Source organism: Siminovitchia fordii DSM 16014 = CIP 108821, assembly GCF_000374565.1.
GTDB lineage: Bacteria > Bacillota > Bacilli > Bacillales > Bacillaceae_C > Siminovitchia > Siminovitchia fordii.
Window position 1 is genome coordinate 57,672 of sequence record NZ_KB894689.1, and the last position, 57,671, is coordinate 115,342.

The 57,671-nt window shown below is 42.0% G+C and carries 52 protein-coding genes and 1 riboswitch (1 of these 53 only partly in view); of the genes, 40 read left to right on the top strand and 12 right to left on the bottom strand.

Annotation, left to right across the window (positions count from 1 at the left end):
• From C509_RS0109055 to cysI, 4 genes are all read left to right on the top strand, one after another.
• Positions 1-268, top strand: the 3' portion of a protein-coding gene (locus C509_RS0109055) for an NAD(P)-binding protein (RefSeq protein WP_018706609.1). 359 nt of this gene lie to the left of the window's left edge; the window shows 268 of its 627 coding nt (coding positions 360-627); its start codon lies off the left edge, out of view; its stop codon occupies positions 266-268.
• Between the two features lie 62 nt (positions 269-330).
• Positions 331-393 (top strand): DUF2292 domain-containing protein, encoded by a 63-nt coding sequence (locus C509_RS27480; protein WP_425423160.1) that lies wholly within the window; start codon positions 331-333, stop codon positions 391-393.
• Between the two features lie 24 nt (positions 394-417).
• Complete coding sequence (locus tag C509_RS0109060; protein WP_018706610.1) at positions 418-2,256, top strand: assimilatory sulfite reductase (NADPH) flavoprotein subunit; 1,839 nt, start codon at positions 418-420, stop codon at positions 2,254-2,256.
• Positions 2,257-2,474: 218 nt separating this feature from the next.
• Complete coding sequence (gene cysI, locus C509_RS0109065) at positions 2,475-4,199, top strand: assimilatory sulfite reductase (NADPH) hemoprotein subunit (RefSeq protein ID WP_018706611.1); 1,725 nt, start codon at positions 2,475-2,477, stop codon at positions 4,197-4,199.
• Between the two features lie 350 nt (positions 4,200-4,549).
• Here cysI and menC (C509_RS0109070) read toward each other — a convergent pair whose 3' ends face one another.
• The 3 genes from menC (C509_RS0109070) to C509_RS26465 all read right to left on the bottom strand — a co-directional run bounded on the left by menC (C509_RS0109070) (position 4,550) and on the right by C509_RS26465 (position 7,304).
• Positions 4,550-5,692, bottom strand: coding sequence for an o-succinylbenzoate synthase (gene menC / locus C509_RS0109070; protein WP_018706612.1), 1,143 nt, complete (start codon positions 5,690-5,692; stop codon positions 4,550-4,552).
• Between the two features lie 2 nt (positions 5,693-5,694).
• A complete protein-coding gene (locus C509_RS0109075) occupies positions 5,695-6,831 on the bottom strand; it encodes a M20 peptidase aminoacylase family protein (RefSeq protein WP_018706613.1) in 1,137 nt (378 codons plus the stop codon).
• A gap of 314 nt (positions 6,832-7,145) precedes the next feature.
• Positions 7,146-7,304, bottom strand: a complete 159-nt coding sequence (locus tag C509_RS26465) for a hypothetical protein (RefSeq protein WP_018706614.1) — start codon at positions 7,302-7,304, stop codon at positions 7,146-7,148.
• A gap of 386 nt (positions 7,305-7,690) precedes the next feature.
• Between C509_RS26465 and C509_RS0109085 the strand changes: the two genes are divergently transcribed.
• Genes C509_RS0109085 through C509_RS0109095 form a run of 3 tightly spaced genes read left to right on the top strand, consistent with a single transcriptional unit; the run spans position 7,691 to position 10,765 of the window.
• Complete coding sequence (locus tag C509_RS0109085; RefSeq protein WP_018706615.1) at positions 7,691-8,899, top strand: efflux RND transporter periplasmic adaptor subunit; 1,209 nt, start codon at positions 7,691-7,693, stop codon at positions 8,897-8,899.
• Complete coding sequence (locus C509_RS0109090; RefSeq protein WP_018706616.1) at positions 8,883-9,563, top strand: ABC transporter ATP-binding protein; 681 nt, start codon at positions 8,883-8,885, stop codon at positions 9,561-9,563. The genes C509_RS0109085 and C509_RS0109090 overlap by 17 nt, the downstream gene beginning before the upstream one ends.
• Positions 9,560-10,765, top strand: a complete 1,206-nt coding sequence (locus C509_RS0109095) for an ABC transporter permease (RefSeq protein ID WP_018706617.1) — start codon at positions 9,560-9,562, stop codon at positions 10,763-10,765. The genes C509_RS0109090 and C509_RS0109095 overlap by 4 nt, the downstream gene beginning before the upstream one ends.
• Positions 10,766-10,821: 56 nt before the next feature.
• Here the strand turns inward: C509_RS0109095 and C509_RS0109100 are convergent, their stop codons facing one another.
• Positions 10,822-11,880: a C45 family autoproteolytic acyltransferase/hydrolase gene (locus C509_RS0109100; RefSeq protein WP_018706618.1), complete on the bottom strand. Its 1,059-nt coding sequence runs from the start codon at positions 11,878-11,880 to the stop codon at positions 10,822-10,824.
• 245 nt (positions 11,881-12,125) lie between these two features.
• Between C509_RS0109100 and C509_RS0109105 the strand changes: the two genes are divergently transcribed.
• The gene (locus C509_RS0109105) at positions 12,126-13,730 is read left to right on the top strand and encodes a catalase (RefSeq protein WP_018706619.1); all 1,605 of its coding nucleotides are present in this window, start codon (positions 12,126-12,128) and stop codon (positions 13,728-13,730) included.
• Between the two features lie 202 nt (positions 13,731-13,932).
• Positions 13,933-14,023, bottom strand: a riboswitch (SAM riboswitch).
• A gap of 69 nt (positions 14,024-14,092) precedes the next feature.
• On the opposite strand, the gene ilvA is transcribed toward C509_RS0109105, so the two are convergent.
• Together ilvA and C509_RS0109115 are read right to left on the bottom strand one after the other, a co-directional pair.
• Entirely contained in the window at positions 14,093-15,361 is a 1,269-nt protein-coding gene (ilvA, locus tag C509_RS0109110; RefSeq protein ID WP_018706620.1) for a threonine ammonia-lyase IlvA, read from the bottom strand.
• A gap of 99 nt (positions 15,362-15,460) precedes the next feature.
• On the bottom strand, positions 15,461-16,354 hold the full coding sequence (locus C509_RS0109115; protein WP_018706621.1) for an SIMPL domain-containing protein: 894 nt from the start codon (positions 16,352-16,354) through the stop codon (positions 15,461-15,463).
• A gap of 508 nt (positions 16,355-16,862) precedes the next feature.
• Between C509_RS0109115 and C509_RS0109120 the strand changes: the two genes are divergently transcribed.
• The 5 genes from C509_RS0109120 to C509_RS0109140 are packed head-to-tail and all read left to right on the top strand — an operon-like array spanning position 16,863 to position 21,806.
• On the top strand, positions 16,863-17,771 hold the full coding sequence (locus C509_RS0109120) for a DUF7847 domain-containing protein (RefSeq protein ID WP_018706622.1): 909 nt from the start codon (positions 16,863-16,865) through the stop codon (positions 17,769-17,771).
• A 15-nt stretch (positions 17,772-17,786) separates the two neighbouring features.
• Positions 17,787-18,428, top strand: a complete 642-nt coding sequence (locus C509_RS0109125) for a DUF4129 domain-containing protein (protein WP_018706623.1) — start codon at positions 17,787-17,789, stop codon at positions 18,426-18,428.
• Between the two features lie 12 nt (positions 18,429-18,440).
• The gene (locus tag C509_RS0109130) at positions 18,441-19,568 is read left to right on the top strand and encodes a DUF4350 domain-containing protein (RefSeq protein ID WP_018706624.1); all 1,128 of its coding nucleotides are present in this window, start codon (positions 18,441-18,443) and stop codon (positions 19,566-19,568) included.
• Positions 19,565-20,494: an AAA family ATPase gene (locus C509_RS0109135; RefSeq protein WP_018706625.1), complete on the top strand. Its 930-nt coding sequence runs from the start codon at positions 19,565-19,567 to the stop codon at positions 20,492-20,494. Before C509_RS0109130 ends, C509_RS0109135 begins: the two co-directional genes overlap by 4 nt.
• Before the next feature lie 7 nt (positions 20,495-20,501).
• Positions 20,502-21,806: a DUF58 domain-containing protein gene (locus tag C509_RS0109140; RefSeq protein ID WP_018706626.1), complete on the top strand. Its 1,305-nt coding sequence runs from the start codon at positions 20,502-20,504 to the stop codon at positions 21,804-21,806.
• 117 nt (positions 21,807-21,923) lie between these two features.
• Here the strand turns inward: C509_RS0109140 and C509_RS0109145 are convergent, their stop codons facing one another.
• Positions 21,924-22,913 carry a stage II sporulation protein M gene (locus C509_RS0109145; RefSeq protein ID WP_018706627.1) on the bottom strand — a complete coding sequence of 330 codons (990 nt, stop codon included), beginning with the start codon at positions 22,911-22,913 and terminating at the stop codon, positions 21,924-21,926.
• Positions 22,914-23,021: 108 nt separating this feature from the next.
• On the opposite strand from C509_RS0109145, the gene C509_RS0109150 reads away from it, so the two are divergent.
• Positions 23,022-23,828 (top strand): RDD family protein, encoded by an 807-nt coding sequence (locus C509_RS0109150; protein WP_018706628.1) that lies wholly within the window; start codon positions 23,022-23,024, stop codon positions 23,826-23,828.
• Positions 23,829-23,848: 20 nt separating this feature from the next.
• On the opposite strand, the gene C509_RS0109155 is transcribed toward C509_RS0109150, so the two are convergent.
• Together C509_RS0109155 and C509_RS0109160 are read right to left on the bottom strand one after the other, a co-directional pair.
• On the bottom strand, positions 23,849-25,204 hold the full coding sequence (locus tag C509_RS0109155) for an aldehyde dehydrogenase (protein ID WP_018706629.1): 1,356 nt from the start codon (positions 25,202-25,204) through the stop codon (positions 23,849-23,851).
• 51 nt (positions 25,205-25,255) lie between these two features.
• Positions 25,256-25,564: a hypothetical protein gene (locus C509_RS0109160; protein ID WP_169509196.1), complete on the bottom strand. Its 309-nt coding sequence runs from the start codon at positions 25,562-25,564 to the stop codon at positions 25,256-25,258.
• A gap of 1,020 nt (positions 25,565-26,584) precedes the next feature.
• On the opposite strand from C509_RS0109160, the gene C509_RS0109170 reads away from it, so the two are divergent.
• The 10 genes from C509_RS0109170 (at position 26,585) to C509_RS0109215 (ending at position 37,857) form a co-directional block, all read left to right on the top strand.
• The gene (locus C509_RS0109170; RefSeq protein WP_018706632.1) at positions 26,585-27,658 is read left to right on the top strand and encodes an isocitrate/isopropylmalate dehydrogenase family protein; all 1,074 of its coding nucleotides are present in this window, start codon (positions 26,585-26,587) and stop codon (positions 27,656-27,658) included.
• Positions 27,659-28,025: 367 nt separating this feature from the next.
• On the top strand, positions 28,026-29,066 hold the full coding sequence (locus C509_RS0109175; RefSeq protein ID WP_018706633.1) for an AbrB family transcriptional regulator: 1,041 nt from the start codon (positions 28,026-28,028) through the stop codon (positions 29,064-29,066).
• Positions 29,067-29,092: 26 nt separating this feature from the next.
• Positions 29,093-29,884, top strand: a complete 792-nt coding sequence (locus C509_RS0109180; RefSeq protein WP_018706634.1) for a class I SAM-dependent methyltransferase — start codon at positions 29,093-29,095, stop codon at positions 29,882-29,884.
• Positions 29,885-30,087: 203 nt separating this feature from the next.
• Complete coding sequence (locus tag C509_RS0109185; RefSeq protein WP_018706635.1) at positions 30,088-31,704, top strand: ATP-binding protein; 1,617 nt, start codon at positions 30,088-30,090, stop codon at positions 31,702-31,704.
• 11 nt (positions 31,705-31,715) lie between these two features.
• Positions 31,716-32,435, top strand: a complete 720-nt coding sequence (locus C509_RS0109190) for a response regulator (RefSeq protein WP_018706636.1) — start codon at positions 31,716-31,718, stop codon at positions 32,433-32,435.
• A 141-nt stretch (positions 32,436-32,576) separates the two neighbouring features.
• Entirely contained in the window at positions 32,577-33,902 is a 1,326-nt protein-coding gene (locus C509_RS0109195; RefSeq protein WP_018706637.1) for a CitMHS family transporter, read from the top strand.
• Between the two features lie 201 nt (positions 33,903-34,103).
• A complete protein-coding gene (locus tag C509_RS0109200; protein ID WP_018706638.1) occupies positions 34,104-34,820 on the top strand; it encodes a 3-ketoacyl-ACP reductase in 717 nt (238 codons plus the stop codon).
• Positions 34,821-35,205: 385 nt separating this feature from the next.
• A complete protein-coding gene (gene menC, locus C509_RS0109205) occupies positions 35,206-36,333 on the top strand; it encodes an o-succinylbenzoate synthase (RefSeq protein ID WP_018706639.1) in 1,128 nt (375 codons plus the stop codon).
• Between the two features lie 15 nt (positions 36,334-36,348).
• Positions 36,349-37,167 carry a GNAT family N-acetyltransferase gene (locus tag C509_RS0109210; RefSeq protein ID WP_018706640.1) on the top strand — a complete coding sequence of 273 codons (819 nt, stop codon included), beginning with the start codon at positions 36,349-36,351 and terminating at the stop codon, positions 37,165-37,167.
• Positions 37,168-37,230: 63 nt separating this feature from the next.
• A complete protein-coding gene (locus C509_RS0109215; RefSeq protein ID WP_018706641.1) occupies positions 37,231-37,857 on the top strand; it encodes a hypothetical protein in 627 nt (208 codons plus the stop codon).
• 482 nt (positions 37,858-38,339) lie between these two features.
• Here C509_RS0109215 and C509_RS0109225 read toward each other — a convergent pair whose 3' ends face one another.
• The 3 genes from C509_RS0109225 to C509_RS0109235 are packed head-to-tail and all read right to left on the bottom strand — an operon-like array spanning position 38,340 to position 41,072.
• Positions 38,340-39,170 carry an ABC transporter permease gene (locus tag C509_RS0109225; protein ID WP_018706643.1) on the bottom strand — a complete coding sequence of 277 codons (831 nt, stop codon included), beginning with the start codon at positions 39,168-39,170 and terminating at the stop codon, positions 38,340-38,342.
• Positions 39,170-39,994 carry an ABC transporter ATP-binding protein gene (locus C509_RS0109230; protein ID WP_018706644.1) on the bottom strand — a complete coding sequence of 275 codons (825 nt, stop codon included), beginning with the start codon at positions 39,992-39,994 and terminating at the stop codon, positions 39,170-39,172. Before C509_RS0109230 ends, C509_RS0109225 begins: the two co-directional genes overlap by 1 nt.
• Positions 39,995-40,019: 25 nt before the next feature.
• The gene (locus C509_RS0109235) at positions 40,020-41,072 is read right to left on the bottom strand and encodes an ABC transporter substrate-binding protein (RefSeq protein ID WP_018706645.1); all 1,053 of its coding nucleotides are present in this window, start codon (positions 41,070-41,072) and stop codon (positions 40,020-40,022) included.
• A 481-nt stretch (positions 41,073-41,553) separates the two neighbouring features.
• Between C509_RS0109235 and C509_RS0109240 the strand changes: the two genes are divergently transcribed.
• The 16 genes from C509_RS0109240 to hcaB all read left to right on the top strand — a co-directional run bounded on the left by C509_RS0109240 (position 41,554) and on the right by hcaB (position 57,659).
• Complete coding sequence (locus tag C509_RS0109240; RefSeq protein ID WP_018706646.1) at positions 41,554-42,558, top strand: ABC transporter substrate-binding protein; 1,005 nt, start codon at positions 41,554-41,556, stop codon at positions 42,556-42,558.
• A gap of 122 nt (positions 42,559-42,680) precedes the next feature.
• Positions 42,681-43,490, top strand: a complete 810-nt coding sequence (locus tag C509_RS0109245; protein ID WP_033369943.1) for an ABC transporter ATP-binding protein — start codon at positions 42,681-42,683, stop codon at positions 43,488-43,490.
• Entirely contained in the window at positions 43,480-44,262 is a 783-nt protein-coding gene (locus C509_RS0109250) for an ABC transporter permease (RefSeq protein ID WP_018706648.1), read from the top strand. The genes C509_RS0109245 and C509_RS0109250 overlap by 11 nt, the downstream gene beginning before the upstream one ends.
• On the top strand, positions 44,262-45,008 hold the full coding sequence (locus C509_RS0109255; protein WP_018706649.1) for an ABC transporter permease: 747 nt from the start codon (positions 44,262-44,264) through the stop codon (positions 45,006-45,008). Before C509_RS0109250 ends, C509_RS0109255 begins: the two co-directional genes overlap by 1 nt.
• A gap of 73 nt (positions 45,009-45,081) precedes the next feature.
• Positions 45,082-45,870: an alpha/beta fold hydrolase gene (locus C509_RS0109260; RefSeq protein ID WP_018706650.1), complete on the top strand. Its 789-nt coding sequence runs from the start codon at positions 45,082-45,084 to the stop codon at positions 45,868-45,870.
• A gap of 158 nt (positions 45,871-46,028) precedes the next feature.
• Positions 46,029-46,802 carry an IclR family transcriptional regulator gene (locus tag C509_RS0109265; protein ID WP_018706651.1) on the top strand — a complete coding sequence of 258 codons (774 nt, stop codon included), beginning with the start codon at positions 46,029-46,031 and terminating at the stop codon, positions 46,800-46,802.
• A 226-nt stretch (positions 46,803-47,028) separates the two neighbouring features.
• Positions 47,029-48,291: an MFS transporter gene (locus C509_RS0109270; protein WP_018706652.1), complete on the top strand. Its 1,263-nt coding sequence runs from the start codon at positions 47,029-47,031 to the stop codon at positions 48,289-48,291.
• 185 nt (positions 48,292-48,476) lie between these two features.
• A complete protein-coding gene (locus C509_RS23710; protein WP_033369945.1) occupies positions 48,477-49,010 on the top strand; it encodes a cupin domain-containing protein in 534 nt (177 codons plus the stop codon).
• Between the two features lie 112 nt (positions 49,011-49,122).
• Complete coding sequence (locus C509_RS0109280) at positions 49,123-50,043, top strand: VOC family protein (RefSeq protein ID WP_018706654.1); 921 nt, start codon at positions 49,123-49,125, stop codon at positions 50,041-50,043.
• Positions 50,044-50,152: 109 nt separating this feature from the next.
• Positions 50,153-50,944, top strand: coding sequence for an SDR family oxidoreductase (locus tag C509_RS0109285; protein ID WP_018706655.1), 792 nt, complete (start codon positions 50,153-50,155; stop codon positions 50,942-50,944).
• Positions 50,945-50,972: 28 nt separating this feature from the next.
• Positions 50,973-52,658 (top strand): thiamine pyrophosphate-binding protein, encoded by a 1,686-nt coding sequence (locus C509_RS0109290; RefSeq protein ID WP_051088686.1) that lies wholly within the window; start codon positions 50,973-50,975, stop codon positions 52,656-52,658.
• A gap of 15 nt (positions 52,659-52,673) precedes the next feature.
• Complete coding sequence (locus C509_RS0109295) at positions 52,674-54,119, top strand: aldehyde dehydrogenase family protein (RefSeq protein ID WP_018706657.1); 1,446 nt, start codon at positions 52,674-52,676, stop codon at positions 54,117-54,119.
• A 15-nt stretch (positions 54,120-54,134) separates the two neighbouring features.
• Positions 54,135-54,920, top strand: a complete 786-nt coding sequence (gene nadX / locus C509_RS0109300) for an aspartate dehydrogenase (RefSeq protein WP_018706658.1) — start codon at positions 54,135-54,137, stop codon at positions 54,918-54,920.
• Positions 54,921-54,944: 24 nt separating this feature from the next.
• The gene (locus tag C509_RS0109305) at positions 54,945-56,246 is read left to right on the top strand and encodes an aromatic ring-hydroxylating oxygenase subunit alpha (RefSeq protein ID WP_018706659.1); all 1,302 of its coding nucleotides are present in this window, start codon (positions 54,945-54,947) and stop codon (positions 56,244-56,246) included.
• A gap of 26 nt (positions 56,247-56,272) precedes the next feature.
• On the top strand, positions 56,273-56,782 hold the full coding sequence (locus C509_RS0109310; RefSeq protein ID WP_018706660.1) for an aromatic-ring-hydroxylating dioxygenase subunit beta: 510 nt from the start codon (positions 56,273-56,275) through the stop codon (positions 56,780-56,782).
• A 55-nt stretch (positions 56,783-56,837) separates the two neighbouring features.
• The gene (hcaB, locus tag C509_RS0109315; protein WP_245542456.1) at positions 56,838-57,659 is read left to right on the top strand and encodes a 3-(cis-5,6-dihydroxycyclohexa-1,3-dien-1-yl)propanoate dehydrogenase; all 822 of its coding nucleotides are present in this window, start codon (positions 56,838-56,840) and stop codon (positions 57,657-57,659) included.
• Positions 57,660-57,671: the final 12 nt, after the last annotated feature.

Sequence of the window (57,671 nt, forward strand, 5' to 3'; positions counted from 1 at the left end):
ACTGACGATTGCCGTAGGAACAGAGGGGGCCAGTCCGATATTGGCAAAAAACATCCGGGATGAACTTGCGGGTGTTTATGATGAATCCTATCGTGACTATCTTCATTTTCTTGAAGATGCTAGAAAACTAGTTTATTCCAAAGAGAAAAACACGCTAATGAGAACGCAATTATTAACAGAAATAGCAGAAAGAGATTATCAGAATGCAGGGAATCAACGAAAATTTTTTGAAAGGATGAAGTCTAACAATGAGGGAAAGGAAGTATAAACATGAAGCTGCTCTAACGAAAGTGAAATCATTGCTAGATAATACAATTCGGTTCCATCACTTTGATTATACAAGATAGCCAAGTAATCCAAATTGACAAAAATGAAAAAATCAGATTGAAATAATTTTTCCATGAGAGGTGAAAATGATTGCAACTGCAAGTCATGAATAGTCCGTTTACTGAAAAACAGGCGGAACTTTTGAACCGTGTCCTTCCATCTTTATCGGAAAGTCAACAATTATGGCTGAGTGGCTATTTAAGTGGCTATCACAATCGAGCATCAGTATCAGCCACTGGCCTGCAAAATCCCTCTGCAACTGCTTTGCAGAAATCTGGAACGGTACAGGCCACCAAAGAATTAACAATTCTATTTGGTTCTCAAACAGGTAATTCGCAAGGGTTGGCTGAAGAAATATCAGAAAAGCTGAAAAATATGGAATACCAAGTCACATTGACACCCATGAATGAGTTCAAAGTGAAAGATTTGAAGAAGCTCACCCTTTTATTGATTATTGTCAGTACACATGGTGAAGGAGACCCGCCAGATACTGCTCTGCCTTTCTATGAGTTCCTTCAGAGTCATCGGGCTCCAAAATTAAATGATTTACACTTCTCCGTGCTTGCTTTGGGTGATAGCTCCTATGAGTTTTTCTGCCAGACTGGAAAGCAATTGGATGAACGATTAGAGGAGCTGGGGGCTAAACGTTTAAGTCCCCGAGTCGACTGTGACTTGGATTATGATGAACCAGCGGCGCAATGGTTTGAAGATGTCGCGCAAAGCCTGAAAAAATTGGTTGAGGCTGCATCAGGCGAATCGGCCGGTGAAGGGGCATTTGTATCGGCGGTGCCAAGCTCCACTCCAGAGCAGCTAAAATATTCAAGAACCAATCCTTTTCGTGCGGAAATATTAGAGAATATCAATTTGAATGGCCGTGGCTCTAATAAAGAAACCCGCCATTTAGAATTATCTCTGGAAGGCTCTAATTTTCAGTTCGAACCCGGGGACAGTATTGGGATATATCCAGAAAATGATGAAGAACTGGTTCATCTGATCATAAAGGAACTCCAGCTTGATCCAAATGAATCTGTGCCAATCAATAATCAAGGTGAGGTCCGTTCTTTATTAGAAGCCTTAAAGAACCATTACGAGATTACGGTTCTATCCAAACCATTATTAGAAAAAGCTTCTAAATTTAATGAAAAACTACAAGCATTTATTGAATCAGAAGAAGATGTCAGAGATTACTTAAAAGGGAGAGACTTATTGGATTTAGCCCGTGATTTCTCTTCCTGGAACATCTCAGCTGTAGAACTGGTTGGAATACTGCGTAAAATGCCTGCGCGCCTATACTCCATAGCGAGCAGTTATCAATCCAATCCAGATGAAGTCCATTTGACAATAGGGACTGTCCGCTATGAAGCGAATGGGAGAAAGAGGAACGGCGTTTGCTCTGTACATTGTGCAGAGAAGGGGAAACATGGCGAGTTTTTATCAATATATGTACAAAAAAATCCTAATTTCCGGCTCCCTTCGGATCCGGATACTCCGATTATCATGATTGGTCCAGGTACTGGTGTTGCACCATTTAGGTCTTTCCTTGAAGAAAGGGAGGAAATTGAAGCAAAAGGGAAGTCGTGGCTTTTCTTCGGAGATCAGCATTTTGTTACAGACTTTCTTTATCAGGTTGAATGGCAAAGATGGCTTAAAAATGGCGTGTTAACCAATATGGATGTCGCCTTTTCACGGGATACGGAGAAAAAAGTGTATGTTCAACACCGTATGCTTGAAAAGAGCCGTGAAATATATAATTGGCTTGAAGAAGGAGCCCATGTTTATGTTTGTGGAGATGAAAAAAATATGGCAAAGGATGTAAACTCGACATTGCTTGAGATTCTTGAAAAAGAAGGCGGCATGAGCTCTGAAGCAGCATCAGCTTATCTAGCGGATATGCAGCAAGAAAAACGTTATCAAAGAGATGTGTATTAATTTAACTTCGTTCAGCAGAAATCTCCCACTTCTGTAAGGGGTGAGATGAAAAGATATTGGTATTCCATCAGTGGGGTCAAAACCCGGCTGAATAAAGCTAAAGTCTCCGGCGGATGCCCTATATTTTCAGAGGAAATTTATTGCGCAGAACTCGATAAAATCAGGACAGAAATACGCCAAGGCGCATTCGATAAAAGTGAAGGGAGAGCGGATTCATTATGTCAAAAACAAAGCTTGTCCCATCTAAGGATGGTCCACCAAGTGATGTTGAGAAAATCAAAATAGAAAGCAATTATTTGCGCGGCACAATAGCTGAAACCATTGCAGCCCCGCTAACTGCAGGTATACCGGATGAAGATAATCGATTGATGAAGTTTCATGGCAGTTACATGCAGGATGATCGGGATGTGCGCAATGAGCGGCAAAAGCAAAAGTTGGAACCTGCTTATCAATTTATGGTTAGAGTGAGGGCTCCCGGTGGTGTCGTCACTTCAGATCAGTATATAAGCATGCATCATATTGCCAAAAAGTATGGAAATGGAACCTTGCGGTTAACAACAAGGCAAGCATTTCAAATGCATGGTATTTTAAAATGGAACATGAAGAAAAGTATAAGGGAAATTAACGATTCACTATTGGATACATTCGCTGCTTGTGGGGATGTGAATCGAAATGTAATGTGTAATCCAAATCCATATCAATCAGATGTACATGGAGAGGTATATGAATGGGCTAAAAAAATAAGTGAACACCTTACGCCAAAAACCCGCGCTTATCATGAAATTTGGCTGGATGGTGAAAAGGTGGCGAGCGATTCTCAAAGTGATAAAGAGACTGAACCTATTTATGGGCCTGTTTACTTGCCGCGAAAATTTAAAATCGGGGTTGCGGTGCCTCCTTCCAACGATGTAGATGTATTTTCACAAGACTTGGGTTTTATTGCCATTTTGCAGGATGGACAATTACAAGGTTTTAATGTCGTTGCAGGCGGGGGAATGGGCATGACCCATGGGGACACAAGCACTTACCCTCAATTGGGCCGGGTTATCGGTTTTTGCTTACCGAACCAGGTAGTGGACGTGGCTGAGAAAATCGTTACCATACAAAGGGATTATGGAAATCGGTCTGTAAGAAAAAATGCCCGTTTTAAGTATACAATAGATGCCAGAGGTTTAGAGTGGCTGACTGATGAGCTTAATGAGCGCCTCGGTTGGGAGCTTCAGCCTGCCCGCTCATTTGAATTTGCACATAATGGAGACAGGTATGGTTGGGTAAAGGGTACTAACAACAAATGGCATTTTACATTATTTATTGAAAACGGAAGAATTAAGGACCGTGATAACTATAAACTGATGACTGGTCTTTTGGAAATAGCCAAAATCCATAAAGGGGATTTTAGACTGACAGCCAACCAAAATTTGTTGATCGGCAATATAGCGGAAAAGGACAAAGCTCAAGTCGAAGAGTTAATCAAGAAGTATGGATTAACAGATGGGAAACAGTACTCCGCATTGCGGAGAAATGCCATGGCCTGTGTTGCACTTCCGACATGCGGACTTGCCATGGCTGAATCGGAACGTTATTTGCCTTCTTTGCTAGATAAAATCGAAGAAATTTTAGATGAAGCCGGCCTTAGGGAAGAAGAAATTGTCATCCGTATGTCTGGATGTCCTAATGGCTGTTCGCGTGCAGCTCTTGGGGAAATTGGCTTCATTGGAAAAGCACCTGGAAAGTATAATTTTTACCTGGGGGCTGGATTCTCAGGAAATCGACTAAACAAGCTTTATCGCGAAAATATAGGAGAAAAAGAAATTCTGGAAGAACTGAGGCCCATTATCCATCACTATGCAAAAGAACGTGATGAGCGGGAACATTTCGGAGATTTCGTGATTCGCGCAGGTTATGTAAAGCAAGTTCATTCCGGATTGGATTTTCATGATTGATGTAAGGAAATGATAACAGATTTTATCTTTTATATTTGGAGACCATCAACGTTCTACTTTCATTTCATGACGGGACTGAATAACAAACGATTTAGAAAATCTACCTGTCTTAAAAGTTTGACAGGATTATAGACTAGTTAAAAAAGCATTAGTAATCTGTCCCTATTTTGAGTTAAGGAGGGGTTAACTGTTTCTTTCGTGGGTGATCTGTAGGATGAGAAGGGGTGTCACCATTAAGTAATTAACAGGCGCCGTCGGCGCAAGGACCAAGTCAAATTGCTGAGGCCTCCTTGCAATTCGACTTGTTCTTGTTGCTTAAGGCTTTACGCCGTGCGCCTTTTTTCTTATTTTCAAGGAATCGGATGCGGCGTCTCAGCTGTAGTAATTCTCTCTTTTTCTATCGTGAGCTGTTCCAATTTCTTCCGATTAACCTCAAAGCCGATTCCAGGACCTGACTGAACTTGAATGATTCCTAGATCCATTGTTACTTCAGGCTCGATGATATCTTCGTCCCAATAGTGGGAAGATGGTGCCGTATCTCCAGGAATCGTGAAATTGGAAAGGGATGTCAGGGCAATGTTATGAGCGCGCCCGATTCCGGTTTCAAGCATTCCGCCGCACCAGACTGGAACTCCATTATCCCTGCAAAGGTTGTGAATTCGGATAGCTTCTCCAAGTCCCCCGACCCGGCCGATTTTTATATTGATAATTCTGCAGCTGCCTAATTGCAAGGCTTTACGTGCATCCTCCAGGCTGTGGATGCTTTCATCCAAACAGATCGGCGTCTGTATTTCCCTTTGCAAAGTGGCATGGTCAATAATGTCGTCATGAGCAAGCGGCTGTTCGATCATCATGAGGTTGTATTGATCAAGCTTCTTCAAATGCTCAATGTCATTCAATGTATACGCTGAGTTGGCGTCTGCCATTAATGGGGCGTCAGGAAATGCTTTGCGTACGGCCTCAATATAGTCCAGGTCAGCGCCGGGAGCAATCTTCACTTTGATTTTTCGGAATCCTTCCTTCACATATTCGCCGACTTTCTCGACAAGCTTTTCCGGAGATTCTTGGATACCGATACTTTTCCCTACTTCTATCTCCGTTTTCATACCGCCGATCAATTCGGAAAGCGGCAAGTTATTCTTCTTTGCAAATACATCCCAAATTGCAGTTTCAATCGCTGATTTTGCAATCTGATTTCTTCGGACAAATGTGAGCATGTCATGGACATCCAGCGGATGATTAAAGGTTTTGTGGATGATTCTTGGAATAAGAAAATCCTTTAACATATAAACCGCTGTATGTGTAGTTTCCTCGTTATAATAAGGCTCGTCGCTTGTTGTCGTTTCTCCCCATCCGGAGATGCCTGACTCATCAATAGCCTCTACTAAGCAGACATGCTTTTCCTGAAACGTGCCAAAACTCGTTGTAAAAGGTGCAATTAGCCTCATCTTTACAGTGTGGAGGACAACTTCTTTAATTTTAACTGGTTTCAATGCTAGTTCTCTCCTTTTTTTGCCAACACTTGTACGATCTCTGCAATAATGTCAATTCCATTGAACAGAGCTTCGCGGTTGAAAGTCATGTGCGGATGGTGCAGTCCTGGCTTCAAATCGCATCCGAGTCCGATCATCGTTGCTTTCAGTTCCGGCTTTTTAATGGTGTAAAAATGGAAATCATCTCCACCAGGTGTCATGAGTGGTTCCATTGTTTTTTCAGTGCCCAAAATATTGGAAATGGCCTGTCTGGTAATTTCCTTTGCTTCTGAGGCCACTTCGGCCGCTGGAATTCCATAGTCGTCCGTGATTTTTATTTTAGATTGAAAAAGCTGTTCAGTTGCTTCTAAAGTCTCATATACTTTTTCTTTCAGCATCTTCATGTGCTGATTTGTTTGTGCCCTCAAATCAAATGCCAATGATGCTTGCCCCGGGATAATATTGGTGCTTTTTCCACCAGCATGGAACTTTGTGACTTTTACTGAGTGTGGAACGGTCGGATCCAAGTGGATGGCGTTAATGGCATTCACAATATGCGCTCCAACTTCAATTGCATTGCTTGTTAGATGTGGTCTGGCTCCATGGGCGTCATCCCCGATGATGTCACATTCGATTGAACTGGCTGCTCCATGAATAATCGCCGGAGTCGCATATCCGTCCGGTGCCTCCTGGACAGGTCGCAAATGGATACCGAATAAGTAATCAACGTCATCAACTGCACCTTTTTCAACCATCTTCAATGCACCGTCCCCAACCTCTTCAGCCGGCTGAAAAATGAAGCGGACTGTCAACCGATCTTTGATGGAAGGGTCTTTCGCAAGCTTCCACAGTGCACCGAGCACCATTGTCATGTGAGCGTCGTGGCCGCATGAATGATTAGCTTGGAACTTTCCGTCAACCTCCTGCCACAAGGCGTCCATATCAGCGCGGATGGCTACAACCGGATTTCCGTTTTCAGGATCGCCAAAATCAGCAATTGCCCCCGTGCAATCATTGAATGTACGGACTTTGCAGCCTGCTTTTTCTAGCTGTTCCTTAATAAACTGATTAGTGTTTACTTCCTCCCAACTAAGCTCGGGATGAGCGTGAAGATAATTAAACGTCTCATAAACTTGTTGCCTAAATTGTTCGTCATGCATACCTGGTAATTTCCTTTCCCGATAAACGTATTAGTGTGAGAACAGTCCAAAATCGCCTTTTAAAAAAACGCACAAATATAATTTGTGCTACAGTATATGAAATACGGGCATGTAAGTGGCCCTTGATTCAATACCACTTGGTGAAAAGGCGAGTTCTCATCACCCCTTCAAAAGCAGTTAGCCGTGTTTCACGAAAAAATGTGTCAAATTGAATAGTCTATTATAAATTATAGGCTCTTAGAAAAGGGGAATCAACTGGTTGTAATTTTATAGATGGCAGGAGTATGATTGTGGGGCAATAAAGAAAACGGGTTTTAAGAAGGCCGTTGATGGTAACTTTTATTGAGTGCATGGGCAAGCACCATAACATCTTCCATGATATCCGCCTTTTTATTCCATGGAGAGCGTTCATAGTCATCGAGTAAACGACGCATCTCTCTTAAGAATAGTAGTTTTTCATCTTTAATGGACATAAGGTGCCTCCCAATTAACGAGTTTATGGAAAATAGAAAAGCACAAGGTAGCAATGAACAGTTGGTTTAGTGCAGATTCACCTTATCATGTCTTTCCTTAAATATATATTCTTTTTTTAACCCATATTTCAGTTTTTAAACATTTTGTAATATTATTGTTATATGTTCTTAATATTTCTTTTTGTAGTATTTTCATTTTCTTGCATCGTCTAATAGAATGGAGGGGTTTTATAGGATAAATAGATAGATTCCGAAAACTTGAATCTTTATGTTGTGTATGATCGTTATTATTGTTGTCGTTTTTTGCGTAATTCCTTGTGCAAATGTAAACATATAGAAATGTAGTTGCAAAGGGATGACGCCATCATTTACTAGGGGGAAATATTGTGAAAAAGAAAGGCTGGATTTGGGCCGCATCTATTGTTGGGATATTGGTATTGGCGGCTGTGGTCACATTTGTAATCAGGACTCAAGCTGGAAAAATGGCAGTAGCCGATGTTGAAGAGCCTGTGACTGTTCAGAAAGTGTCTGAAGAGGAACTGAGCGAAACTATTTTGGTAACCGGAAAGATTGTTCCGGAGGATGAGCAAAAAGTATTTTTGGATGCGGAAAAAGGAGAGGTAACGGAGTTCAAAGTAAAGGAAAACCAAAAGGTGAAGGCCGGAGACCCTCTGTTTGTCTATGATTCTTCCAAATTGCAATCAGAGTATAATAAAGCTGTCAGAGAAAGGGATTTGGTGAACAAACGCTCCCAAACGGAAATTAACCAGATAGCTGAATTGAACAAGCGGATTGCGAATGCGAAAAAAAATCCGGCTCCATCTGGGGATGGTGAGGATGACGAAGCTGCAACAGAAGATGCGAATTCTTTGACGAGCGAAAAGCTTGAAATGGAAACCCAGCATGAAAGTACAAAATCAGAAATTGAATCCGCTCAGGAGCAGATCAACGATTTGACTGAACAGATCAAAGAGATGACAGTCACGAGCAAGATTGATGGAATTGTTGTGAAAGTGGACCGAAATGCTGTGAGTACTGAGGGAGCGGAAACAAACCCTGCTGTACATATCATTTCAAGCCAGCCATTCAAGGTTATCGGTACAATGAGTGAGTTTGACGCGGTAAAAATCAAGGAAAAGCAGAAAGTCATCATACGTCCAAAAGTTTATAAGGATAAAGAATGGAAAGGTGCCATCGAATCTGTTTCCCAATTTCCGAATGAGGAAGGCGGAGATGAGGAATTTGTTGACGGCGGTGGAGGAGGTGGCGTCACTATGTATCCATTCAAGGTCGCCATCACGGATGATACGTCTGAACTTCGCCAAGGTTTCCATGTTTCATTGGAAATTAAAATAGACGGAGATGGCAAAAAGATAGCCATCCCTCATGCCGCCATTTTAGAGGAAGGCGATAGCAATACGGTTTTTGTACTGAAAGATGGAAAATTGGAAATGCGCGAAATTGAGACCGGGACATCCAATGACGAATTTATCGAAGTCAAAAATGGATTGGAAAAAGACGAGCTTGTCGTTATCGCTCCTCATGAAGACATGCATGATGGAATGGAAGTGACCACCTTTGATGAAATTGAGTGAGATTACGAAAGTTTATGGAAACGGGTCACTCCAGGTTCCGGTGTTGCATGGAATTGATTTAAACGTTGAAGATGGTGAATTTATCGCGATTATGGGTCCTTCGGGATCCGGAAAATCAACACTGATGAATATTATCGGTTTTTTGGATTACCCCACAGCAGGTACATTTGAGCTGAATGGAGAAAATATTAGCTCTGCGAAAGAGAAGCAACTGGCAAATCTGCGAAATAAGCATATCGGGTTTGTATTCCAGCAATTCTTTTTGTTGCCTAGACTGAATGCGGCGAAAAATGTGGAAGCCCCGTTAATATATGCAGGTGTTCCAAAACGGGAAAGGACTGAAAGGGCCAAGCAAATGCTGGAAAAGGTTGGATTAGGGGACCGCGTGAAACATTTGCCCAACCAGCTTTCGGGAGGACAGAAGCAAAGGGTGGCCATTGCGCGCGCCCTTGTGAACAACCCAACCCTGATTTTAGCTGATGAGCCAACGGGTGCACTTGATTCAAAAACGAGTGCACAGATCATGGAGTTGCTTGTTCAGTTGAATAAGGAAGGTAAAACTGTCATCATTGTTACCCACGAAGAGGAAATCGCAGCATACACAGATAGAATCATAACCTTAAAGGATGGAAAAATCATTGATGACCGGAGGACAAGGCCATGAATTTGTGGGAGAGCTTCAAAGTAGCCCTGTCGTCCATTTGGAATCATAAAGTCCGGTCCATTTTGACAATGCTTGGAATTATTATTGGAGTGGCAGCGGTCATAGTCATTGTAGCAATTGGACAGGGTGCGAAAAAGCAAATGACGGATGAGTTGTTCAGTACTGATAAAAATGTGGTCGAGCTTTATTACGAACAGACACAAACGGAAGACGAGATGGAGACATTCTGGGAAGAGCCTGAATTGACCTCAATGGATTTGGAGTTTTTGGGCGAAGTACCGGGAGTGAAATCTGTACTAGCTACCAATCAAGGATTCGGTACAGCCATGATCAACGACAAACAGGCTGAAATGGACATCACTGGTGTGGACGGAGAATTTTTTACTGCCCGAAATATCCAGACAGTGGAAGGCCGTCCGTTGAATGACAAGGATAATGATGGTTTAAACCGGGTCGTAATGATTGATATGGTTGCCAGGGACAAGTTTTTCAAAGACACGGATGACGTTATCGGGGAAATTATGGATTTAAACGGAAATCCCTATAAAATTGTGGGGGTTTATGAATCTCCGATACCCGAGCAATTCCGCTGGTCTGAAAACGGGGAAATGGTCATGCCAAGATCAGTTATCTCTATGATGTTCGGCAACAGGGAAATTGAAAGTTTGGCCGTTATTGCAGATGATCCGGAACGGATTTCCGAGATCGGGATGGAGGCAGCAAACGCCCTGACAGAGCAAAAGAAGCTTGAAGACGGAGCGTATACCACTCATGATTTTTCTGAATATGAACAGGAAGTCGAAACAGTCATTACGATGATGACGCTATTCATTGGCAGTATTGCTGCCATTTCCCTATTGGTCGGCGGAATCGGGGTCATGAACATCATGCTCGTATCTGTCACGGAGAGAACAAGGGAAATTGGTCTCCGAAAGGCTCTTGGAGCCACCAGAGGAAAAATACTGCTTCAATTTCTTATTGAATCAGTCACACTGACCTCATTGGGCGGATTGATTGGAATCGGTCTGGCAGCATTAGGAGCGATGCTCATCACGATATTTGCGCCGATCACCGCTCCAATCAGCCCTGTGGTTGTGTTGATTGGAGTTGGTTTCTCAGCATTTATCGGGATCATCTTTGGAATTCTTCCGGCAAATAAGGCGTCCAAGCTCAGCCCGATTGATGCGTTAAGATATGAGTAGAGTAGTCCGTATTTCCGGTATAAATAAAGGTAGAGCCTCCGCTTTGGTCGGAGGCTCTATCTTTTATACCAATCTGCGTGTTTATCCATATGTACGAATGCAATATCTGTGTCCACTTCACCTGTAACTCGTTTTGTCGCAAAATCCTCACCTTCCAGCCACTTACCAAAATCAAATTCCATCGGTTCCTGATTCCCACCTAGCGCCATCCATGTTTTCATTTGTAGTGGAAAATAAGCGGATGTATGAATCGTTCCAGCCCAGCTGCTGTATAAATTTGAAAAGACGCCCTTGTCCGTATCGTTGAGCAGCCGGTAAGCTGTATAAGCATCAGCGGAGAGGCTCTTTTGAATCGCTTCCAGCCTTCGCTCTGAATCTGTAAGATGATGCCGATTTTCATGCTTTAGTATTTCAAAATGATTCGTACAGGCATTGGATTGTCTTACAGTGACCTCTCTTGGTGTTGCTTCAACGATGTGCGTCTCGGCGCTTCGGTCATGCACAATATAGCTGAACGAATGTCTATGTGGAATGTCTCTTAATAAAGCAACTGCTTCTTGCACATTTGCGCAAGTCTCTAATACAAGCCTTCCGATCATTCCACAAATAAATCCATCTTTGGGGTTTTTCCTGTTCATAAAGTTGTAGCCCATGGCAAGCCCCTTCTCGTTTAAGCCATCTGAGCGTCCGGTAATTCTTTGACTTGGCCCTGCCGTCGCATATCCCTCTTTGTCCGGCTGAAAGAAAACATATCGTCCTTCATACGTCTTTGGGTGATAGTCATAATTACGCACCATAAATCCGTCACCTGTTACAATTGAACATCCTGAACGCGGAATTTCCAGCCGGTACCCGCCAAACTCAGTCAAGGCTCTTTCTAGAGGCCATTCCAGCGCCTCTTGCAGACCAAGAATCTCCTCCCAAATCCCCGGTGCAATCGGGAAAATCGCGTTTTTCACCTCTGCTGCGTCGATCGTGAATCTCGGCCTGCGAACCTTCCACTGGTTCTCCCGGTTATTGATAATAAGAGAGTTCTTTAAAATCTGCCCCTGCATAAAGCCAAAATCAAAATGGCTGCCACGAAATTGGATAATATCGCTGTAAATTTTTTTCATCGTGTCCTCACTTTCCTGGACTTGTTTATTATGGCTAATTTTATGGGAAAAGGGAGGGAAAAACAACTTGTAATTTTATCGAAAAAGAATACCAATTGTGGATGTACTTGAAATAGTCTTTCAAGTGATGTGATCAGGGAAATCCTACTATAAATGGATTAACTTTAAAATACTGGGAACATTAAAATCAAGCTTAACAGCTTTATGTTTGAGGGATTACATAATTCTAGGAGGGTTGTCAAAACATGACAGACAAGAACAGAGAAACAATGAACAAAAAATCAGATCAAGAAGATGATATGACCCTTACAAACAGGCAGGGGCACCCTGTCACTAACAATCAAAATATTAGAACTGTTGGCAACAGAGGTCCTGCTACCTTGGAGAACTATGATTTCATTGAAAAAATAAGCCATTTTGACCGGGAACGAATTCCGGAGCGGGTTGTTCACGCCAGAGGAGCAGGGGCACATGGTTATTTTGAGGCTTATGGAAGAGCGGGAGATGAGCCGGTTTCCAAATATACAAGAGCAAAGCTATTTCAAGAGAAAGGAAAACGAACTCCAGTTTTTGTTCGTTTTTCAACAGTGATACATGGCGGACATTCCCCGGAAACGCTTCGGGATCCCCGCGGTTTTGCTGTTAAGTTTTATACCGAGGATGGAAACTGGGATTTGGTCGGAAATAACTTAAAGATCTTTTTTATTCGGGATGCCATCAAGTTTCCGGATATGATCCATGCTTTTAAGCCGGATCCAGTGACCAATATACAGGATAGTGAACGCTTTTTCGATTTTTGTGCGAATTCTCCCGAGTCATTTCACATGGTAACTTTGGTATATTCCCCATGGGGAATACCAGCCAACTACCGGCAAATGCAAGGTTCAGGGGTCAATACCTATAAATGGGTAAATAGTGATGGTGAAGCCGTTCTCGTCAAATATCACTGGGAGCCGAAGCAGGGGATTAAAAACTTGACACAAAAAGAGGCAGAAGAAATACAGGCAAAAAACTTCAATCATGCCACACAGGATTTATATGATGCGATTGAACGTGGGGATTATCCGGAATGGGAACTCTTTGTACAGATCATGAGTGATGATGAGCATCCTGAACTCGACTTTGATCCGCTTGATGACACAAAGATCTGGCCGAAAGATCAGTTCCCTTGGCTGCCTGTTGGGAGAATGGTACTGAATAAGAATCCGGAGGACTATTTTAATGAAGTAGAGCAAGTGACATTCGGAACAGGGGTACTAGTGGACGGGCTAGATTTCTCTGACGACAAAATGCTTCAGGGTCGGACCTTCTCTTATTCTGATACACAACGGTACAGAGTGGGACCCAACTATTTGCAGCTGCCGATCAATGCGCCGAAGAAAAGGGTGGCTACAAATCAAGCCGGAGGCCAGATGCAATATAAAGTTGACCGGGCGTCCGGACAGAACCCGCATATTAATTATGAGCCGTCCATTCTGGGAGGCTTGAAAGAAGCGGAACAACCGGGAAAAGAATATACACCTAAAATTGAAGGAAATCTCGTGCGGGAATCAATTGATCGCAATGACAACACAAAACAAGCAGGGGAAACATACCGGGCATTTGAGGATTGGGAAAAAGATGAGTTGATTACAAACTTGGTGAATGATATTTCCAAATGTGATCCGCGGATACAGGAAAAAATGATCGCTTTGGCCGAAGAGGCGGATGAAGAATATGGACGGCGTCTAAGAGAAGGAATAAAAAATGCAAGTAAAGAAGGTTCAAGTATGCATCCCCTTGGAAACAAAGGCGGGGAAGAAGCGCCTGAGATGGCTGAGGAAAAAGGCCGCGAAACTGATTCATACTAAGGTTTTTCCTGAAGAACGAGGACAGAAATTATATTTTCTGCCTCGTTTTTTTTTTGCCATTACCGCTCAACAAGATATCTTTGTTTTCAAGCTATACACAATGGCTCCGCCAAAAGGGCTGTTGTTTTGTTCTTTCTATTGAGTTGAATAAAAAAATGAGGACCTTCCAAATAAAAGGAAGTCCTCAAACATGAAAATAATCTTCTTATCCATTTGATATTCGCACCGTTCCTTGTGCAAGAACGGTTGCTGAGACTTTATAGGGCCAGTCCCTCCATCTCTCCGGATAAGAAAAGCTGTATAGATTTTTGGTTGAATTGCTTTTAACTTTCATGCATATTTTTCAAACGTTCAAGTTCTAATCATATCAATAAATGGAATAGCGTACTGTCTTTATTTACTTCCATATAAGAAATGTTTCTTTGCTTCATCCGCTCGATCAGCCCTGCATAGTCCTCGCGCCGTTTCAGTTCGATGCCGACAAGACCCGGCCCTCTTTCCTTGTTGTTTTTCTTCGTATACTCGAATGTAAGGATATCGTCGTCAGGGCCTAGCACTTCATCCAGGAATTCCCGGAGTGCACCTGCACGCTGCGGGAAGTTCACGATGAAATAATAGAGCAATCCTTCATAAATCAATGATTTCTCCTTGATTTCCTGCATTCTGCTGATATCATTGTTGCCGCCGCTGATCACGCACACAACGGTCTTCCCTTTGATCTGGTCTTTATAAAAATCCAATGCCGCAATCGGAAGTGCACCCGCAGGTTCAGCGATGATGGCGTGCTGATTATAGAGGTCCAGAATGGTTGTACATACTTTACCTTCCGGAACAGAGACAATATCATCGATATATTTTTTGCACAGTTCAAATGTTTTTTGGCCAACACATTGGACAGCAGCTCCGTCTACAAATTTATCGATTGTCGGAAGCATGGTCACTGAATTGTTTTCAAAGGCTGCCTTCATACTCAATGCACCACTTGGTTCGACGCCAATCATTTTGGTTTGAGGAGACACATTTTTTATATAAGTGCCCAAGCCTGCCATCAATCCACCGCCGCCGATGCTGCCGAAGACAAAATCGACTGGTTCATGGATATCATTCATCATTTCAACTGCAACAGTTCCCTGTCCAGCAATGATGCCAAGGTCGTCAAATGGATGGATGAAGATCCGGCCTTCTTCTTCTGCGTATTCATTCGCCTGGGCGGAACTTTCATCGAAAGTGTCGCCAGATAAAACGACTTCTATATAGTCGCGGCCAAACATTTTCACTTGGTTGATTTTTTGTTTAGGTGTTGTTTGCGGCATGAAGATCGTCCCTTGAATTCCAAGGTGGGCACATGCGTAAGCAACACCCTGTGCATGGTTTCCGGCGCTGGCACATACGACACCTTTTTCCCGGGCCTCATTTTCAATCGTTTTTATTTTATAGTAGGCACCACGAAGCTTAAATGAGCGAACGTGCTGCAAATCTTCCCTTTTTACATACACCTGGCAATCATATTGCTCAGATAACCGATCGTTCTTCTGCAAAGGGGTATGTGCCACTACATCTTTTAAAAACTGATACGAAATGAGAATATCTTCCAAATTCAAAGTTTTTGTCTTTTCCTCTGTTGTACTCATGGCGTCATCCAACCTCCGCTTTCATATAAACATTTCTATATTATAACATGAGCAAGCCTAAAATCATACAGGAGTTTTCAAAATATTTAGGGAAAGCGTTTACAAAGAAGCGTAAGTAAATTCTGCCTGAATATGGCCTATAATCTCCAACTTGCCGGGATGAAGCGATGTGGCTGCTTCATACATTGCAATAGTCTTTGTCTGATAAGGGGAGATATCACTGCCGGTGATTTCAGCAACCGAAATCGGCACTTTTGATAGTTGGGTATTGAACGTTTCGGCAATGGTTTCTGCTTTCCGAAGGGCATCCAAGACTGCAAGAGAAAGAGCCTTTCTATAAAACATTTCATATTTAGACGTTTCAAAGGTTACACTTGAAACCACATTGGCTCCGTTCTTTATGGCGAGATCTACAAGGGCTCCCGCCCGGTTGATTTCGTTTGTTTTTATCAAAAGCATATGTTCAATTCTATAATTTTTAAAAACCTGCCGGCCCTCCACGTAATCATATTGTGGGTGAATGGAATAATCGACCGTTTTGACTTCATTTTCAGGAATGCCTGCTTTGGCAAACGCTTCTATTATATTAGCAACAGCTTTTGCAGCGTCTTCCTGTGCCTTGGCCGATGCTACATTTTCTATAGAAACACCCAATCTGATTTCAGCAATATCCGGCTCAGCTGAAACCTTTCCCTTGCCGGCCACTTTAATTATTTTCGATTTGCTTTTTACCGCTCTGTATGGAGATTGATAATACATAAGGTCACCGCTTTCTACTAGGTCATCTTTAATACTTATGAACAGAAACATAGTAAAACAACTTTGTTTCAATATAACTTGAAGATGACACAGCATCAACTTGTATTCTGGCCATGTGATTACTGCCAGATCAAGAAAATGTGTATGTATTTTGAACGGCTGTTGGACCCTAATGCCGAATGGGCCACAATGAAAACCTGTTATCTCATCAGCCATATTACGGTTTCTGGCCATTTTGCACCACACTTTCACTTTTGTTAAAAGTGGAATAACCAAATAGTTTATGGGGAAAATGGAACTTCTCTTCGTAATTCTTTTGTGCTCGCCGCGTAAGAATGTTGGATTGAGTAGTTCATATTTGGCCAACCATTCATGTGAATTTAATAGGAAGAATGAAGTGTAATGGGGAAAAAGACATGAATCCCTAGTTCTATTTTTATGTTTTATATATGATCTGACCGTTACTGGGTTTGTTTTCTGCTATACTCTGTGAAAAAAGACAGTTAAGGGGCTCTTATGAAAAGAAGCTAAATGTTTCCTTCAAGTGTTCGGCAAATACTCTGGTGTATATGCTCAGCACTCCTCCGAAAAGCAGGCTGATGTGGAAGGCGCTAGAGTTATTATTAATGAAGGGTGGTGTTCACTTTTGAAAAGGTTTGAGTTGTAACGACGAAAATGCTCAAATTATATTAGAACAGTGTTAAAATAGGCAAGATGAGTCTTTTTTAGGAGGGTACTTTTGATGGATGAGAAGTTTAATAGACCGAAAGGTTTTGGCCAGATTCTAGACCATACTTTCAGTTTAAGCAAAAAACACTTTAAGGACTTCTTTTTAATACTACTTATTTTTTTTGGACCGATTTATTTGTTGCAGGCGTTGATCCAGTTGGCATCAGGCGTCAGCTTTTTCAGGGAAGTCGGAGCAGGTGAGACTTGGTTCGAACAGGTGATCATGAGCTTCGATGATACAGAGGCTGTAAATCTGGGAGCCGATCTAGGGGTTGCGTTAACAGGTCTCATTTTGATTTTTCTGGCTCCTGTTGCTACAGCAGCAGTCATGTTTGCGATCGATCATTTGAGAAAAGGCGAAGAGTACACAGTCGGATCCGTCATCAAGCAGGCATTTTCACGTTACTGGCCGATGCTCGGAAGTACTATTTTGTTTTGTTTAATCGGGTTCGGTCTGTTAGTTGTACCGATGATCATCGTAACGATTGCGGGCGTTATCGGGGCGATGGTTCTACCAGTCGTTGGTGTCATATTGGCCATTTTACTTTTTGTGGGATTTTCAGTGGGGGCTTTTCTTTTGTTGACTCGTTGGAGTTTTTATTTCGGGTCTGTCGTCTTTCGGGAGGAAACGCCGGGATTATCACGAAGCTGGAAGTTGACAAAAGGCCGCACCTGGGTGTTATTCGGGCTGTTCATCATTTTCTCTTTGATTATCACGATGATCAGTGCGACATTGGAATTGACCTTTGGAATTTTTCTGGGGAATAGTGTACTTCTTACACTCATTATTAACGTGGTAGGCATCATTACAACGTTAATTTTTACCGTGGGATATGCCGTCATGTATTTTGACCTGAAAATCAGGCATGATGCGGACGATTTGAAAGAAATGATTGGGGAATATCACACACCACAAATCTAAGTCAGGTGATGGTTAATGCTGGATACCGATCAGGCCAAGGAAAGGCTTCGGGAGATTTTAAATAGAGCTGAATACAAAGTTTATGAAGACCAGTCCAAAGGATTGCTTCAGAGCTGGTGGGATCAGGCCAAGGAATGGATTGCAAAACAACTTGAAAAACTGTTTCCCTCCTATGAAGCGACAAGCGCAGCCGCTGGTCCGGTACTGACGGTTATCATTGTTTTGGTGGTCGTTGCGTTGGCTATAGCCGCCTATTTTATCATCCGTAATACCCAGCGGTCCAGACGATATCGCGACAAATCGCCTCTCCAATCGATGAAGGAGCTGGATTGGACATCAGACATGCATTTGTCGGAGGCGTTGAAGCTGGAAAATCAGCAAGAATATTCAATGGCCGCACGCCATTTGTTTTTGGCGACCCTTCTTTATTTCCATAAAAAAGAATGGTTGGAAGCAAGAATTTGGAAAACAAACTGGGAATATTACGATGAGTTAAAAAGGATCAATCGGAACTGGGCAGATCAGTTTTATCATTTGGCGCGTGTTTTTGACGAAGTGACTTATGGAGAGCGGAAGCTGGAAAAAGAAGAATACGCTCAGTTCCGGAAGGAAACGATGACGTGGCTGGAGGAGCCGCGGAAATCGATGGAAGGATAGGAGGGGGCAAGTATGCAGAAATCTGGAAAAAGAACATGGATTTTGCTCATCATTCTTCTGCTATGTTTTTTGACTGCCGGATATTTTTTACAGTCAAAGCAACCAGTCGCCTACCCCCCATTTGTTTCCGACTCTCCTTCCCCTACTGGTACTAAGGCTATTTATACATATATAAAGGAAGAATCGGAATCCGTTCAAAGGTGGAAGAAACCACCGGAACGTTTGGAGGGTGAAGGCGGCCGGATACTTGTCATGGTTGAGCCGCAATTCATGCCAAAAAGTGAAGAAATGAAGGCTTATGAAAAGTTTATGGAAGAAGGTAACACCATATTATTATTCCAAAAAAATCCGCAGGGGATGTTTGATCTTGTGACAGATCCGGTCGAGGCGGAAACCGAAGAAGGGGTTCTTTACGATAAGTTGGGTATTCAACATAAGGCTGATATCTCATATTTGAGCCGTATGCAAACTAAGCAGCAAGATGACGTTCTTTTATATGATGATGCTGGAACAATTGCGCTTGAACGCCCATTTGGGGAAGGCCGCCTGATTGTTTCCCTATTTCCGGAATGGATGACCAATGGGGAAATTCTGAAAAAGGACCACGTTCCTCTCCTCGTTTCATTGTTTAATGAAACAGAAGGCGGAGAATTTTTGTTCGACGAGTATGTGCACCAGCCCCAAGGCGGGGAAAAAGCATTAAACGTTTATCCGATGTGGTTTTTGCTCTTCATGTTCCAAGGGGGAATTCTTGCCATTCTTTGGATCTGGTACCAAGGGAAACGTTTTGGACCGATATTCAGCCCGAGGGAAGCAACTGTCCGTTTCAGTGACGAGGGGATTCGTGCATTGGCCGCCTGGTATATGAGGAGCAGGCGCTACCATGATTCAATCGTCATCCAGGCTGATTATTTAAAGTTTATTTTGCAGGAAAAGTGGCATATTCCTTACCGCGAAGAGTGGAAAGGTCTGTCTTCACTTTTGGAACGCAAAAGTCAGGGGCAGATGGGCAAAAAGGAAATCGATGCTTTTTTGACAGGTTTAACAGATATTTTAAACAAAGAAAAACTGAGCAAACAGGAATATTTACTATGGTCGAAGAAAATTGACCGGATGAGGAAAGTGGTGGAAGAGAGATGAGTACAAAAGTATTGACGTTGTTGGAGAAATACGAAGACCGAATCCTTGGGCAGAGCACAAATCTCAGACTCTTGCTTTCTGCAATTCTGGCAGGGGGCCATGTATTGCTGGAAGGGGTGCCGGGCACAGGTAAAACAGCAACAGTACGGACGCTTGCCAACCTTCTTGGAGGAAATTTCAACCGTATTCAGTTTACTCCTGATCTGCTTCCAAGCGATATTACCGGAAGTGTCATCTACAATGTAAAAGAAGGTACCTTCGAAACGCTGAAGGGGCCGATCTTTACAAATGTCCTGCTGGCTGATGAAATTAACCGGACCCCTGCCAAAACGCAGGCTGCCCTGTTGGAAGCGATGGAAGAGAGACAGGTCACGATTCAGGGTAAAACATACCCGCTTGCCGATGTGTTTTTCGTTGTGGCGACTCAGAACCCGATAGAATTTGAGGGGACATACCCGTTGCCGGAAGCACAGCAAGACCGATTTTTATTTAAGCTTATGATTGATTTTCCGGCATTTGAAGAAGAGAAAAACATATTGAAAAATGTGATTGAGAACAATTTTAAATCGACCGCCGCTGAGCCAGTGCTGGACATGACCGAATTCTTACAGGCCAGGAAAGAAATTGAACAGGTCACGGTGAATGACAGTGTTCTGGAATACATCATGCAAATTGTTAGAAGGACGAGGGAAACGGAAGCGATCCGTTTCGGAGCCAGTACAAGGGCTGCCATTTCCATCGGGAAAGCCGCTCAGGCGTGGGCCTTTTTAGATGGTCGTGATTATGTGACACCGGACGATGTGAAAATGGTTGCGAAACCGTCACTCAGACATAGGATTCAATTAGCCCCGTACGTGGAATTGGAGGGAGGATTCGTTGACCAAGTCATTGAAGAACTTGTGGGCTCGGTTCCTGTTCCGAGATAGGGGAATATTGCCGACAAAGCGGCTGCTGTATGTTTTTCTAGGCATTTCCGCTTTCTTTATCCTGCTTGGCGTGTTGACGGATGTATCATGGACATACATCATCATGATGAATCTGATTGTTTTGTTGGCAAGTTTTTTGGATCTGCTTTTTTCTCCAGAAAAAAAAGATCTGGATTTCAAGCGGATACTGCCGGAAGAAATGGAACGGGGTCTTCCCTATACAGTAGGGGTAGAAGTGGAAAACCGTTCCGGTCATCCTTTTACATTTGCGTTTGTTGACGACTTGCCGCAGTCTTTCAAGCGCCCGTTCCCTGTACGGGGAATAGGGAGGAAAGAAGCGTTGACGGAAGTGTCATATGAGACGAGCGCTCCGGTCAGGGGAGATTATGATGTCACGCGTCTTTATTTCCGCTATAAAAGTACCCTGGGTCTGTGGGAAAAGCAAACAACAGCAGAACTGCCGCAAGCTTTGAAAGTCATCCCGGATATGACCGAAACGAAGCAATACCTGCAGGATGCACAAAGGTATTTATTGCATGAAGGCATGAAGATTCGCAAATATCAAAGTGGAGCGGGAGAGTTTGCGCAGATCAGAAAATATGCCGCGGGAGATGATCCGCGCATGATTAACTGGAGGCAGACTGCGAAACTTCAGGAGGTCATGACGAACGAATATGAGCCCGAGCATGGAAAATATATCACTATTTTAATAGACTGTGGAAGAATGATGGGTGCAGAACTTAAAAAAGGCAACCGTTTGGAGCGGGCATTGGAAGCAGCTATGACTGTGACTGCTGCCGCTTTGCGAAAAGGGGATTATGTATCTGTTCTTGCTTTTTCCAAGGACGTCAAGGTGTTTATTCCGCCGGCAAAAGGGATGGAACATATGCAGACTATCCTGAAATCCATCTACGATTTGCAGGTCGATCCGGTAGAGCCGAATTACGGTGCGGTCTTTTCTTTTTTGGAAAACATGCAGAAAAAGCGCAGCCTTCTTCTTTTGTTCAGCGATATCCGTACGTTTCTGTATGAAGAAAGCACACTTACCTATTTGATGCGGATCAGGCAGCGAAATTTATTTTTAATGATAGGCGTTGAGGATCAAGTCATTAAAAGAAGAATTAATGAAGCGCCGGATCAAGTGGAGCATGCCATGATTAAAAGCATTGCCCAACAGCAGATGCTTTTTAAAAAGAGGGAAAAAGCCAAATGGGAAAATCAGGGGCTTTTTATGACCGAAGCCGAAGAGGAAAAGCTGTCGGTTTCAGCTGTCTCTTATTATATTGATATGATGAACAGAAATCTGTTGTAACAGGGGATCGGTCCAGAGATCAGGATGATGCAGCTACGATCCGATCAAGTCAGAATACTGTAAACAGAAAATTAGGTGAGTATGTGATTTAGCTCAAACAAAATATACCGGGGCGTATCACGCCCCGGCTCTAATTTGTTCCAATCTTCCGCTCTCACGGAGGAAAAGCCTTTTTCCAATGATTATATATAAGATCAATCCAATGACCGTTACGAAAGCGACAAAATATTTGGCTTCAAGCGGGATGGGAGCCGGCGTGATGAAACCTTCAATGATTCCCGCAATGACAAACAGAGGCACTGTACCAAGCAAAAGCTGCACGGACCGTTTCGCGTTCACCTTTAATTGGTATCCCCTGGAGTAATCTCCCGGAACGAACAGTTTGTATCCCATCAGTAGTCCGGCACCGCCCGCGATAAAGATGGCCGTGAGTTCGATCATTCCGTGAGGTACAATATACGCCCAAAATTCGTAGGTTTTACCGTGGGTCCAGAACAATGCGGCAAGGGCTCCAATAATGATGCCGTTATAAATAAGGATATAGACGGTCAGCAATCCAAAAGTGACCCCTCCGGCAAAAGCCAAGATGGCGACTTGGATATTATTTGTCATGATACTGGCCGACATCACGGAAGAATCCCAATATCCATTGTCGTCTCCGAGGGAATCCGGATCGACGCCATAAGCAATTTCAGGCGGAAGGATGGAGTACATATTTTGGGGATCCTGAAGCACCGATAGGTAACTGCCGGCAGCTCCGATTGTAAAAAGAACAAGAGCCGCGACAACAAATTTCCATTGCTCCCAAAGCAAGCGGATAAATGTGGTACTGAAAAAATGTCGCACCTGGTGCATGCTCGACATTTGATCTTTGTATAATACATTATGGGATTTGGAAACGAGGCCATTTAAATAAAAGGTTACCTCTTCCTTCGGAAAATAAGTTTGAGAGTACGAAAGATTTTGAGCGGCTTTTTGATACAGTCTATAAAATTGGTCGATCGTAGACCCTGCCACCTCTTTTTTTCGTTTATGCATCATCGTAACTAGCTGCTCCAGCTGCTTCCAGTCATCCCGATGTTTTTTAATAAACTGTTTTACATTCATACATTTCTTCACCTCTTGAAAAGATCGGTATCTATTGAAGATATACTCTACTATTATAGTAACACTCTTGAGCAATAGAAACATCAACTTGGGAAAGGAGGAAAAAACATGGAAAAAGAACAGGTTGGAATTAAAACACCGGAATTCGTGTCCCTCCAGTTTCAACTTGCTGGTTTAGGAAGCAGGGCAGCGGCCTATTTGCTGGACCAGTTCATTCTGGCAGTTGTAAATATACTTGTTATCATCGTTCTTTTAATTTTGTTAAGTGGTGGTACATCGTTTTCTGCATTGGATGATGAGATAAGCTCCATTATTTTTGGAATTGCAATTATCGGATTATTTATCTTCAACTCTGGCTATTATATTTTCATGGAATTTTACTTTGGGGGAAAAACAATCGGAAAAAAAATCCTTGGGATTAGGGTGATCCAGGATAACGGGCACAGTCTGACACTGTTATCGAGCTTCATCCGTAATTTTATGCGTATAGTAGACTCCCTCCCTGCAAGTTATTTAACAGGATTGCTGATGATCTTTTTCCATCCGAAGCATAAACGAGTCGGGGATTTGGTTGCCGGAACGATCGTTGTACATGAAAGGAAAGCGAAACGCCTAGGAAAGCTTACACCTATTGAAAAGGAAATTCAAAAAAGAGGGCTCTCAAAGCACGATATTTTAGTCGAAGAATTTTCACTTCGCGGATTGAACGCCCAAGATTGGAATCTGGTCCGTACATACAGCAGCCGCCTGCTGCAGCTGCCTTTAGAAGAACGCCACGATTTGACGAAGCAAGTGGCGGAAATTCTGTTTCCAAAGCTCGGATGGGATACGACTGGAAAAAACTCTCGCGAACTCGAAGATTCACTTCTTATTCTATACTTGATATTAAAGGACGAATGGGAATACGAATTGTAAAGGCCAGCTGTATTGCTGGCCTATTTTAGAAATAACTTGATTCGCTTTAGTGCATTTTTTACATGTGGATAGCGGAATGGAATATCGAACAAAGTCGTCTGCTTCAGGACGCTTTTTTTGTGGGAAAAAATGTCGAAACTACTCTTTCCATGATAGGCGCCGATTCCGCTTGTACCGACTCCGCCAAACGGCAAATAGGGAGAGGCGACATGATAAACGGTGTCATTGATGCACCCGCCTCCAAAAGAGATGGAGCTTAGGAGTTTCTTCTGTGTCCCTGCGTTTTCGGAAAAAAGATACAACGCAAGCGGATTCGGATGTTTATGGATGCCATCGATTACTTCATCCAGCTCCGTATATTCCATGACGGGAAGGATGGGTCCGAAAATTTCCTCTTCCATGATGGGATCCTCCCATGTGATGCCTGTAAGAACAGTGGGCTCAATGGATAATTCCTCTCTGCTTGCATTTCCCCCTGTGAGAATGTCCCCCTGATTCAGAAATGAAGTGAGCCGGCTGAAATGTCTTTCGCTTACAATTCGAGTCAAGGAACGCCCGGCGTACATTTCCTGAATGGCTTCCTTTAATAAACATAAAAATGGCTCCTTGATCCGCTGGTGAACATACAAATAATCAGGTGCGATGCACGTTTGGCCTGCATTTGTAAATTTCCCCCATGCAATCCGCTTGGCGGCCAATTTCAAATTTGCATCCTCGTGGACAATGCAGGGACTTTTTCCACCCAATTCCAATGTGACAGGTGTGAGGTGTTTCGCGGCAGCTTCCATCACCGCTTTTCCGACAGACACACTGCCAGTGAAGAAAATCTTGTCAAACTTTTCTTGAAGAAGGGCCTGGCTCGTTTCCACTCCGCCTTCGACAACAGTAATGTATTTTTCCGGAAAAAGCTCTCGGATCATTTTTGCGAAAACCTGAGACGTCCGTGGAGTCAGCTCCGACGGCTTTATGACAGCGCAATTCCCGGCGGCGATTGCTCCAATCAAAGGTGCGGCAGCTAGTTGAAACGGGTAATTCCACGGAGAAATGATCAATGCTGTTCCGTAGGGTTCGGAATAAATATAGCTGGCAGATCCAATATGCGTGATAGGTGTCTTCACTTTGACAGGCTTCGCCCACGAAGGCAATTTGTTGATTGTAAGCCGGAGTTCTTCCAATATGATCCCAATTTCAGTCGAGTACGCTTCAAATTCGGATTTATTTAGGTCATCTTTGAGTGCCGTGATAAATTCCTGTTCGTACAGCTTGACGGCACTTCTCAATTTTTCAAGGGCATTCAGGCGGAAGGCGACATTCTTTGTTTGATTTGTCCGGAAAAATTCGCGCTGGCTTGTGACTAGTGATTGATAGGATTCCATGTGCAGTCTCCTTATCTGATCTTGATACGCTTATTCGGGTTATTTTTATCTTTATAAAATTGTACCATAGGCGGGAGGACTTCCTTGAAATCGGAGTAGGCAATGCCACCCTTTCAGATCCTCCTGTGCCTGTGTGCTGTAAAATTCCGCCATGCATGACAATGTTCCAATGACTTTTTTCCACCCGGGCCCATTTTCTGAAAGAATGGGAAGGAATGTTTGTGTAAAGAACAGCGGGATTGTTCCAATAGCTTCCTTCCAAGAAATTTTTCCATGAATATTCGAATCTTTTACACGATGCGGGTTCGGATCCGTCAATTGAGAGCCTTTTTTTGAATGCCTCACATGAACTGTTTCCATGATATATAGTCTATGGGCACAACATGACCTGTGGTCTGACTCTTCCAAAGATGTTATCCAATCAAAAATTTAAATGTTAAATAAGCCCATTGAACTTGACCGTCTTACCTGTCCACGTATATCCTAAACCCTTCCGGGACGGACGACGGTAGCGTGAACAGGAACATCTTGATCTCGTTTTTAACAAGTATCTCCAAGTAAACCCTATTTTTTATTGGCAGTCCGTCCTTTGATTTTTCCACTTCCTATCTTGACTTAGCTAACGGCTATGGCTACACGCAGATAAATACGCTCTGCATGATATCCATTTTGCAACATATGTTTTATTAGGGAAGTAGCGATAAACTCTTAATAGCTGGAAAAAAGTACGCACAGGGAATGGAGATCCGCCTTTATTGCTTGGAGATAAGTTTCCGAGGTGAAAAATCATTTTTGAAGATAAGTAAAAAGTTATTTACAACTGCCCTTTTTTGGGTATATACTAAAAACACTAAAAAAAAGGAGTGACAAATTTATGAACAAATCAACAAAAGCTGGACTTATCTTCGCGATTGTGCATACAATCTTTTTTCTGAATTTGGCTATTGATCTATCATTCCTTTCTTAGTCTCACTTCTATTAAAGCGCTTTCAAAAAATTCTTCAATCGAACACTTCTATACTTACCAAACGGGCTCTCTTTCCAAGAGAGAGCTTTTTTTGTGCGGTAAGCCTCATGATCCCACCTTTCAATGATCATTCCTTTTTTCAAAAAAGGGTAATTTACACTTCAACTTTCCGACAAGCAAAAACAGCCAAAGAATCCAATTATGTGGGTTAAAGGCTGTTTTTTATTTGTTTTAACTGCAAAAGTAGTACCCTATTGCAAAATTGTCAAATTCTCTTGCCATTGCCAATTCTAAAAAGCGGGTTTTGCTTATTCTATATTTATTTCTTTAAATCCTTTACATTAGATATAGAAAGTTCACTGTTGCTTTACGGAACATAGCATCTACTTTATTCAAGAGAGGAAGTTTTTGAAATGAATATGTATCGCCTGGGAGTACTTGCTGGAGATGGCATTGGACCGGAAATCGTAAGAGCTGCAGTAGAGGTTTTCAAAACAGCTGCCCGCAAAACGGGCGTCGACATTGACTGGATTGACCTGCCAATGGGGTGGGAAGGAATCAAACATCACAATGACCCTCTTCCGGAAATTACAACAGAAACGTTAAAAAATACGCATGGGTGGATTCTCGGTCCTCATGACTCAGCCGCTTATCCTCCTGAGCATAAGATGAAGCTGAACCCAAGCGGTGCTCTTCGCCACAAACTTGATTTGTACGCCAATATCCGTCCGGCTAAAACAATGCCTGGTATTAAGGGTGTCGTGGAAAAAGCAGATCTAGTGATCTACCGTGAAAATACAGAAGGTTTTTACGCGGACCGCAATATGTACAGCGGGCATGGAGAATGGCAGATTACTGAAGATGTAGTCTTGACATCCGGTGTCTTTACCCGAAAAGCAGCGGAACGTATTTCTCATGCTGCGTTTAAAATGGCCATGCGGCGCCGTAAAAAAGTAACCATTGTCCATAAAGCCAATGTTCTCCGCTTGAGCACCGGGTTATTTTTAAAAGTTTGCCGGGAAGTAGCGCAGCAGTACCCTAAAGTTGCCGTAGACGATTACCATATTGACGCAATGGCAGCCCACCTGGTACGCCGTGCCGAAGACTTTGATGTGATTGTGACGGAAAATATGTATGGGGACATTCTTTCTGACCTTGCAGGTGAACTTGTAGGAAGTCTGGGGCTGGCCCCATCCATCAACTCAAATGATCACCTTGCGATGGCACAGGCAGCGCACGGTTCTGCACCGGATATTGCAGGCTTAAATATTGGCAATCCAACTGGTATGATACTTTCCACTGTTATGCTAATGGACTGGCTGGCAGAACGCCATAATGACCCCAACCTGAAGGAAACGGGCAGACTTGTAGAGCAGGGTTTGTATCAGTCGCTTGAAGACGGTGTCAAAACAAAAGACCTTGGAGGCAGTGCGTCAACTTCCGATTTCGCAGAAGCGATCTTAGAGCGGATTAATCAGTCTATTTGAGTTGAAATCTGGCAGTTTTTCGGCCATCCAACTTTCTCATTACCAGTAACTGAATGGAAGGATTTAACCTTGAATTTCTAGCTGGAAGAGGGGGAAGAAATATCGATTTTACTTATCTGCCATTATCTTTCTTAATGGCAGGTTATTCAAATTTTCTATTTAATCAATTACAGATTATATTGTAAGCTTAATATAGACTACTCATGAGGGCTTTTCTGACCTGCTTATATGGGGCCTGAGACGGGGAAGGAAAATAATGCAGTTGTGATTGCGACAATCAAAGCGCAAACCCGAAGGGGACGAATGAGACTGAAAGCAGTCCATCAGTTTATAACTGTACCTCTATGATGAACAGAAAGGATTTTTTATGGCAGTGCAAAAAGGGATTTATCTATTATTGGCAGTATTTGCAGGCTTCATTTTTGATACACTTAATATCCCTGCTGGATGGCTTATCGGGTCATTAACCACAGGGATTGTTTTTGGGATATTTTTTACACGCTTTCAATTTGACAGGAACCTTTTTAAACTGGTCCTGGCTTTTGCCGGCGCAAATATTAGCCTGTTATTAAGTTTGGATACATTAAAGCAGATGCACTATTTGTTTATACCTTTGTTTGCAACCATTATTATTTTGATTGCTGCCGGATATTTACTCGGTATCCTGTTGTATAAAATAACCAGCATGGATAGGCTTACCGCTTTTTTTTGCTGTATTCCGGGCGGAGCTTCTGAAATTATTGGGATGAGTGGCCAATACAGGGCAGATGATCGATTGGTTGCTGCGTTCCATACAATCCGGATCACTTTTTTTACCATATCCATCCCTTTAATGATAGGCTATATGCAGCCTGTTTCGGTTGATCCTGCAACTGTCCAATCGAATATCCTTCTCCAACCATCACAAATATTGTTTTTTATTACGGTTATCTTGATTACAGTTTATCTTGATGCCAGAGTTAAGGTGCCCGGGGGAACATTACTATTCTCTATATTAACGGGTTTTTTACTGACCGTATTTGTTGTCGAAATTGATCCGGTGCCAAGAAATGTTTCAGGGATTGGCCAGGCATTGATAGGTGCTTTTGTCGGTATCCGCTTTGATAGAGAGGTACTCAGAAGGGTCTGGAAACTTGGCCCGGCCACGTTATTGATCATTTCGCTGCTATTTTGTTTAACCTTATTGACAGCGTTCATTTTTAAATTAACCACGAATCTTCCGTATGCAACCAGCTTAATCAGTACTACACCAGCCGGTGCAGCTGAAATGACGGTTACAGCCGTAGCCCTTGAAATTAACCCTACAATTGTAGCAAGTTTACATATTATCAGGGTAATTACCTTGTTCTTACTGCTGCCTTTACTATTGAAAATCTTTGAACACTCGGAAAAAGATTACAGCAAATAATCTATACTAAAAATAGAGGTGAGAATGTGGATAATAAAAAAAAGGTTGTCAAACAGTTCGGCTCCAATGCGGGAAATTATGTGACAAGCCAAATGCATGCAAGAGGCAAAGATCTTGATATGATTAAAGAAATATTGAAGGGCAGAAACAATAAGGATCTGCTTGACATCGCCACTGGCGGAGGTCACGTAGTAAATGCATTGGCTCCCTTATTTGAAACTGTAACAGCACTTGACTTAACCCCAGAAATGTTAGCCAAGGCAAAAGAATTTATAGAGTCAAACGGGCACGGAAACGTTTCATTTGTACAGGGAGATGCTGAAAATTTGCCGTTTAGAGACAAAAGTTATGATGTGGTTACGTGCAGAGTGGCTCCCCATCACTTCCCGAACGTTAAACGCTTTATCAGCGAAGGCTTTCGGGTCCTAACAGATGAAGGAATGTTCATATTAGTCGATAACGTGGCACCAGAATTAAGTGTTTACGACCAGTTTTATAATGAGCTAGAGAAAAAAAGAGATCCCAGTCATTACCGGGCATATAAGAAATCGGAGTGGATTTCCTGGATTGAGGAAAAGGGATTTTCTATTCAAATGTTTGTTACCTTTACAAAAAGATTTGTTTTTGATGATTGGTGTCAAACAATAAACCTTTCGATTGAAGACAAAGTGGAATTAAATAACTATATGATTGCCTCATCCAGAGAGGTTATCGATTTTTTCTCAATTGAAATTGTAAATAACCAAATTCAATCTTTTCAAGGAGAAGCGGTGATGCTCGTAGCTTCAAAATATAATAACGCTAATTTTCTTGTTTAAGATATTAATTTTAGACTTATCGATACCGATAATGTATTGTTCGTTGAGTTAACGTAACGGGACTTCCTGAATAGAAGTCCTTTTTGTATTTTTTGAATCTGTTTCACCATATTGCCAGTTCCACCACGGATTTCCCCGGCTTCTTCCTGCTTAAAAGGAAATGTTATAATAAACTTTTAAAATATTTTTAGGGGATTTGTCATATGCATCGAAAGCGCAGAATTCCAAAGGTGAAGTATAGCTTGAAAATAAAAATGATCATATTAATAAGTTTGTTGATCATTGGAATTTGCATTATTTTTTCGATATTTCTTCATAAATTTATTGTAAATATGATAGAAGATCAAATAGGAGAACGAGCCATTGGTTTAGCCCATAGTGTAGCAAATATCCCTGAAATTCAAGAAGCACTCCAATCGGAAGATCCTTCATTGGTGATTCAAGAAATCGTTTCGCCAATACAAAAGGAATCGGGTGCTGAGTTCATCGTTGTCGGGAATACAGAAGGAATTAGGTACTCGCATCCCGATACTAGAAAACTAGGGAAAAAAATGGTGGGCGGGGATAATGATAGAGCATTGCTTCATGGGGAATCTTATGTATCGAAAAAAAACGGATCACTTGGTCTATCTATTCGCGGGAAGGTACCCATCTATTCGGAAGGAAAAATTATTGGAATCGTATCGGTTGGTTTTCTTAACGACAGTGTCCAAAAAATGATCAAAAATCAAAACCAAACATTGTGGATTACCCTTGGTAATATTATGCTTTTAGGTATTTTAGGAGCAAGTTTGATTTCCCATTATATTAAAAGTTTACTGCATCATATGGAGCCGGAGGAAATATCCCATTTATATTTACAAAACGAAGCAATTTTACAGTCGACACATGAAGGAATCATCGCTGTGGACAACCAAGGGATGATTACAGCCATGAATGTGGCGGCAAAAGACATTCTTTTTTCCAAAAAGAAGCAGAAAGAAGTAAATTATCTGGGTACATCAATCAAAGAGATTGCCCCCTCATTATATAAAAGTGCTTTATTTAAACAAAAAGATCATTACTACGACAGGGAAATGGTTCTCGGGAAAAATATCGCCCTTGTTAATCAAACTCCGATATACAGCGAAAATGTTTTTACCGGAGTTGTTTATACTTTCCGTAAAAAAACGGAATTGGAAAAAATGACAGCGGAGTTATTACGAATTAAGCAATATGCCAATACGCAGCGCGCCCTGACACATGAATACTTTAATAAACTTCATATCATTCTGGGATTGATACAGAACGATAGAAAGATAGACGCAATTGATTTTATAAAGAAAGAAAGCAATATTCAACAGAATAGATTGAACCTTTTGAAAGAAAAGGTTTCTGATCCGTTAATTCATGCATTATTGCAAGGGAAATTTAATCAGGCAAATGAACTGGGGATTACGATGACGATTCATCCGGATAGTCACCTGGAATACGAGTTTTCTGAGAAAAAGCAGGATGCCATGCTAACCGCACTGGGGAATGTAATTGAAAATGCATTTGATGCGGTAAAAACTAAAGGTGAAAGTGAGCGTAAGGTTTCCATCTTTTTTACTGATATAGGAGAGGATTGTATTTTTGAAATTGATGACGCTGGTATTGGTGTGCCGCAAGAAAATATGTCCCGGATTTTTCAGCAAGGATATTCAACCAAGAAAGGTCTCAATCGAGGCACAGGCTTGGCTCTCACTAAATTCGTGCTGAATGAAGCCGGCGGTGACATTGTTTTGGAAGAAGGGGAACTTGGAGGGGCCTGTTTCGTCATCATCATACCAAAAGATTAGAGGAGAGAAGGATGAAGAAAATATATTCGGTACTCATTATCGAGGATGATTTTAGAGTGGCGGAAATTAATCGTCAATATGTTGAAAAAGTAGCAGGGTTTGATGTTCAAAAGGTTGTAAAAAGCGGAAACGAGGCATTGCAATATCTTGAAAACTGTCAAAACATGCCCGATTTGCTATTGCTGGATTTATATATTCCAGATGTTGAGGGTTTGGAGCTATTTTGGCAAATTCGCCATGAGTATCATGAGGTTGATATTGTAATCGTAAGTGCCGAAAAAGATACATCGGCCATACAAGAAACATTGCGCGGTGGAATTTTTGATTTTATCGTGAAGCCTGTGGACGATGAACGATTTGCACAAACTTTATCTAGGTACAAAAAATATAGAAATTATATGCAGTCTAAAAAAGAGCTGGAACAAGCAGATATTGACTATCTGACGGGTTTTCGCCGTTTATTGGATTCACATAGTCCAGATCAGGAGCTTCCAAAAGGCATTGATTCGATTACTTTAGACAAAATTAATCAACTATTAAACGATAAGATGGCTGCTGGAGTAACAGCTGTACAATTGAGCAAATTATTAGGAATAAGCCGTTCGACAGCACGCCGTTACTTGGAATATTTAGTTTCGATAAAAAAGGTAAAAACAAAGCTCAACTACGGAACTGTCGGGAGGCCAGAACGTCAATATATTTGTTATGAAACTTATGAACAAAATTACTAAAAATGATAATTATTTGTTTTATGAGTAGAACATTTACCCTTTCCTTATTCCGTGATAATTTTTTACTAACAAAAAAATAGCACCAAATGAAAACGTATCCAGATAAAGAAAATTAGTGAATTACGGAAAGGGGAATATCAATTGAGTCTTAGTTTAATTGGTCTTATGACGATTTTAGTCATTGTCACTTTACTAATCAGTGGAAGAGTCACCCCAATTGTTGCTATGGTTATACCACCTATTCTCGGTGCGTTGGCTGCGGGGTATAGTATGGGGAAAATTGGCGGCTTTTTTGAAAGTGGTGTCGGGTCTGTTATTAATGTTGCCATAATGTTTATCTTTGCGATTATTTTCTTTGGAATTTTGCAAGATGTAGGTCTCTTTGACCCGCTCATTAATAAAATGGTCGTTTTTTCACGCGGAAATGTAGTTACAGTGAGTGTTGGAACCGTTTTAATTGCAGCGATTGCGCAGTTGGATGGATCGGGTGCTTCTACCTTTTTAATAACAATTCCGGCACTTTTGCCATTGTATAAACGATTGAAAATGAATCCATATTTGCTTCTTCTGCTAGTTGGAGGGAGCGCAAGCATTATGAATATGCTTCCTTGGGCAGGTCCATTAGGAAGAACGGCTTCTGTATTAAAGATGGATGTAACAGAATTATGGAGACCCCTGATTCCAATACAAATGATTGGATTAATATTGATGATTGTCTTAGCGGTTTTTCTAGGAATAAGAGAAAAGAGAAGAATTATTGCGAACTATGGAGCATTGGAAATGGCAGCAGCACTGGATGCTTCGGCAGAAGATCATCACGAGACTGCCCATTCTACAAGAGATCATTCTTTAAATCGCCCTAAATTAATTTGGGTAAACGCACTTTTAGCATTAGGCGTTATTGGAGTACTCGTTGCAGGGATTATCCCGGCAGGTTTGGCTTTCATGATTGGTGTAAGTATCGCATTGCCCATTAACTTTAGAAAGGTTAATGATCAGATGGAGAGATTGCGTGCCCATGCACCCAATGCACTTACGATGGCCTCCATCATTTTGGCTGCAGGACTGTTCTTAGGGATATTGAATGGAACAGGGATGTTAGATGCAATTGCAAATGATGTGGTAAAGGTACTGCCTGAAACCGTTACCCCTTATTTGCATATAATCATTGGGGTATTAGGTGTACCGTTTGATTTAGTATTAAGTACAGATGCCTATTACTTCGCATTGTTTCCTGTTGTTGACCAAATTGCTGCAAGTGTTGGCGTATCCTCTTTATCTACAGCGTATGCAATGATTATTGGAAACATAGTGGGTACTTTTGTCAGCCCATTGGCGCCGGCAGTTTGGCTGGCACTCGGATTGGCAGGATTGGAAATGGGAAAATACCTGCGCTATTCCCTATTCTGGATGTGGGGACTAAGCATCATCTTAGTCATGATCGCTCTAATTATTGGTGTAATTTGAAGCAGCGGAACGGTTTTCCTTTCCAGGAGACTTCCTGCTGCCTGAGAAAAAACGAGAATTCCTCCTTCTTATGGGAGGGATTTTTTCAGCTAAAGTGGAATACTTGACCGTAGATCATTCCAATAGTATTCTTGCGATGGTTGGTTAAAGAGGGATGGCTGGCAGGCTATTTTTAAAAAGATGTAAAAAGGAGAATAGCACATGCAAAATGTAAAAGGAAAAAATGCTCTGATTACCGGAGCGGGAAGAGGCATCGGCCGGGCAACCGCGATTGCTTTTGCTCGTGAGGGAATTAACGTAGGGCTTGTCGGAAAAACATTTGATCATCTGGAGAAGGTGGCCAAAGAACTTGAGAAATTCGATGTAAATGTAGCAGTTGCTGTAGCGGATGTATCAGATCAAGCTGCTGTGACAGCAGCAGTCGAACATGTCATTTCAGACCTCGGTTCCATTGATATATTGATCAATAATGCGGGAATTTCTAAATTTGGAAAGTTCCTCGAGCTTACCCCCGAAGAATTCAAGCGGATTATTGATGTCAACGTAATGGGAATGTATCATGTGACAAGGGCAGTTTTACCAGGCATGATGGAAAGAAAGTCAGGAGATATTATCAATATCTCTTCCACTGCCGGCCAGAAAGGCGGACCAGTCATGAGTGCCTACAGCACTTCGAAATTTGCTGTCTTGGGGCTGACGGAATCACTCATGCAGGAAGCCAGAAAGTATAATATCCGCGTATCTGCTTTAACTCCAAGTACAGTTGCCACTGATTTGGCATTTGCTGAAAACCTGACAGACGGCAACCCTGAAAAAGTGATGCAGCCTGAAGACTTGGCCGAACTCATGGTATACCAGCTAAAGTTGCATCCGCGCGTCTTTCTTAAAGAAGCAGGTCTGTGGTCAACGAATCCATAAGGAAAGAGCCCTCCTGTATAATAAAATGTACCCTTTGTAAAGGCGTTTTTTAAAGACTAGGCAGTTTTAGGAAGATGATCTCTGTATGAACGGAGGTCATCTTTTTTAATTATCTGTATATGTAACTAAAAAAGTTTTATCATCATTTTCACTACTTTTCCAGGTATTTCTCTCTTTTTCTGACATGAATTCTATTAATGGTTATTTGAAAAAAATTCAAAGCATCCAAGCATTAGTTGGTCAGATGCAGGAAGCAGGCAAGATGAGCATGAATGCTGCAGAGTTAAGAAGTTTATATTAGAATTATCTTTATTTTCAAGGTAAAATGGGGGCAAACATCTAGAAGGACTCTGTCGGATATGATCATGTAAAAAGGAGAATCAATATGGTAATTGAAGAAATCAGGCTGGACCGTCTGGAAATGCCGCTGAAGCATCCATTTGAAACAAGCTTTGGAAAATTGATGAAGAGGGATTTTGTTGTAGTGAGCGCAACAAGCGATGGCATCACCGGATATGGGGAAAGTACTGCATTCCCGCTCCCTTTTTATAATGAAGAATCAACTGAAACCGTTCTCTATATATTGAAGGAACTCATCATCCCTCAAGTTCTAAAAATGGAGAAACTCGAGCATCCGGAGGACCTGGATCAAATATTCCAATCCGTCAAGGGGCACCGCATGGCGAAAGCCGCACTGGAAGGGGCTGTCTGGGACCTTTACTGTAAAAGGAAAGGCGTATCTCTTTCAAAAGCTCTTGGAGGAACAAAGACAGAAATTGATGTTGGAGTCAGTATCGGGATTGAACCGACGATCGAGGAACTGCTCGATCGTGTTGGTAGCTGCATCGACCAAGGCTATAAAAAGATAAAAGTGAAAATCAAGCCTGGCTTTGATGTCAAGCCGATGGAAGCGATCAGGGAAAGGTTTGGAATGGATGTTCCACTGATGGCGGACGCCAATTCCGCATATACTTTGCAGGACGTGGAGATTTTAAAACAGCTTGATCCACTAAAACTCATGATGATTGAGCAGCCGTTGGCTTATGATGATATCATTGACCACGCTACGTTGCAAAAGGAGCTGTCCACGCCTATCTGCCTTGATGAAAGTATCCATTCTGTTGAGGATGCGAGAAAAGCGGTTGAAATTGGAGCAACTAAAATCATCAATATTAAGGTTGGCCGGGTAGGAGGGCTGGCTGAGGCCAAAAAGATCCATGATTATTGCCAGTCGATGAATATCCCTGTCTGGTGTGGCGGCATGCTGGAATCAGGTATCGGGAGAGCGCACAATATTGCGATCACTTCACTGTCCAATTTTTCCATCCCGGGAGACACATCTCCGTCTGACCGCTACTGGGACCAGGACATTACCGATCCGGAAGTTGAATTTTACAAGCCGGGTGTGATCAAAGTGCCGGAAGGACCGGGAGTAGGTTATGGATTAAATGTGCAAGCGTTTCATGATTACGTTGTCCATACCGACACCTTTACAAGAACAAAAACCGTTTAAAATCGGAGGGAATCCATGTCGAAAACATACCTGTTTAAACCTGTAACGCAACATGACGAGCTGCAAAAAGCGGTCGATCTGCAAATAGATATATGGGGAAACGAAATTGTCACTGCCCTCGCTCAATTGGTTGCGGCAATCCATAATGGAGGCTGTGTAATCGGGGCATATGATGGAGACCGGATGATCGGCTTTGTTTACGGTTTTCCAGGAATCACCGATATTAACGCCAAGCCTCATCTTGTTTCCCATATGATGGCCGTCGATCCCGAATATCGCAATCAGGGGATTGGGGAAAGCCTTAAACGCAGGCAAAGGGAATGGGCCATTGATAAAGGTTTTGAAAAAATCACCTGGACATTTGATCCATTGGAAATTAAAAATGGTTATTTAAACATGACAAAGCTGGGTGGATACGTCAGGACTTATTACGTCTCCTACTACGGAATCATGCAGGACAAAATCAATAAAGGGATGCCAACGGACAGGTTTCTGCTGGAATGGGACCTATTGAGCGCACCAGTCGTCCATGTCGGAATGAAAAAAGAAAAGTACCGTAACATCAAAGATTATCCACTTGCGTTGGAGTTTTCCATTCAGGATTCACTGCCGGTTTCAGGAGATATCGTTCAGCGTGACGAAGAAAAAGTCCTTCTTATTCCAGTGCCGAAAGATATTCAGAAGCTGAAGAATCATTCGTTTAGACTGGCTTTTGATTGGAGAATGAAGATCCGCAACACCATTCAAAAGCTATTTTCAGATGGATATGTGCTTGTGGCGGCAATCCCTTCAGACGACGTGGGATATTATGTGTTGGATAAAGAGGAGCAATAATTTGAAACGCGGCAGGAGACAGTGTCCGGCTGCGTTTTCCATTTTAGAAAGGATGCAACAGAAATGAAAATGAAAAAAGAAGACCGAATAAGAGTATACGGGGGCCTTGAGGAACTAAGATTGAAACAAGTTTCCACGGGATTATCGAATCAAGAAGAGCGCCAATTGAATGCAATGCTGGATGAAGCGGCAGAGAAGGATATTCCTGATATCCGGGAATTCCAATGGAATAGCCCCGTGGATATCATTGCCTTTCGAAATGCCAGTTTCATAGAGGAGCCAGTCAAGCGCAGTTTGCTCGATCGGCTTCTGCAAAGGGAGATGCCTGAGTTTTTCAGTCTTGATGTGCCTAATGAAGAGGATTTCACCGGCGACCAGTGGCCGCTTCCGTTTGCTTTGGAAGTCCGGAAGTTCATAGAGGGCGCTGGACTTGATGTGGAATGGGAGAAAGTGCTTCCTGTTTCCATACATATGGATATGTGGGAAGGTTTCGGCAGGGATGAACTTAATTGGTTTAAACAGCTGCCGGAACCATATTGGTGCCACATGAAGATGACAGAAGTTGACGATCTGGAAGAAAAGGCAGCAGCCCATAGTGAGGAGATGCTTGAAGCTATCAGGTGGCTGAAGGAGCATTGGAAAGAAGGATACCAAATTTATTTGGATATAACGGAAATCTTTTATTTCTAATGCGCTGTTAATTTTGTTAATGATCGGGTGCTAAGAATCAGTAAACAGGTTATTTTTCAAACGGTCTTGGTGTGATTGCGCGTATCCATCATTTCGACTGCGGTAATAACCATCGTATTTTTTATTTGGTTAAATAAAGGAGTAGCTAAATAAGGGAACTGAATGGGGCTGGATGGCTTTATAAAGATGCCCCAAAAGAAAATCCTGCTCATGCAGGATTTTGGAAACTATTTAAGGCTTCTTTCTTTTTGTCCCTTTTATGAATTGATACCCAGCCCACTGTTTCTTGCCTCTAAAAGAAGAGGAAAATTTTCGATTGTATTCCCATTATGATCATGGTGAATCAAGTGAACCAGCATGAACAATTCTACAGTAAACGGCAATGCATCACTCTTAATTATATCCTAGATAGGTTTACGCGTTAGATAAGGTTGTCATGAGATTTGACCAAGACGGATATCATCATGCTGCACAATTGTATGTTAATGATGATCCGGCTTCCAAGATGAAAATCGTCTTTCAATAAGACCCAATAAGGATGTAAGAATTAATCCTGTAATCGTAATGATCAATACGCCAACAAACATTCGATCCGTTTGCAGGTTTTGCCCATTGCTTGTCAACTGATATCCAATACCTGCGGTTGAAGCAAATAATTCACCTACAACAACAGCAATTAGGCCTTGGCCAATTCCTAATCGAATTCCGTTTAAAAGAAATGGCACTGTCGATGGTAAAGCGATTGTTTTAAAGATTTGAAACTCACTGGCATTGAATGTACGTGCTGCCTTGATCAGATTTTGATCCAAGGTAACCATTGCCTTCTGAGCACTCATTACAATAGGGAAGAAAGCCATCAAGAATACGATCACAATTTTTGACGCGGGCCCAATTCCGAAGGCAATCACAATGACCGGCAAAAGGGCAACCTTTGGTGTTACATACAAACCAGAAATGAAGGGGTTGACTATCGCATTAAAATATTTATTCCATCCCGAAAACACTCCTATGGGTATACCGACCAATATTGCCAAAGCAAACCCTGCCAAAAATTCGTAACCGCTTACTTTCATGTTATCCCAAAAGGAAGCTTCCTGAACCATAGAAACAGATGCTTGCAAAATTTCAATCGGCGAGCTGATAAATAATGGATTTATCCATGCGTTTCGCGAGGCGATTTCCCAAAGTAAGAGAAACATTGAGACGGAAATGACACTAATAATCAAGGGTTTTTTATCTTTTTTAATCTTCTTTTCTTTATTTAGCTTTATTCCTGACTCTGCGAATTGGGTAGCACTCTTAGTCATGTTCATTAGATTCCCTTCTCTTTATTTTCAAAACCTTGCTTGGAAGACTCATCCTCAATAATTGCCCATATTTGGTCCACTAATTGTAAGAATTGCGGGTCACGCTTTACACGTAAATCCCTTGGTCGAGGCAGCTGCACATCTATAACTTTGACTAAGCGTCCGGGCCTAGCTCCAAAGACAAATACCCTATCGGCCAAAAATACCGCTTCGTCAATTTGATGTGTAATAAAGAGACTGGTTTTCTTTGTTTCGCTCCAAATTCTAAGTAATTCTACTTGCATAAATTCTCTCGTTTGTGCGTCCAATGCTGAAAATGGCTCGTCTAATAATAATAGTGATGGGTCTACTGTTAAGGCACGAGCCAAATTCACTCTTTGCTGCATTCCTCCTGATAATTCATGAGGATAATGACTTTCAAAGCCTTTTAAGCCAACCATCTCTATGAATTCTCTGGCTTCTTTCTTTTTATTTTCCGAGATTTCTTTTTGTAATTCAACGCCATAGAGCACATTGTCTAAAACTGTCCGCCAAGGAAGAAGACTAGGATTTTGAAATACCATCGCCCGGTCTTTGCCCGGACCGTTAATTTTTTGTTGATCTAATAATATTTCTCCTTTACTTGGCTTTAGCAATCCCACCACTGTGTTTAAAAAAGTTGTCTTTCCACAACCGCTTGGGCCGACGATACAGATAAATTCTCCCTCTTTAATATCTAGATTTATATTCTCCAAGGCTATTACTTCTGCACCAGTTTTATTATTTATATAGGTAACATTTAAAAAGCGGGTGGACAATTTTACATTTTCTAACGTATTTGCAGTTCCCATTTCATACGTCTCCTTTAATAATGGCTTATTTGAAGGCTTCATCTATATATTTGTTTGTCCAAATAACGTCTTCCGCTGTATCTTGTTTTTTAGTAACACCAGATAAATCTTTATATTCAATTAACGGATCTTGGGCGTTGTCCCATGCTTCTTGATTCATTTCTCCATAACCTTTGAAAGTATCTTTCAATCCGATTAACGATTTTTCAATAATATCTACATCGACGCCTTCAAAATAAGGGGAGATTGATTTTGCCGCTTCTGCTGGATTATCACGTGTAAACTCCATTCCTTTCCCAATAGCTCTTACGACTTTTAAAGATGTTTCATGATTTTTTTCTAGATAATCTTTATCGGCAAACACAACTTCCCATGCCATGTTCTTGTACATCGGTTCCTCCATCATGTCAATCATGATTTCACCAACTTCTTTATCTTCTGCATGTAGGCCCATCGGAGGTGAGGCAACCCCTCCATCCACAATTCCTTCTTGCATACCGCCGATTTTTGATCCATCACCCGATAGCTTGACTGTTTTAAAATCTTTTGGGTCGATGTTATGTAATTTCATTAAGTATCTGGCATAGACATCACCGGAATCACCTACAAGATTTGTACCGATAGTACTGCCGGCCAATGCTTTTATTTTATCTTCAAACGGTGAATCTTTAGACAAGCCGTTTTCTTTTATATATTTTTTAGAAAAAGTGATTTGAAAAGTTAGGGCAGAGTTTAAAGATTGGATTGCGACTAAGTTTTCACCTTTATCGAGAGGAGCAAACATACTCCTTGGTCCCGAGACTGCAAACTGTGCTTCACCAGATAATAGGGAAGCAATTACCTGGGCTCCCCCACCGCCGGAGGCTATTTTGGCTTCAATACCTTCCTCTTTGAAAAAGCCCTGTTCGATCGCTACGTAAAACGGGGCTACCGACAAAATTCTCGCTGGTTCGGCAAAGGTGATTTCTTCTAGTTCTTCACCCTTCGAACTCGTTTCTTTTTTCTCCTGGCCGCAGGCAGACATGGTTATGGCTAAACAAAATATAGCTGCTAGAACACCCAACTTTTTTCTCAACATATGGCCATCCTCCTGTTTATTATCCTTGTTGTTTTGTATGCAAAACATCGTTTTGTCGATGTTTTGGGTAATTGTATCTTGCTCCTGATATAATTGTCAATATTTTTTTGCATTTGGGATGATTGGGTCTTTAGTGAAAAAAAGCTATTCATATAAGTTAAATACCGATAAGTGATAGGAAATAAGGTGAGAAAAAAGAGAGAATTTTGTCGGATCTTGATTTGGGACAAGGTAAGCCCCCTTACTGTTATTGAATATATTACTTGTTCATTGACACGACTTTTGATGTAAAAAAGTGTTTCAACTTCATGTTGACAAATCTGAATTTAACAATAATAATTAGAATATCTTTATTTGTAACAATGTTTTATATTTGAAACAAATTGTAAGCGTTTCAATTCAAAGGGAGGATTGATACACAAAAAAAGTTGATGGGACATGTAACGAATTTCTGAATTGATCATTTAAAAGGGGGAGCAAAATGAGAAAACCGGTTCTGTTTATGTTCATGGCCTTCTTAGCAGTTGGGATGGTAGGGTGTGGTTCTGCAAGTAAAGAAAGTTCTTCCGGAGGTGGGGAAGAAGGGCAACCAGCAAAAATAAGAATTGGAATTGGTTATGCGACAGAAGAGCCTTTATGGCTTATGGAGGCTGCTCCTGAGCTTGCAAAAAATAATGGAAAGAAATACGAGCTTGAGTTCCAGCAGTTCAGGGCAAATGCAGATCGCCTAAATGCCTATCGGGCAGGACAGCTTGAAGGTGGGACACTGGGACAAGGGGCCTTGATCATGGCTGCGGATCAAGGAGTCGATTTAGAGGTTGTTGCAAGTGTGGCAAAAGATACTCCAAATAAGGGATTCAATTTTCCTTTCATGGCGAAGAAAGACTCAGGGATAAAATCGGTTAAAGATTTAAAAGGGAAAACAATCGGTATCCCAGATTTTAAATCTCCGACTGATATGTGGGCACGTACCGCTTTGCGAAATGCGGGGTTGGACCCGGATAAGGATGTGAAGTTTTCTGTATTGCCAACTCCAGCTGTAGAGGAATCCATAAAAAGCGGAAAAATTGATGTAGGCCTTATTCCACAGCCCTTTTATGCCGAAGTTGAGTCAAAGGGAGAACTCAAAACGGTCTTTACTTCCAAAGATGGAGTCCCTATAGATGAGGACTTTTTATCACTTTTTTTCAATCCTGAGTTCATTAAAGAGCACGAGGAAGCTTTCAAAGCTTTTATCGAAGACTACCAAACTACGATGAAATACTACTTGGAAAACGAACAGGATGCCAGGCAAAAGTTACTGGATAAAGAGTTTGTATTGGCAGAAAAAGAGGTCTATCTAAACATGGAAGATAGCAACCGCGCTGAGGATATTTCTCTTAATCGCGAAAGCTGGGAACAAGTTCAGGAAATTATGTTACAAGAGAAATGGATTACGAAAGAAGTGGACTTGGACGCTCTTCTTAATGAAACATATGTGAAATAAATCATTTTCTGAAGAAATTTCCAGGGCAGGGACGTTGCAGTATATGAAAATATAGGTTCTGCATATATCATTTCGGGGGTGCGGTCATGCCGAACAACAAAGTGGTTAAAAGGAGTTTTCCTATGGAGACGAATAAAGAAACTGCCATCAAGATTGAGAGCCTTCGTAAACTTTTCAAGCGGAAATCCGAGGAAATAGAAGTTATTAAAGGGATAGACCTGGACATCAAAGAAGGCGAGTTCGTCAGTATAGTTGGCCCAAGCGGCTGCGGGAAAAGCACTTTTTTGCATATCGTCGGAGGGTTTATAAATAAAACTTCAGGAACAGTCACGGTTCGAGGGAAAGAAGTTGATAAGCCAGCTCCGGATCGTGGGATGATGTTCCAGGAGGCAGCTCTGTTTCCATGGCGGAAGGTTTATGGAAATGTGGCATGGGGGCTGGAGGTTCAAGGATATTCCAAAGGGGAAATAAGAGAGCGTGTCGAACATTATTTAACTTTGGTAGGATTATGGGAATTTCGCAATCACCTTCCTTCAGAACTTTCAGGAGGTATGAGGCAAAGGGTTTCTTTGGCAAAAGTTCTTGCTTTTAATCCCGACGTACTTCTAATGGACGAGCCATTTGGTGCATTGGATGCACAAACAAGAGAGACGATGCAATCGGAGCTTCAAAGGATATGGTCGGAATCGAAAAAAAGTGTGCTTTTTGTTACCCATGATATTGAAGAAGCCGTCTATTTAAGTGATTATGTAGTAGTTTTGACGAAGCGGCCGGCGAAGGTCAAAGAGATTATCCCTATAAAGCTCCCCCGACCTCGGGAAATTGAGATAAGGAAATCATATGAGTTTGTTGATTATCGAAATGATATATGGGACTTGTTACATGGTGAGGAAAATGTAAAGAGCATGGGAGGTTCAATCTATGCAAAGTAGTATGAATGCGCTGAAGTTTACCGTTTATGCCTTGGTTGAACTGCTTTTGTTCATATTGCTTTGGCAACTTTTATCTGCTCAGACGTGGTTTCCAGCCTATTTATCCAGTCCTTCATCTGTCTTTGGTCAGATCAAAGAAATGATCGTGACAATGGAGATATTTCCGCATATAGGTATAAGTCTTTATCGCACACTAATCAGCTTTCTATTGGTAGTCATAATTGGAACTGGATTGGGTATTTTAGCAGGTTACTTTAAAGTAATTGGAAATTTTTTTGACCCCCTTATATCTTTTTTTAACCCCATACCAAAGATTGCGCTATTGCCCGTTTTTTTAGTGTGGTTTGGAGTGAGCGATACAACAAGGGTTCTCATTATTTTTACAACTGCTTTTTTCCCGTGTTTTATTGCAACAATTGATGGTGTTCGAAGCATAAGCAGACTGCACTTTTGGTCGGCTGAAAATATGGGAGCTAATCAATTCCAAATACTCAGGAGAGTGGTCTTGCCAGCAGCACTTCCAAAAATATTTGATGGGTGGAGGGTTGCCTTGGCCCTTTGTTTTGTCATGATGTTCTCTTCGGAAATGATTGGAACAACAACTGGAACGGGACTGGGATTTCTAATCTTGAATGCTGATTCGTATGGCCGGACAGATATTGTTCTGGCAGCGGTTTTTGTCATTGCAGCCCTTGGCTTTATTTTTGACCGACTTTTAATTGGAATTCGATCACGGGCACTTTGGTGGAATAGCCAAGGGGAGGGCAATTGATGGGGAAAGTATGGAAAGGCATCAATAAATATCAGTCTATTATTCTTATAGCAATATTATGGCAAGTCATCGCTATGTCCCGTTTATTTCCGGAGCAGTTATTTCCAGGCCTAGAGGTGATTTTCCTTTCTTTTATCGAGTTGATCGTTTCTTCGGATTTATGGTCAAATATTTTAGTGACATTGTATCGAATTTTAGGAGGTTTTTTCCTGGCTGCTGTTATTGGGGTTCCAATAGGCATCTTAATGAGTCGTTCTTCTATATTTGATAACATCATGCAGCCGATTTTTACAGCTGGATATCCAATTCCTCGGGTAGCTATTTATCCGATCATCGTTTTACTTTTTGGACTTGGTTCAGCGTCAAAAATATTTATCATCTTTTTGGAGTGTATTTTCCCTATCGTTGTAAACACATACTACGGGGCAAAAAGGGTGGCTCAACTGCATATTTGGTCTGGACAAAATATGGGAGCCAGCGATCGGCAGTTATTTTGGAAAGTTTTTATACCCGGAACGATGCCTGCTATATTTACAGGCTTTAGAATTGCCTTACCTATTGCAGTCGTCATTTCAGTCCTGACGGAAATGATCAGCTCAAGCGATGGGATTGGCTATTTGTTGACTTATTTAACAGCTTCTTTGTCACAAAGCAAAGTATTGGCTGCTGTAATCATTGTTTCTCTTCTGGGATACTTGTTAGATCGTTTGTTATTGTTTGTACGAAAAAAATTGGTTTATTGGTGAAAGAAAGATATAATTGGCCCGGTCTTACTGGGCCATATTAGAAAAAACAACAAAGATAGTGAGGTTTTACTCTATGCCAACAATACAACTTAGTGAGTTTACTATTCATTATGCAAAAGAAGGGAATGGACATCCTCTTATCATACTGCATGGATTGGGGAATAATTCCCAGTCATGGAAAAAACAATTAAGCTCCTTAAAAGAATACTATACTGTAATTGCTTGGGATGCACCAGGATACGGGAATAGTTCGGATCCTAAGGAAGAATTAAAGCATTTTTCTCAATTCGCGGATATACTTAAGGAATTTGTGGATCAATTAGGATACAAATCCATTTATCTTTTGGGGCATTCCATGGGGTCGGCCATTGCCCTGGATTTTGCTCACCGGTACCCCGATATAGTAGATAAGCTGATTATTGCTGATCCTACCAGAGGTGCGGCAGGTCTATCAAAAGAAGAGAACAGAAAGAGGCTCCAAGAGCGCTTGGATTCAATCGATCATCTAGACCCGTCAGAGTTGGCGAATCAAAGGGTTAGAAATCTTCTCTCTCCCAACGCTTCTGAAGAGGTGATCAAAGAAGCAGAACGAATTATGTCTCAAGTTAGACCACCAGGCTACCGTTCTGTATCTTATTCACTTGGGAATTTAGATCAAATGAATATATTACCAACTCTTTCCGTCCCAACGCTTGTCATATGTGGTGAATTGGACAAGGTGACACCTGTTTCCGAAGCGGAAATTTTCCATCAGTCCATTCCGAATTCAAAATTGGAGATTATCCCGGACACAGGCCACCTATGTTATCAGGAAGACCCTGAAACATTTAATGAAAAAGTCATTCATTTTTTGGGGAAATAAAAGTGTGTATATTTGAAACTGGGCAGAGAAGTGAGGTTCTCTGCCGTTTTTTATTGGTGTTTACATGAATTTTCGGTAAAATCTTGAGTCTTGTCCAGTTTAATCATATGATTAAGGAGGATATTTGATGATAAACAATTTAGGGAGATGCTTTCTAGATGAGTGATTTAGAGAAAGAAAAATATAGTGCGAATTCCTTGGTCAGAGGTTTGGAAATACTGAAACTCTTCAATGCAGACAACCCGACTTTATCACTCTCCGAAATTTCAAAAAGTCTGGGTGTCAGTAGAACAGTACCATATCGTCTATTGTACACATTGCAAAGTATGGGTTATCTTGATCAAGATGAGAATACGAAACGTTATAGCCTGAATCCTAAGGTGTTGGAAATCGGTTTTGCTTATTTAAATAGTCTGAAGCTGCCTGAGATCGCACAACCTTATATTGAAAAATTAAGGGACGAGCTTGGAACGTCCTGCCATCTATCTATTTTGGATGGCCAAGAGGTCGTATACATTGGAACGGCACCAGTGAGGAATGTATCAATTATCAATGTCAATATAGGAACAAGACTTCCGGCACAGGCTTTGGCAAATGGTAGAGTCTTGCTTGCTTATCAGCAGGAAGAAAGATTAATGGATAAGCTTAAAAGTCTGGATGCTGGGTCCACTGCAACAAAAGATATTACTACTTTTCAAAAAGAGCTGGAGGTTATCCGTAAACAAGGATATGCACTTACGGAAGGTGACTTCCTTCCGGGTGTCCATTCAGCAGCAGCGCCGATATTTGATTATACTGGGAGCATAAAAGCGGCATTGAATGTTGTCGCATCAGAACCGTTATTCCACGAAAATTTTCTTGAGAAAGTAGCTTTACCCAAAGTGGTTGAAGCAGCAAAAGAGTTATCTGGTCATTTAGGTTATAAAAAGTGAAACAAAGAAATCTTACAGGCATAATAGCTTGTAAGATTTCTTTGTTTTATATATAAAACAAATTTTCTCCGGTAAAAAAATCTATTGACAATCCTCGACAGAAATATTACCATTTTTCTTATACAAAACAATGTTTTAAAATAATTTTTAATGAAAGGGGTTTCTGTTTTCTGAATATTTCATGTGTTTTCAACCTGAAAAATATTCGATAAAGGAGGATGAAACTATGTTGCAAAACAACAAACGATGGCTGTATATAGCCGTACCTATTTTCTTTTTCTGGTTTTTTGGCCAAATTGACAAGATGGGGATCTCCGTCATCCAGACGGATCCAGGATTCTTAAATGCACTGGGACTGACTGGTGAGGACAAGAGTGCCAAAATAGGTATGATTACATTTGTGTTTACTGTTTCGTATGCGCTTTCAAATCTTTTTTGGGGAGTTATTATTGATAAACTTGGAGCTCGTCAAACAGCCATTTTGGGGTTGGGAGTCTGGACAGTCACAATGATTATGGCTGGATTATCAAATACATATGAAATGTTTCTGATAAGCAGAATTATCCTGGGGTTGGGAGAAGGTATGATGATTCCGGTATCGGGAAAATTCATATCAAGCTGGTTTAACCGCCGGGAATTGGGAAAAGCCCAAGCGTCATGGATCACAGGCAATTACTTAGGTCCGGCTTTGGGGGCTATGATTCTTGTGTTCCTCATTGCTACTCTCCATTGGCAAGCAGCGTTTTTTATCCTTGCCGGTTTTAATCTGTTTATTAATATCCCTATGTTTTTATATTTAACAAGAAATACACCAGAAGAGCATCCGGGAGTAAGTGAACAAGAGTTGGCCTACATTCGTTTGACAGACGAAGAGGACGAGGTGACTGACCGGAAATTCACTCAGGATTTCCGCTATTGGATCGTTTGGTTCGGAATGCTAATCGCTTCTTTCCTGTTTTTCGGTATTAGCATATGGCTGCCGACGTATCTGGTTGAGGCACGCGGATTTGCTCAAGAGGGCATGAAAAACATTACATCAATTTCTTGGTTATTTGCTCTGTTATTTGTCCTTGCCTGCGGATATTTATCTGACAAGACGAGAAGACCCAGTTTAATGGCCACTATATTGTTCGGTATGACAGCGCTTTTTCTTGCTTATGCCATCGCGGCGCCGAATGCAATTGTTGCCGGCCTCTGTATGGGACTTGCCATGGGAGCGCAAGGAGGGGTCTTTCACTTGAGTAACCTTTTTATTGTTAAATTTTCTACACCTGAAACTGCAGGGCGTGCTGCCGGTTTGATGGGATTTACGAATATCATGGGGGGCTTCTCCAGTTATATCATGGGCTGGCTTCGTGATGCATCAGGTGGAAGCTTCAGTTCCTCAATCATTATGCTGATTGTTGCCTCACTACTCGGACTGCTGGCTTATCTTTTTACACTCAAAAAAGAAGCTGCCGAAACCCGCCTATTCAATAAAGCGGTTTAGCCAAAAAACGTATGGACGCATTATCTGGGCGTCTGTACGTTTTTTTTATTTATTTTCTATTGAATTTTCTTAAAAGTAAATATTGACAACGCTATCATAATCAATTAGGATTGGTTTATAAACAAAACAATGTTTCATATACAAAACAAAAGGTGGTTTTGTGTGTGGAAAAGGAGGATGTCGAAATGGCAAAAGAGAAATTTTCGGTTGAGGAGTTTGAGAAAAAGTACGTAGCAAGGCTGAAGGATCGCACGCTTGATTGGAACGTATTGAAGTTTCAGGAGGAAATTGACCCGAAATACAAGCGGGCACAGATGCGCTACATTGGCCGGGGAGCCACTGCAAATGCGGATTCCAATGTAATCACAGCAGAGCACTTTACATTGAGCACAATGGTATTGCCTCCGGGATGTGTCGGCCCTCTTCACTTGCATGATGATGTTGAAGAAGTGTTCTTCATTTTAAAAGGGCAGGTTACAGCACTTATTCAAGAAGTTGACTCCGATGAAGTGCATGAAATCAAACTAAATGAAAGGGATTGCATCAGCAGCCCTCCTGGAGTTTACCGCGGAATCCGCAATGACGGAGAAGAGGAAGCGTTAATGCTTGTAATGCTGGGTGCCAATAAACCTAATCTTCCGACCTATCCGGAAGGCAGTGCACTCGAAGAACTCCGCAAGCAGCGTGCCGCGGAAAGAGAAGCTATCATTAGCAAGTAAATATTCACAGTGATTGAACGGTGACAAGATGGGTCTTGTCTTATTTTGAAGAAGTGAGGCAAGACCTTAAAAGAGTCAAAGCTCTCTTACTATTAATAGGAGGTCCGGACGTATGCTAGGCATTACTCATTTACGCCATATCAGCTTGTTCACCCCTAATTTTGATGAGCAAGTTGCATTTTATGAAAACATATGGGGCTTGGATAAAGTGGATGCCCCCCAAGAAAAAGATACGTCTTATTTTCGAGGTGCAGGACCTGAGCATCATATTCTAAGTCTTCACAGAGGAGAAAAGACTGGACTGCATCATATCGCTTTTGGAATGGTGGATAAAAATGCGGTGGACCGGGCGGCGGAAATTCTCCAATCTAAAAACGTGTTAATCGTTGATCAACCGGGTTACTTCAATGAAGCAGGCGGCGGTTACGGACTTCGTTTCCTGGATCCTGAGAACCGTCTCATTGAGTTGTCTGCATGGGTTGAAGTACACACCTCCATCTGGAGTAAAAAGAATGTGGACCCTGTTAAATTAAATCATGTTGTCATGAATACAAAAAATCTGGACATGATTGTGGAGTTTTATACGGACGTGCTTGGTTTTAGAGTTACGGATTGGAGTGAACATCAAATGTCATTTCTAAGATGTAACAAAAAACATCATTCGATTGCTTTTAACCAAGGGGAACATGCCTCTGTCAATCACATTGCATACGAACTTGATTCGGTGAATGAGGTCATGAGAGGAATTGCCAATGTAAGGGAAGCTGGTCTAAAAGAATTATGGGGGCCGGGAAGACATGGTCCGGGAGATAATATTTTTTGCTATTTCCAAGATCCCGGTGGGTTTGTAATGGAGTATACCTGTTATCTTGAAACGATTGAAGATGAATCAGAGTGGCGGGCAAGGGTATGGAAACGTGTACCTCATCTTATGGACCAATGGGGCATAGCGGGTCCTCCAAGCCCTGAAGCACGGAAGGCGATGGGCGGTACACCGGATCCGGGATGGGTGACCACGATCAATACAAATTAAGTGATTTCATTCAAAGCGTTTTTTGAAGAATAAAAAGCAAGAGGCTTTCTCAATAATTGTCTTCTTGCTTATTTCTTCCATAGGATCCCCAAGGAAGGAGAAAGAACAAATGGATCTGGGTCTTAAAGGCAAAGTGGCCGTAATCATGGGTGGCACATCAGGGGTAGGTTTGAAGACGGCGGAAACATTCCTGCAGGAAGGCGCCAAAGTTGCCATTTGCGGCCGCAGTAAAGAGCGGATAGAGAAAGCGAGCAACCAGTTATTGTCATTCGGAAATAAAGGAGATATTTTTACCGGGCAGTGCGATGTTACATCGAAGGAAGATGTCGATACATTTATAAATGGTGCAGCAAAGTATTTCGGAGGCATCGATATTTTGGTGAATGCAGCGGGTCAAAGCGTTATGGGATACTTCTTCGATATCACAGATGAGCAGTGGCAAGAGCAAATTCAATTGAAATATTTTGCCATCATTTACGCCGTTCGTGCGGTACACCCTCATTTAGTCATGAGAGGGGGAGGTAGGATCATTAATATCAATGCGACACTTGCGAAAGAGCCGGAGCGGCACATGGTAGCAACAGCTGCTACACGTGCTGGACTTTTGAACTTAAGTAAAACATTATCTCAGGAACTTGCTGAGAATAATATCTTGGTAAATTCCGTCAGTCTTGGGCTCATTAGGACTGATCAATGGGAGAGAAGACGATTAAAAAATGCACCGGAGCAAGAGCCGGAAGAATACTATGCAGAATTGGCAAAGAAACGGAATATCCCGCTTGGACGGGTCGGAGAAGCGGAAGAAGTGGCTGATGTGATTGTTTTCCTTGCTTCTGATAAAGCGAGTTATGTCGCAGGTTCGACGATTGAAACGGCAGGAGCACTTGGGAAAGCACTTTAAATATATTGGATCGAGGGTTGGATGTGTAATGGAAACGAAACAACATGTGGAATATACAGTTGCAGATGCAGTTGTTAAAGAGCTGGTAAATGCTGGTGTTGAAGTCGCTTTTGGCATAGTGAGCATTCATAATATGCCTATTTATGACGCAATACTCAGAGATGGGAACATCCAGCTTATTTGTTCAAGGGGAGAAAGCGGAGCTGTCAATATGGCCGACGGTTATGCACGGGCGACAGGAAAGTTGGGGGTCGTCATCACCAGTACCGGTACCGGAGCAGGAAATGCTGCCGGTTCACTGGTCGAAGCCTGGGCTGCAGGAGTACCGGTGCTTCATCTGACAGGTGAGGTGGCATCTCCGTATCTTGGGACAGGAAAAGGATACATACATGAATGTAAAGACCAATTGTCGATGATGAACGGAGCTTGCAAGAACGCGGTTCGGTTGAGACAGCCTGAACAGGCATCCTCTTTGATGAAAAAGTCGATTCAAGAGGCTTTGGCAGCGCCTGCCGGCCCGGTATCTCTTGAAATACCTATAGACTTTCAATCTGCCATCATTGAAGATGTAACTCTTGAAGAAATAAAAGTTGAAAGTTTACCAGACACAAAACCGATTATTCCTGAGAAAGTTGCTGCGGTATTGGCTAAATCGAAAAGACCGGTCATTTGGGCAGGAAACGGTGTCAATGCTTCGGGAGCTTCGAAGCAACTTCGAAGACTGGCTGAACTGATTGGAGCTGCCGTTATTACAAGTCAATCAGGTAAAGGTTCCATCCCTGAAGATCATGAACAATGTATTGGACACTTTGCTGCTTATGAATCAACAAAAACATTTATGGAAAAAGCGGATTTACTCATCAGTGTCGGGGTCAGATTCAGAGGCAATGAAACTTCAAATTGGAAAGTGCCTGTACCCAAAGAACATATTTCAATAGATGCAGACTGGTTAGCGGTGAACAGGAATTATCATGCGACCATCGGATTGGTTGGAGATGCGAAAGAAATTTTAAGCAGCATGGTTGATATGCTGGAAAGACAAGCATTAGAGCCAAAGTCTTCCTATCTGGAAGAAGTCCGCCAGTTAAGAGATGAAGTCCGGACCCAACTACGGGAGACACTTGGACCTTATGAAATATTTTTGGATGGAATGAAGGAAGTGCTGCCTCGTGACACTATCTTGGTCCGGGACGTAACGGTTCAGGCGAATGTTTGGGGCAGCCGGTTATATGAAATCTATGAACCAGGCACTTCGATCCATGCTTCCGGAGGAGGAATCGGACAGGGGCTTCCCACGGCTATCGGAGCACAAATTGGCTGTAAAGATAAAACGGTCGTACTAATGGCAGGCGATGGAGGATTTATGGTCAATGCAGGGGAAATGGTGACAGCAGCCGAAGAAAAGCTTCCGTTGATCATCATTTTATTCGATGATTCAGGGTACGGTGTTCTTCGCAACATACAAGATGCGGCATATGGACGCCAGGTGGCGGTAGATTTATTAAGCCCTGATTTTGTAAAAATGGCTGAGGCTATGCACTTTGATGCAGTGCGGATTCATTCAGCAGATGAGTTTGTGGAAGAACTGAAAAAATCCTTGGACAATCGTAAACCTTCAATGATTGTTGTAGATATGGATAAGGTTGGACCTATGGCAAAGCCTTTTGGAGGGCCTCCAGGAGCAGCAGAGGCATTTAAACCGAAAAAATTATAACGAGGAGGCAAGAGCATGATTGAAACTTACCCGTATACATCAGGAAAATGCTTGATAAATGGGGAATGGAGAGAAATAGAAAAAACGGCAAAGGTCATTAATCCTGCCCATACAAATGAAGTAGTCGGCGAGGTCGCTTTGTGTTCTCCTGAATTGGTCAGTGAGGCGATCGATTCTGCGGCAGCGGCGTTCAAGGGATGGTCCCGTTCAAACATACACGATCGGGCAGCCCGGATGAATGAAGCAGCTGGAGAGTTGGAGCGAATCATAGAAGAAAGCGTTTCCCTGCTTGTCAGAGAAAATGGGAAAGCATTGGTTGAGGCCAAAATTGATTTGCTCAGATGTGTGGACGTGATGAGAGGGTCGGCACAGGAGTTACTTGAATGGTGGGAACCGGAAAAATACACTGGTAAACAAAATGTTCAGGTCAGAAGAAGGCCAAAGGGAGTAACAGCGGTTGTCACTCCGTGGAATTCACCAATGATCTTAACTTTTAAACGGGTAATCCCTGCCGTACTTACAGGCAATACAGTTATCGTGAAGCCTGCAACAAACTGCCCACTGACCATCATGAGTTTTCTGAAAGTAGTGGCCTCTTATTTTCCGGCGGGTGTCATAAACATTGTGACAGGTTCTGGAAGGGTGATCGGGGACATTCTTTGTTCTGATTCCCGTGTAAGAACTGTGGCATTTGTTGGAAGCACTGAAACCGGAAAAGATATTATGCGGAAGTCGTCCAGTACTCTTCAAAAATTATACATGGAGTTGGGAGGCAACGATCCAGCTATTGTTTTTGAGGATGCCAATCTTGATAAAGAAGCAATTGAGCGCCTGAAAATGGGGGTTTTACGTGCAGCCGGACAAGTCTGTTCCGCTGTTAAAAGGATTTATGTCCATGAATCCCGCTATGATGAGCTTGTGGAGAAAATGACGAAAGCTTTTGAAAGAGTGGTCGTAGGCGATGGTATCCAGCCTGAGGTAACGATGGGTCCATTAAATAACGAAGCACAATTCAACTACGTCACTGAACTGCTTGAAAGAACCTCCCAGTCAGGTGCGAATGTTGTAACAGCAGGAATTCAGTTGGATCCGGATACATGGAATCAGGGTTATTTCATGCTCCCTTCTATCGTAACCGGAGTTCAACAGGATAGTGAAATCGTTCAAGCGGAGCAGTTCGGTCCTGTCATCCCGATATTGCCATTTTCCACTGTTGATGAAGCGGTAGAAATGGCTAATGACAGCAGATTCGGGCTCAGAGCTTCTGTCTGGACGGAAAATGAAGAAACAGCAATCGAAGTGGCTGATCGACTTGAGGCAGGGGCAGTCTTCCACAATAACCACACTATTTTTAAAGACTTGAATCTTGATTTTCCTGGGTTAAAAGAAAGTGGCCTCTCCCGTGAAACAAGACATGGCAGCCTTGAACTATTCGCGGATTCATATGGGTTTGCTGATTAGGAAGGATGGAATTACATGAAATTGGGTTTGATCGGATGCGGAAATATAGGTGAATTTCTTTTGCAGGCAATCAATATTGATGGACTTTTGTCGGAAGGGGAAATCATTTCCGTATTTTCCCGACGGGAAGAAGTCGCAGCCAGGATTGCACAGAAGTTCGATGCAAAGTCCTATGGGGATATCGATTCATTTCTCAATTCTGGAATAGATACGGTCATTGAAGCGGCAACAGTCGAAGCCGCCCAAGAATATGGATTGAAAGTGCTTGAGAACGGCTTGGATTTAATATTAAGCAGCATCGGGGCAATGGCTGATGGAGAGTACGTTGAAAAGGTCCAAAAAGTTTGCCGAAGTAAAAATGTAACGATATCCCTTCCTTCTGGTGCGGTTGGCGGATTGGATATACTCAAATCTGCAAAAGCGATGGATGGCCTTGATTCAGTTTCCATCACTACGAGGAAGCCTCCAACCGCTTTGCCGGCAGACCAGACTTTGGAAGAAGAAAGAATCCTCTTTGAAGGGCCGGCAAGCGAAGCGATAAAAAAGTTTCCCAGAAATATCAATGTGGCGATTGTTCTCTCTTTAGCCGGACTGGGCCCGGATAAGACCAGCGTGAAAATTATCGCTGACCCGAATGTATCCAAAAACATACATTTGATTGAAGCGGCGGGATCTTTCGGAACCTTAAAGCTTGAAATCGAAAACAATCCGATGCCAAACAATCCAAAAACAAGCTTTTTGGCTGCCTTAAGTGTACTTGCCGCACTTCAAAATAAGGGTCAAAGTGTTCAGGTCGGATGATAAAGAGCAGGGAGGATATAAACAATGATTAAAACGGAAAAAAATTTAGAAGAGAAGTCAAAAGGCCAGATCATCGACCATTTGAAGCAAACTGTGCTCCCGGAGGAAGGGATCATTCCTGCTTATATCCTGGGAGATGAAGATGTTTATAATTTGGAACATGAAAAAGTATTTTTAAAAACATGGGTGTTTGTGGGCCACGAATCCGAGATTCCAAAGAAAAATGATTTTATAACTCGTGAACTAGCCGGTTATTCTATTATCATTACCCGAAGTGGGGAAGATGAAATCAATGCTTTTTATAATATGTGCACTCACAGGGGTATGAAGCTATGCCGTGCAGACAGGGGAAATAAACGTACTTTCCAATGTCCATATCACGGTTTCAACTTCAAGAATACCGGTGAATGTATTGGTGTCCCTTTACAAAAGGATATTTACGGCGAAGATTTTGATCGTTCAAACATGGGACTTAATCAAGTGAGGATAGAATCTTATAAGGGCCTTCTGTTTGCAACATGGAACGAAGAAGCCGAGTCTTTGGACGACTTTCTGGGCGAATTCAAATGGTACATCGATTTGCTTGTAGGGCGCGCAGAAATGGAAGTCATCGGAGAGCCACAACGTTTTATTGTTAATGCCAATTGGAAAGTAGGTTCCGATAACTTTGTCGGTGATTCTTATCATACGATGGTAACACATGGATCAATTGCAAAACTCGGGATGGTTCCAAGCGCAACTTACTCCAAGCAAGGATACCAGATCTATACTGACAATGGACATGGATTAAATTTGGGATTACCCAACCCTGTTTTCGCTTTTCCTGAAGAACTTAAAGAAGAATTTAAGTCAAACTTGACGGAAGAGCAGTTTGAAATATTAAGCAATATGAAAAATATGATTGGTAATATATTTCCAAATCTATCTTTCTTGATTTCACATACCGAAATAAAAGGTCAGCCGATTTCCAATACTTCTGTAAGAATGTGGAGACCGATCGGAGTGAATAAAATGGAAGTAACGGCATGGATGCTAGTTGAAAAAAATGCTCCACAAGAATGGAAAGACCGTTCAAGAGATGCATTTATCCTGACATTCAGTCCTTCCGGTATTTTTGAACAGGATGATACAGAGGTTTTCACAGATATCACATTGACAGCCTCTGGAAAAATGCCTTTTCAAAAGAACTTTAACTATAACTATACCATGGGCCTTCATCGTGAACCGGTGGACTTTGTAGGTCCTGGTGTGGCATACGGTGATAAATTTTCTGAAGCGAACCAGCGTAATTTCTACAAATATTGGTTGGAGCTGATGACCGAATAATAAAGTGATTAGAAAGGGGAAGGGACATGGATTTGGAGAGGTTGTTGGCAAATGCCGAGTTTGAACAGTGGCTGTATCACGAAGCGGCTTTACTAGACAACATAGAATTTGATGAATGGTTTGATTTGATGCATGCCAACCTTCTTTATCGGATGCCTGTCAGGGTAAATAAGGAGGGGACTGAGCGACCTGACTATTCAACAGAAATGTTCGCCTTTAATGATGATATTGAATTACTGAAACTCAGAGTAGACAGATTGAAAACGGATTATGCCTGGGCGGAGATTCCGCCTTCCAGAACCCGCCGTTTTGTCAGCAATGTTCGGGTGGATGAGTATAAAAAAGAGCAAAGAGCCAAAGTGAGAAGTTATTTGCTCATATATAGAAGCAGAAGCACGGACATTCACCATGATTTGATTTCCGGCGAAAGAATTGATGAGTTCTTATATGAAGATGGACAGTGGAAATTATCGAAACGTGATTTCATTGTTGATCAGTCGACAATTAATACTAGGAATCTGGCAATCTTTGTCTAATGGTTGGATCAATACAGTCAAACTAAAAGTCATGAAAGGAGCTTCATCTTAGAAGTTGAAGCTCCAAGTGCGAAAGAGGTTATCGATGATGGGAACAGCTTTACAGGATAAGGTGGTCATTGTTACAGGAGGAACATCTGGTATAGGAGAGGCGGTTGTGCGCCGGTTCATCCAGGAAGGAGCAAAGGTTGGTATTATCGGCCGATCTAAAGACAAGCTGGATAGATTGTCTGAAGAATTAGGGAACAGCTTGCTCGCGGTTCAAGGGGATGTAAGTCAATACGAGGATAATGAGAAAGTAGTTCAGGCAACCGTAGAGAAATTCGGTAAACTGGATGTTTTCATCGCAAATGCAGGGGTATTTGATGGTTTTGCAAAGTTTATAGATGTTGAACATGAGTCGGTGTCAGAAGCATACGATTATCTCTTTAATATCAATGTCAAAGGATCGTTTCTTGGAGCAAAGGCCTCGGTCAATGAATTATTGAAAACCAAAGGCAGCATCATCTTTACTGTTTCAGGGGCAAGCTTCTACCCTGATGGTGGCGGCGTTTGGTATACGGCAAGCAAGCATGCACAAATCGGTTTGCTGCGACAGCTTGCATTCGAACTGGCTCCAGATGTTCGTGTCAATGCAGTGGCTCCTGGAGGGACATTAACAGCACTCTCTGTCATTCCTCCATTACAGCCGTACGTAAAATTGATAGATAATGAGACTAAGGCAAAAAACATAAGGAAACGAAACCCTCTTCAAATAGCCATGTCATCTGAAGATCACGTTGGAGCCTATGTCCTTCTGGCTTCGGATGAATCAAGGGCTATCACTGGGGAAATCATTTCCAGTGATGGAGGATTGTCAGTCCGTGGACTGGGTTAATTGAAGTTTCCT

Bases quoted from the DNA above. Each gene is read 5' to 3' on its own strand.
- cysI (WP_018706611.1), top strand. From the start codon at position 2,475: ATGTCAAAAACAAAGCTTGTCCCATCTAAGGATGGTCCACCAAGTGAT.
- C509_RS0109075 (WP_018706613.1), bottom strand. From the start codon at position 6,831: ATGCATGACGAACAATTTAGGCAACAAGTTTATGAGACGTTTAATTAT.
- C509_RS26465 (WP_018706614.1), bottom strand. From the start codon at position 7,304: ATGTCCATTAAAGATGAAAAACTACTATTCTTAAGAGAGATGCGTCGT.
- C509_RS0109095 (WP_018706617.1), top strand. From the start codon at position 9,560: ATGAATTTGTGGGAGAGCTTCAAAGTAGCCCTGTCGTCCATTTGGAAT.
- C509_RS0109100 (WP_018706618.1), bottom strand. From the start codon at position 11,880: ATGAAAAAAATTTACAGCGATATTATCCAATTTCGTGGCAGCCATTTT.
- C509_RS0109105 (WP_018706619.1), top strand. From the start codon at position 12,126: ATGACAGACAAGAACAGAGAAACAATGAACAAAAAATCAGATCAAGAA.
- ilvA (WP_018706620.1), bottom strand. From the start codon at position 15,361: ATGAGTACAACAGAGGAAAAGACAAAAACTTTGAATTTGGAAGATATT.
- C509_RS0109115 (WP_018706621.1), bottom strand. From the start codon at position 16,354: ATGGCCAGAAACCGTAATATGGCTGATGAGATAACAGGTTTTCATTGT.
- C509_RS0109120 (WP_018706622.1), top strand. From the start codon at position 16,863: ATGGATGAGAAGTTTAATAGACCGAAAGGTTTTGGCCAGATTCTAGAC.
- C509_RS0109125 (WP_018706623.1), top strand. From the start codon at position 17,787: ATGCTGGATACCGATCAGGCCAAGGAAAGGCTTCGGGAGATTTTAAAT.
- C509_RS0109130 (WP_018706624.1), top strand. From the start codon at position 18,441: ATGCAGAAATCTGGAAAAAGAACATGGATTTTGCTCATCATTCTTCTG.
- C509_RS0109135 (WP_018706625.1), top strand. From the start codon at position 19,565: ATGAGTACAAAAGTATTGACGTTGTTGGAGAAATACGAAGACCGAATC.
- C509_RS0109145 (WP_018706627.1), bottom strand. From the start codon at position 22,913: ATGAATGTAAAACAGTTTATTAAAAAACATCGGGATGACTGGAAGCAG.
- C509_RS0109150 (WP_018706628.1), top strand. From the start codon at position 23,022: ATGGAAAAAGAACAGGTTGGAATTAAAACACCGGAATTCGTGTCCCTC.
- C509_RS0109155 (WP_018706629.1), bottom strand. From the start codon at position 25,204: ATGGAATCCTATCAATCACTAGTCACAAGCCAGCGCGAATTTTTCCGG.
- C509_RS0109160 (WP_169509196.1), bottom strand. From the start codon at position 25,564: ATGGAAACAGTTCATGTGAGGCATTCAAAAAAAGGCTCTCAATTGACG.
- C509_RS0109170 (WP_018706632.1), top strand. From the start codon at position 26,585: ATGAATATGTATCGCCTGGGAGTACTTGCTGGAGATGGCATTGGACCG.
- C509_RS0109175 (WP_018706633.1), top strand. From the start codon at position 28,026: ATGGCAGTGCAAAAAGGGATTTATCTATTATTGGCAGTATTTGCAGGC.
- C509_RS0109185 (WP_018706635.1), top strand. From the start codon at position 30,088: ATGCATCGAAAGCGCAGAATTCCAAAGGTGAAGTATAGCTTGAAAATA.
- C509_RS0109190 (WP_018706636.1), top strand. From the start codon at position 31,716: ATGAAGAAAATATATTCGGTACTCATTATCGAGGATGATTTTAGAGTG.
- C509_RS0109200 (WP_018706638.1), top strand. From the start codon at position 34,104: ATGCAAAATGTAAAAGGAAAAAATGCTCTGATTACCGGAGCGGGAAGA.
- menC (WP_018706639.1), top strand. From the start codon at position 35,206: ATGGTAATTGAAGAAATCAGGCTGGACCGTCTGGAAATGCCGCTGAAG.
- C509_RS0109210 (WP_018706640.1), top strand. From the start codon at position 36,349: ATGTCGAAAACATACCTGTTTAAACCTGTAACGCAACATGACGAGCTG.
- C509_RS0109215 (WP_018706641.1), top strand. From the start codon at position 37,231: ATGAAAATGAAAAAAGAAGACCGAATAAGAGTATACGGGGGCCTTGAG.
- C509_RS0109225 (WP_018706643.1), bottom strand. From the start codon at position 39,170: ATGAACATGACTAAGAGTGCTACCCAATTCGCAGAGTCAGGAATAAAG.
- C509_RS0109230 (WP_018706644.1), bottom strand. From the start codon at position 39,994: ATGGGAACTGCAAATACGTTAGAAAATGTAAAATTGTCCACCCGCTTT.
- C509_RS0109235 (WP_018706645.1), bottom strand. From the start codon at position 41,072: ATGTTGAGAAAAAAGTTGGGTGTTCTAGCAGCTATATTTTGTTTAGCC.
- C509_RS0109240 (WP_018706646.1), top strand. From the start codon at position 41,554: ATGAGAAAACCGGTTCTGTTTATGTTCATGGCCTTCTTAGCAGTTGGG.
- C509_RS0109245 (WP_033369943.1), top strand. From the start codon at position 42,681: ATGGAGACGAATAAAGAAACTGCCATCAAGATTGAGAGCCTTCGTAAA.
- C509_RS0109250 (WP_018706648.1), top strand. From the start codon at position 43,480: ATGCAAAGTAGTATGAATGCGCTGAAGTTTACCGTTTATGCCTTGGTT.
- C509_RS0109255 (WP_018706649.1), top strand. From the start codon at position 44,262: ATGGGGAAAGTATGGAAAGGCATCAATAAATATCAGTCTATTATTCTT.
- C509_RS0109260 (WP_018706650.1), top strand. From the start codon at position 45,082: ATGCCAACAATACAACTTAGTGAGTTTACTATTCATTATGCAAAAGAA.
- C509_RS0109265 (WP_018706651.1), top strand. From the start codon at position 46,029: ATGAGTGATTTAGAGAAAGAAAAATATAGTGCGAATTCCTTGGTCAGA.
- C509_RS0109270 (WP_018706652.1), top strand. From the start codon at position 47,029: ATGTTGCAAAACAACAAACGATGGCTGTATATAGCCGTACCTATTTTC.
- C509_RS23710 (WP_033369945.1), top strand. From the start codon at position 48,477: ATGGCAAAAGAGAAATTTTCGGTTGAGGAGTTTGAGAAAAAGTACGTA.
- C509_RS0109280 (WP_018706654.1), top strand. From the start codon at position 49,123: ATGCTAGGCATTACTCATTTACGCCATATCAGCTTGTTCACCCCTAAT.
- C509_RS0109285 (WP_018706655.1), top strand. From the start codon at position 50,153: ATGGATCTGGGTCTTAAAGGCAAAGTGGCCGTAATCATGGGTGGCACA.
- C509_RS0109290 (WP_051088686.1), top strand. From the start codon at position 50,973: ATGGAAACGAAACAACATGTGGAATATACAGTTGCAGATGCAGTTGTT.
- C509_RS0109295 (WP_018706657.1), top strand. From the start codon at position 52,674: ATGATTGAAACTTACCCGTATACATCAGGAAAATGCTTGATAAATGGG.
- nadX (WP_018706658.1), top strand. From the start codon at position 54,135: ATGAAATTGGGTTTGATCGGATGCGGAAATATAGGTGAATTTCTTTTG.
- C509_RS0109305 (WP_018706659.1), top strand. From the start codon at position 54,945: ATGATTAAAACGGAAAAAAATTTAGAAGAGAAGTCAAAAGGCCAGATC.
- C509_RS0109310 (WP_018706660.1), top strand. From the start codon at position 56,273: ATGGATTTGGAGAGGTTGTTGGCAAATGCCGAGTTTGAACAGTGGCTG.